Raw genomic sequence first — 57,671 nt, forward strand, 5'->3', positions numbered from 1 at the left:
AGCTGCATTACCAAACCGGGCAGAATATCAGTTGTTGCAGCAATCGGTAAAAGCAGAGCAGTTACAAACTAAAATGAAAAGGGGCGATTATATGCCTCAGTTAGCTGTAGGTGCTGCTGGTTATTCCTTCAACAGCTATTACGAAGGAACTAATACTACTACCAATGGTTTGGTTTATGGCACAGTGTCTATACCCATTTCCGATTGGTGGGGAGGCTCGCACGCCATCAAGGAACATAAAATCAAGGAACAAATTGCCGAGAACACTTTCAATGATACCAAAGGTTTATTAAAGCTTCAGATGGAAAAAGCCTGGACTGATGTAAACGAATCTTATCGTCAAATTATAATGATGGAAGAAACTGTAAAGCAAACCGATGAGAATCTGAAAGTAATGCAGACCAGTTATAACAGTGGTGTTGTCACCCTTTCGGACTTACTGGAAGCACAAGCACTGCAAACAGAAACTGCTGATAAATTGATTGAAGCCAAAACTCAATATCAACTGGCAATATCAACCTATTTACAAGTTACCGGTACCAGTAGAGAGGTTAAGAACATGCGTTAAAGCAATGCTATTTGTACTCAAAAGTAGAAATGGCTAACCATCTGGATTAAATGATAGAATAGAAATTAATGAATGAATTTTAAAAGATGAAAAGGAAAGTATCATTAGTATTATCAAGTGGCGGCTCAAGAGGGCTGGCTCATATTGGTGCTATTAATGAATTGGAGAAACAAGGGTTTGAAATATCCTCTATTTCGGGATCTTCTATAGGCGCTGTTATTGGCGGACTCCACGCGATGGGTAAATTACCCGAATACACCGATTGGGTAAAAACAATAAACCGACAGGTAATCTGGGGACTTTTGGATTTTGCTTTGTCAACCTCCGGGTTACTGAAAGGGGATAAAGTATTTGACAAAATGAAAACAATTATCCCCGACATGAACATTGAGGAGATGCGTATTCCTTTTGCGGCTGTAGCTACTGATCTGCTGAACGAACGCGAAATGATTTTTAAATCGGGTAGTTTTTATGAGGCCATTCGGGCATCGGTAGCAATTCCAACCGTTTTTATACCGGTTATGTATAAGAACTTATTGCTGGTAGACGGGGGGGTGTTAAATCCGGTTCCCATTGAGTATGTAGAACGTAAACAGGATTACATTCTTGTTGTGGTAAATCTATACGGAGATAAAAAAAATGAATTAAACAAAAATGTTTTGCCAAATAACAATTCGAACGATAACCAGCTTAATGGCCTCATGAAAAATATGGCCAAACTGGTTTCATCAGGAGATAAAGGAAGTTTAGGTTATTATTCTATGTTAACCACAACCACTGCTGCTATGATACATAAAATTGCCAGGCAGCATATTGAAAGGTACAAACCGGATATCTTAATCAATATCCCTAATGATTCGGCCAATACCTTCGACTTTCATAAAGCAGATGAACTGATAAAAATAGGGGAAATGGTTGCCAGTGAACAAATAACAAAGTATAGAATATTATAATTATTAAGAGATGGGAAGCTATTCTAAACTCCGTAAAATTATTCATGTTTTTCATCTCTATGGGATCAATTTATTGGGAAAAAGAAAATATGACAACTTCTATCAAGAGCTAAAAATGGATAAGGTTTTTGTATTAGGGCTAATCTTCGAGTTGGAACTTGTTACCAAAAATCAACTTAATGATGAAGATGCGTATTCAGCCCAGGTTCCAGCTTATATTATAGAAAAATTGATTAAATAATTAAAACACATTGACATGAGTGCACAAAAGAAATACAAAATGTATGAAAATCCGATAATGGAATTTCTATCGATCGAGTGTGTAATCTTAACTCTGTCTAAAGCTTTGAATTTTAAGATAGAGCAGTATGAAAGAACAAGAATCAGCATTCAAGAAAAAAGTATTAAAACAGTTTTTATCAGGTGACAACCTGTTCCGAAAGGACGGAGCCTTAGCGCCGATACTCAAAGAGTTTTTGGAAGAGGCGCTCCACGCAGAGATGGAAGAGCATCTTCGGGATGAAGAAAATGGTTGGTCATCGGGCAACAAGCGAAACGGCACGGGCAACAAGATTGTCAAGAGTAACCTGGGAGAAGTAACGATCGAGACCCCACAGGACCGAAAAAGTGGCTTTGAGCCTAAAATAGTGAAAAAAAGGCAGCGCATATTAGCCGACAGTCTGGAAGACCAGATCCGCCCTGTATGGCATGGGAGGCAGTATGTGGGATATATCAGCCCATATCCGGGAGATGTATATACAGAGGTCTCCACCGAAGTGATCAGCGGGATTACAGACCGGGTGGTCCCAAAGGTGAAAGAATGGCAGAGCCGTCCTTTAGAGGATGTATATTGTATCGTATGGCTTGATGCGATGCACTTCAAGGTGCGGGAAGATGGTAAGGTGAGGCATAAGGCCCTGTACAATGTTTTGGGTATCAACAAATAAGGGAAGAAAGAGCTGTTGGGCATGTTTCTTTCTGAAAGTGAGGGGGCCAACTTCTGGCTCCAGGTCCTAAGTGACCTGCAGCACCGTGGGGTAAAGGATATCCTGATCGCCTGTACAGATAACCTGACGGGATTCCCTGAAGCAATCCATTCTATTTTCCCTAAGGCTGAGGTACAGCTCTGTATCGTCCACCAGATCCGCAACAGCCTGAAGTATGTAGCTAGTAAGGAGCAGAAGGAGCTTGCCGCTGACCTGAAACTTATCTATGGGGCAGATACCAAAGACGGGGCAGAGTCTGCCCTGTTGGACCTGGAAGAAAAGTGGGGGAAGAAATACCCTGTGGTGGTCCGTTCATGGAACAGCAACTGGGAACGTCTTAGTGCCTATTTTGCCTATACCAAACCCAACAGAAAGATCATTTATACCACCAACGCGGTTGAAGGCTATCACCGGCAGGTTAGGAAAGTCACCAAAATAAAAGGGGCTTTCACAAGTGATATGGCACTGCTGAAACTGGTGTATCTTGCTGCAAAGAGGATCGAACGGAAATGGACGGCCCCTATCCATAACTGGGGGTTGACAGTCCAACAGTTTGCCATTAGATTTGAGGGGAGGTTAGTTTTGGACGCGGAATAAAATAATTATTTAGTTCCCTTCTCTTGGGTTACCCCAAGAGAAGGGAAGGACAGAGTTCGGCTAACACTCCCCTCCCACATTGTATAAACGTAATTAGGGCTGAAGTGCTTGATTAGCCTTTTTCTACAAATTAATTTTTTACATGTGCGTGTCTTTGTTCAAAAAACCGTATTAAAATCAAGCAAAACGTAAAGTCTTTCATAAGAAACAAAGCCATCCTTTCAGGTGGCTTTAATTGTGCAAAAAGGAGTAACCTTTTCCTAAATCCCATAATGCTTAGCAACCGCCGTCAGAATCATATCTCTCATTGAAGCCTTGGTTTCCCTACCTATCTCATATTTTAACTTATCGAACATATCAGTTGGAATCCGGAGTGAGTAGATTTTCACATCTTCTGTGTCAAACTCTTTGCTTGATGATTTTTCTTTTTGTTGTATCTCAGATTCAGGGTTGATCAGCATTCCGAGACCTCTTTGTTTTGCGCCAAGGTTTTTGTTTCCCTTGCTAGGATCGTTCAGTTTCTTCGCCATATTTTTATCAGTTTAACTTGCTTAAAATTTCATCGACCAGCAGTTCATAATCCTTAGCTCCGTTCGAGTCTGGTGCATAGTCAAATATGCTTTGTCCCTGCAGCTGTGCTTCGGCCAATGCTACGTTGATTCGGATTTTGGTGTCGAACACTTTATCCTGGAGATCCTCGGTGAGTTTCTCCACAATGGTTTTGGTCAGGATTCGGTTTGGGTTGATTTGGGTAATAAACACTCCACCGATTTCCAATTTATCGTTTAGGTTGTCCCGGACTTCTTTCACTATGCCCAAAAGCCGGTCCACTCCTTTGTAAGCAAAGTACTCTCCTTGTAATGGTAGCAAAATGGTGTCACTCGCTACCATGGCATTGACGGTCAATAACCCAACCGAAGGAGGGCAGTCAATGATGATGTAGTCGTATTCTGAGCGGATAGGCTTTAGGAGTTTATGGAGGATTTGCTCTCTTCCAATTTTGGATACAATCTCCATTTCAGCTCCCAACAGATCGATGGAGGAGGGAACCAAGTCCAGGTTTTCGGAGACATTAAGGATCGGTAACTTTTTATTCTCCCGAATGGAATCATAAACAGATAATTCAGGATCACCTTTTCCCAGTCCCTCAGTCAGGTTTGCTTGGGAATCGATATCCAACAACAAAACTTTGAAACCTTTTTTGGCAAGCCCAGCACCGATGTTTATGGAGGAGGTGGTTTTACCAGTTCCTCCCTTGTGATTCATGATGGAGATTGTTTTCATGGCTCTTTGGTTTTAACTAAAGATATGAAAACATTTTTCCATAAAAAAGTATTTATATAAATATGTATTTACTTTTGATTAATTCTGGTTTCCAAGTTCTCGATGATCAGGTTCTTTGATCGCACCAATTCACTGTATGAGTTATTCTCAGCAGCTAGGCGTTTCACTTCATTTTGAAGTCTTTCGATTTCTGCTTGGAGCCGGTCAAAAAAGTTTTGCTCGCTCCCTAGTTTGTCCGAGTCCATTTCACTATCCTCGATGGTGGTAATAAACATTTCTCCCTCACCCGTAGCTAACCAACTTAGGTTGATGTTATGTTCTCGCTTTAGGAGGATCTTAATCTTTCCAGAAACGTTGTTCTTGCCTCGTTCTATGTCTGAATATCCTGCCTGAGTCAAGCCCAAAGAAGCCCCGAAATCTGCTTGGGTTTCTTTTAAGAATTTCCGGATGATTTTTAGGCGTTGATTTTCAGTCATTTATGAGTGATTCTTATTTTTAAACGATAAATTTTTTTAATAATATAGCAAAACCATATATTTTTAAAAATAGATATATTCAAAAGGAATTATCCGTTGGTCTTTTCGGATTGTTCGATTGGGATGATCTTCCAGACCTTTTCATTAGTTGATATCTTAAGTTCAGAGCCTAAATCAAGAAAGTGTTATCTGTGAAATTGAATATAGTCCTTTTTCTGTTTTGCAGATCATAACTTGATCCTCTAAGGCAAATATATACATACAAATGTATTTTGTGAGGCAATTATTGGTTTTCTGAATATATACATATCTGTATATCTATATATAGATATGTACAGATATAGGAATATTTCGATGTCTTTTTTCAAGTGATAAAAGCATCATTCTGGTTTTGAAAAATGGGCTTGATTTAATCTCAGGCCATGAATTTTAGCACCTTTTTTTCCTCGCGGGAAAGTGGTGGGTTTGAGGAATGTTGAAGAAATATCTTTGCTTTTTTCAGCATGTAAAATTGAAAGAGCGTGTTGAGGAACCTTTTGCGTGTTCCTTGCAAGTTGTGTATTTGTGACACAAATTCTGCCGAATTTTTTTCACAAACACGCACTTGCCATTCCGATGTTTCTTTGCTGAATCATTCAAAATGGAGGGATTTAACCTCGCAACTCGGTAAAATTTAAATTGACTGAACCATGAGAAAATTCATTGAACAGGATCGAGAAAAAGTCATTACTATTTTAGTGAATTCTTTTGAAGGCAATAAATCGGTTGATTTTGTGGTTGGTAATTCGGCCACTTCCAGGAGAATTTTGATGGAGTACAGTTTGGCAAACTGTCTGGAAAACGGAGAGGTGTATATCTCCGAAAGTGGAAAATCATGCGTCTTGATCAAGTATTCTAACCGAAAGCGAAAGTCTTTTAATCTATGGATTTGGGACTTAAAACTGGCTCTCCAGGGAATTGGAATTTCAAAAATTTCGAAGGTGCTCAAAAGGGAATCAAGCATCGAAAGGGTCCAACCAAATGAGCCATTTCTTTACGTTTGGTTTATCGGTGTAGAGCCAGAGAACCAAGGTAAAGGAGAAGGATCTATGCTTCTCAAATCTGTACTCGAGTTGGCGAAGAAAAAGAACCTACCTGTCTGCCTGGAAACTTCCACCGAGCGAAATTTCAGATGGTATGAGAATTTCGGATTCTCAGTTTATGCATCTTCCGATGAATTTGGTTTTCCATTTTACTTCTACAAAAAGGATTTGCTATGACAGTGTTTGGAACTGACATGCATCTGGCGACATTTATTTTTGTCGTGTGCGAGGTGCTATTTTTTGTTTCTCAGTTGGTTTTATATCTCCAAAATCCTGCTGAAAAGAATCGACAATACTATTTGATCCTTTTGGGATTGTTGATCATCTACAATATTGCAGGTGGCTTGTTCCCAGATCCAGAGCTCCCTATTTCATTGAATCTTCAGATCAACTTGGCTTATGGAACCGGGTTTGTAATGGGAGCATATTTTCCATACTATTTTTATCGGGTTTTCGAACTGGATGATTTGAGGTGGAATGCGCGAATTGGGGTCTGGATATTCTTAATAGCTCCATTCCTGCTTTTCTTTTGTATTGGGCTTCCATTACTGGGTGATCTTCCCGCAACCATTTGGTATGGATTGGCGATCCCTTTGGTTTATGCGATTTATCTGATCGTGATCATTTTTCTGAGTATTAGAAAGAAATTTGAGGGGTCTCAAAATTCACTGGAAGCAATTTTGACTTATTCTGCGGCGGTGCCTTGGGTATTGCTGCCAGTTTTTAGCTATGTCGATGCTTCCCAATTTGTGGAAGTAATTTGCACAAATGGTGGCTTTATCATCATTACTTTTTTGTTTATCCGAAAGATGATCTTCGAAAACAGAAAGGTATTTGCAAAAATCAATGATACCGACCAGAGGCCACCGATTGATCCCAGTACTTTTTTCGGCCAACGATGTGCTGAATTGGGCTTTACCAAGCGAGAGTGCGAAGTGGTTGAGAAAGTAGCCCAAGGACTTACTAGCAAAGAAATCGCAGAAGTACTTTTTATTTCAGAAAGAACAGTCAACAAACACCTTCAGACGATTTTTAAAAAGGCGGACAGCAAAAACCGAGTTGAGCTGATCAACGCCCTAAACTCCTATTCATAAAACAGATTTTAAGGGACGAACCCATTGATTAAGCATATCTGCGTATAGGCGATTTTCTATACGCAGATATGCCTATTTATCGCATTTACGCAGTTCTAGGTATTTTTTTTCGCCTAGAGAATCCAATTCTTTACCCCCATCAACATGTAGCCATGAAGGAGAAAAGAGAAAATCTCTCTTGGGTATCTGTCAGGTTAAAGCCGGATGTTTTTACCCGATTGAAGGAGGAAAGTAGGTCCCTTGGTGTGTCTTTGAGTCACTTGATCAGAATGAAGCTTAGCTCTGAAACGATCAAGATCATTGACACCAAGGGAATCCTAAATGCAATTGATAAGGTGGTTGCCGAACAGGCTAGGGTTAACAATAATATCAACCAGTTGGCCAAGCATGCCAATACGTATCGAGACAAAATTTCCCCGGAGATTTTTCTGAATCACACCAAACAGATGGCCAAGCATCTTGAGCATAGGGACTTCATGAACAAGTTTTTGAAACAGATTTATCAGGCAATCAAATGAGAGTTAAAATCCTTTCCAGCGCAAGTTCATTTAATGGGGTGACCTACAACACGAACAAAACCCAAAATGAAAAGGGAGAGCTGACTAGGCTCCGGAATTTTGGGTATTTGCAGGACACCAAGGATGTGGGGCCGAATGAGGTGAAAAATTACCTGATAACTCATTCGAACAGAAATGCACTCGTCAAGGACAAGCAGTTTCATGCCATGATCAGCTGCAAGGGCAGGGAGTATTCCAAAGAAGAGCTGACAGAAATCGCCCATGAATGGATAGATAAAATGGGCTATGGGAATAACCCTTTCCTGATCGTTTTTCACAAGGATACGGCAAATAACCACGTTCATATTGTGTCATCGAGAATTGATCGGGATGGCAAAAAGATCAGTGATTCATTTGAGAAGCTAAGGGCACAAGAAGCAATCAATGAGATCATGAGACTCAATCCCAAGCATGAAGCAGTGAAAGCTGCGGATAGCTTGATGGAGTTTCGCTTCAGTACCAAAGCCCAAGGATTCTTAATCCTCGAAAACTTGGGATTCAAGGTGAGGGAAAAAGGTGAGCAGATAGAATTGATCAAATATGGTTCAGTTCAAGGTCAGATTCCTGTTTCAGAATTCAACCAAAAGATCCAATCCTATCAATTGGATAAGGATCGAGCAAAACAGCTGAAAGCGATTTTGGATAGATATTCCAAGGTCTACCAAACTAAGCTCACTTGTCTATTTGAACCTAAACCCGGCGGTAAAAAAGGAAACCAAACCGGGTATCGATCGGATCTAGGTGATTTTATACGGGATAAATTTGGGGTTCAGCTCGTATTCCATGGCAAAGATGGAAAAAGGCCTTATGGTTATTCCCTGATTGACCATGCCAATAAGATCATTTTTAAAGGCATTGAAGTATTCCCAATCCAGCGATTTTTTGAACAGGAAGGTGAACGTAAATCCTATCAATCCCAGAAACCGAACAAGGATAAGCCGATCGATTTGATCGAGGCAAAAGTAAGGCTCCAATCTGCTCTCAATGATTTCTCGACAGTTCGGCAAGGCTTGGAACACCACGCTTTGAAGTTGGAGAATAGAGATGGGAATTCTTACCTGAAAACAGCCCAAGGAGATATCGCTGCCAGTGACATTCTTTCTGCCGAGCAGCAGCTGGCATTAAGTCAATACTTCCAAGATAGCGAAGCCCATAGAGCCATACAGAGTCAAGAGATTTTTGACCTGGTTCTTGTACTCCAAATCGCCAATGACATCGATGATGAAGCTGTGCACGGTAGGAAAAGAAGCAAAAAGCGCAAGGGAGACAATGAAATCACTAGATAAAAAGATAGCCATGATCATTCTATTCGCAAACCAAAAAGGTGGAGTGGGAAAAAGTACGCTCGCGGTGCTGTTTTCAAATTTTGCCGTCCAGAAAAGGAAAAGAAAGGTGAAAGTCTTTGATATGGACTTTCAACAGTCACTTTACAACAAGTATCTCAATTCGGACCTCTTAGAAAATGAGAAGTTGTATGAAGTTGAGCTATCGAATATTCCAGGATTCAAGTCTATCCAGAAAAGAGCTGCTCAAGATCCTAAAATTCTCACCGTGATTGATCTTGCTGGGAGAATGGATGACGACAACCTGGTGCCGGTACTCAAGGAGTCTGAATTGATCATCTGCCCTTTTTGCTACGATGAATACAGCGTCACCAGCACGTTTGAATTTTGCTACGTGGTCAAAAAGGTGAATCCTGAAAGCCGGATTATCCTAATCCCCAACAGAGTCAAAACATCAGTCAAATACGAAACCTTGGAGAGCGTCAATCAGGCACTTGGCCAGTTTGGTGAATTGACCTCCCCGGTATCGGATCGGATAGACTTCCAAAGACTCACTACCTCCTACACTCCGGAATCGCTTGTGCCTATCCTGGATCCCATTTTCAACAAATTATTTGATGACCATATAGAAGCAGATTAGCCATGGCAAACGGGGACTACATAAGCAAACTTGTCCAAGGAGTAAGGTCAGAATTGGTATTGCCTGAACCTGAGGTAAAGCCTTTGGTAAAGTCTAAAAGTAATGAGACTGACAAGATCGGAAGCCAAGGAATCCATGAGCTGATAGAGGCCATCAAGAATTTTGAAGTAAACGGAGATTCCAAAAGGCTGATTCGGATGGACGCTCGAACGGAGGAAGTACTGAAGCTAATCAGTCCCACTTTTGGAGTGGACGTGACCTCCTTCGTGAATTTCCTGTGCTGGGACTTTCTGGAAAATAATCCAGAACTGGTCAATGAAATCAAACAATCCATACAAAAACTATAGCCATGAGCTGGACAGACTTCTTTCTATACCTATCCCTTTTCTATGTGGTGTACTATGCGGTAAATGTCGTCTTCGATGTTTTGCGCAAACCACAACTTTCAGAAGTGTCGGCAGGGAATGCCTACACATTCCAGACGGACCTCAATGAGTTTGATGAAAGTCCAACGGTGATTGAGGATAATGACCCGGTGCCTGATCCTGTGAAGCCCAAGACAGAATCTGCTTCCCAGACGGAAGTATGGGTCAACAGCGAGGAGGATTCAGAAGATATCGAATTTGAAATCAATGATCCCAGCCCAGTCAAATCTACAGGAGGGGTGACTACGCTCAATTCCCTCTTTGTACTCGCCAAGGAAGGCAGTATTGAAATGAAAAAGAAAGTCGTGTTCTCATGAAGCTCCTTCATCGGCTATTCCTATGTGCTCTCCTTTCCCTCTTATTCTTTTTGTCGGGATCGGAGACTTATGGCCAATCCCCTCCGGGAGTTTCAAAATTTCAGGAGGTCGAGACCGATATGAAAAGTTTCTATGTCGCTATTTCCAGACTCTCATTTGTCGTGGGCGCAGTCTCAGGATTGCTTGGCGGTCTTCGGGTTTACAACAACTGGCAAATGGGAAGACATCAGATCGATGTTCAGGTCATCAGTTGGTTCGGAGCCTGCCTATTCTTGGCCACTATTGGCTTTTTTCTCAGCGGACTGTATGCTGTCCCACTGATTTGACACCCCAAAAAAAGCAAAATCAACAGTCAATATTTTCTCACTTAAACTATAAACACCATGTTCAACAGAACCAAAAAAATGATCTCAAGCGCATTGTTTGTGATGCTTGCAACTACAGCCGCCAGAGCCCAAGGTGTTCAGGGAATTGTCGCAGCAGAATCGTCTCTACTCGCCTATGTGGATCCCGTAGCCAGTCTCTGTCTTGTTATTGGGGCGGTAGTAGGGCTGATAGGAGGCGTAAGAGTTTACATCAAATGGAATTCCGGTGATCAAGACATCAATAAAGAATTGATGGGATGGGGCGGCTCCTGCCTGTTTTTGGTCTTGGTCAGTGTGATCATCAAAGCGTTTTTCGGTGTCTGATGGCTAAGCAATTTCCGATATATAAGGGGCTTCAGAAGCCTCTTATATATCGGGGCTTTCAGGGAAAATACATCGGATGGGGAGTCGCTTCTTTAGTTATCGCGGTCGTCTCAGGAGGATTAATCGGAAGCTTAACCAGTATGGTTTTAGGTGGGGTGATTACCCTATCAGTCATGACTACCGGACTTTTCATCACCTCTCAGCAACAGAAAAAAGGCCTGCATAGCAAAACAAGGTATAAAGGGGTATTTCAGATCGCTACATCCTTAAAATCAAAGTAATCATGTTTGGGAAAAAAAGGAATGAATTTAAGCTTCCCTATCTGGGGATTGAAGATCAGATCCATGGTTTTCATTGTCTATTCAATCTGAAGGGTGACTATGGTGTCATCCTTGGATTGGACAATCCTGTCCTGCAATATTCAGCGGATTCTTCCAAGTACGATTCCTTTCATCAGCTATACACCAACCTGATCAAAATACTTGGTGAAGGGCATCTGATCCAAAAGCAGGACATTTTTTCCAGAAAGACCTACAGCGAAAAATCCTCAAAAGAATACCTACAGCAAAAGTATGATGACCATTTCCAGGGGCGGCCCTATACTTCAATGAAGACATTTTTGGTGATTACCAAACGGGTAAAAGGCAGATACAGTCAAAAGTCAGTAATGGACTTTATTCAGACACTGGGAAAGGTGACCGACCTTTTTGAACGTGCAGGAATCAAGACAGAGGCACTCTCAAGAATTGAGACTGACCGATATGTGAAACGGATTCTCAGCATGAACTTCCACGAGGAAAAGATTGTGCTGGACAACCTGCTTGCTGAAGAAAGCCAAGTGGAAAGCGGAGAAAGAGCTTTTCGGTCGATCACTTTGGTAGATACCGACAAAGTAGAACTACCGGAAAAGGTGACCACCCATTTGGAGCGTAACGATAAGGATAGCCTCAAAGGGTTTCCTGTTGATAATATGGCCTTCCTTTTCGATGTCCCTAATTTCCAAACCATAGTTTATAACCAGGTCATTGAAATTATTGAGCAGAGATCAACGCTTACCAAGCTTGAATTGAAGCGAAAGCGGCATTCCGGGATACCCGATCCAGCCAATAATATCTGTGTGGAAGATATCGACAGGCTATTGGAAGACGTGGCCAGACATAACCAGCTTTTGGTCAATTGCCACTTCAATGTGGTTGTTTCTGCCAAGAAGGAGCACATCCAAGGAGCTTGTAATTATGTGGAATCCTCCCTTTTCCAACAGGGCATTGTGGCCAATAAAAATTCCTATAACCAACTGGAGCTTTTCAGGACACTGCTTCCCTGCAATACCGCTGAGTTGAAAGTTTACGATTACTTCCTGACCACATCGGATGCTGCATTATGTTTTTTCTTGAAGGAGTCACTGAACAAGGATGAGATAAGTGGATTCCAAATCCGATTTACGGATCGACAGGGAATCCCTTTGAAGATTGATCCCGCTGATTTGCCGATGCAAACCAATCGGATCAACAATCGAAACAAGTTTGTACTGGGGCCTTCCGGTTCGGGGAAATCATTCTTTATGAATGCCCTGATCGAGCAGTATTGCATGTGGAATAAGCGGCCCAATCCTAAGTGGCTGATGGATGTAGTCATTGTCGATACCGGCCACTCGTATTCCGGACTTTGCCAATACTACCAAGGGAAATACATCACTTACACCGAGGAAAAGCCAATAACCACCAACCCTTTTTCCATTACTGAAGAAGAGTACAACATCGAGAAGAAAGACTATCTCCTGACCCTGATTTCCCTCTTGTGGAAGACAGCGGAAGGAACAGTCTCTCAGGTTGAAGCCGATGTTATTTCCAATACGATCTCGGCCTACTATTCCTCTTTTTTCTCCAAGGAAAGCACTATCGATCGGCTTTGCTTCAACAGCTTTTATGAATTCGCCCTGGAGAAAATCCCAGAAATCAAAGAGCGTGAAAGCATTGGATTTGAACTTGAAGAATTCCGCTTTGTACTCAAGAAGTTTTACAAGGGAGGTGAGTTTGAAAACCTACTCAATGAGGAAGTTGACCAGTCCTTGTTTACCGAATCTTTTGTGGTTTTTGAAATTGACAGCATCAAAGAGCACAAGGTGCTTTTCCCGATTGTGACACTCATTATCATGGATGTTTTCATCCAGAAAATGAGGTTCCGAACCAAATACCGGAAGGCACTCATCATCGAAGAAGCTTGGAAGGCCATAGCCTCCCCGCTCATGGCAGGCTACATTCTATACCTCTATAAAACAGTCCGAAAATTCTGGGGGGAAGCCATAGTGGTAACCCAAGAGCTGGGAGATATCATCGGAAATGCGGTAGTCAAAGACAGTATTATCAATAATTCGGATACGATCTGTCTTTTGGATCAGACAAAATTCAAAGACAATTATTCTCAAATCGCCTCCCTGCTTTCCATCAATGAAAATGAAAGGAAAAAGATCTTCACGATCAATCAGCTGGATAATCATGAGGGCAGGGGAAGATTCAAGGAAGTATATATCCGAAGAGGATCTGCCGGTGAGGTGTATGGGGTGGAAGTTTCCTTGTACCAATACCTGACCTATACCACGGAAAAGCCAGAAAAATCAGCCATCGAAATCTATATCCAAGCCTTTAGAGGGTACCAAATGGGACTGGACGCTTTTGTCGAGGATTTTAAGGCTTCTGAGCTTTCACTCCATGAGTTTTTTGGAGAGGTCAACAAGCAAGGGGCCCCGGTAAGAGAAACACTAACTGCCACTTTTTAACCATTACAAAGATGAAAAGCTTGAACATACTGGTATTTCTGATCCTCTCGGGATCTGCCTTAGGGCAAACTATCTATGTGGATCCAGCGGTAGCAGGAGCAACGGCGGCACATTCTGCGGTCATCAATTCTCAGCTGAATGCCACTAATGAACGATTGACTTTGATTGAACGGGGACAGCTGGCGATTACCGGAAACCTGACCATTGTCAATACGATGCAGGACAAAATCTACAAAGGACTTTCTGAGGTCAGTTCGATTTTGACCAACCTTTCCAATGTGCAGGAAATCGCTCGAATAGCCACCGGGATTTCAAGTGACCTTAGCCAGGTGATGGACTTAGCCGGAGAGAATCCCGCTTTACTCCTGTTTGCCGAACGGAATGCTACCCTATTTCAGCAAAGGGCAACTTCTTTGGCCTTGGAGGTCAGTTCATTTGTGTTGAAGGGAGGAGAAAACAATCTCATGGATGCAGGTGAGCGGTCAAAACTGATCAATCAGATTTTGACTGAGATGGTCATCCTGCGATCCTACTCTTATGGCATGTATCGAGCCATGTATTTTGCTCAGATGAAAGGATTTGTGAGGGCTCTAAATCCTTTTCAAGGGTACATCAACGTAGATATCCAGCTTGCGCAGGATATAGCCAGAAAAGCCAAAACCCTCCAACCATGAAATCTTTTTGGCTTTTACCCTTCGTTTTTTTGGCAACCCTTGGGATGAGTTTTGCTCAAACCAATGTGGCCCTTCTCCACCAGCTAGTCGAGGAATCCAAGTCTGAATATAACCTTCAAAAAGAGGCAAAAGGAAATCAGGGAAGGAACTCGGTCAACGAGGAGGTCAATACCAATTTGGTCAAGTCTGTAAAGGAGAAATACCGAGCCGTCCAGGACCGATTTGCCAAACTCTCCATTGTCATCGATGCTTTTGGAATTGGTGCTGCGGCTGAGCCCTTGGTCAATTCCATTATTGATAACCAGCAGCAAATCGTTTTCTACTGTAGCCAAAATCCGGAATTAGTACTTTTTGCGGTAGAGTCGGAACGGGTTTTCGTCGAAAGATCCTATTCACTTTTGAATTATCTCTTTGGCCTTTCGGCAAGTATCGGAGTGGTCAACCAGATGAAAGTTTCGGAAAGAAGAATCCTTTTCCAACATATTCTGGACGAGCTGAGGGAGATCAACGGACTTTCCTACACCGTTTCCAAATCACTTCAGCACTATCTCGAAAGGAAGAGAGGAATCAATCCTTACCTACAGTATGTAGCAACGGAAATGGCCTTGGTAGAAGAAATCATTCAAAACGCCAAAACCCTAATCCGATGAAAAATCTCCTTTTTCTTTTCATGTGTTTCGTGGCTGTTGAATCTTATCCCCAGACCGTGGTATTTGACAAAGAGCATTTTTCGATAGTCAATGCCAACGCTGCTGTACGAAATGTCAGTGAAATAGGGTATCACCAAACTTTGGATATCATCAGGCAAAACACTGATGATATCATTCTCAATTCATCCAGCCTGGCACTGGTTCAAACCATGATTGTCAACTCCCTCACCCAAATCAATGAAGGGTTCAAGGATGCAATACAGGTAAGGATGATAGCTGAGACTGTCTTGGATATCAGTTCCATTTCCGCAGAGGCATTCCAGTTGGCTGGCGATAATCCCATCCTTTTTCTTTTTGTCGAAGAGTACACGGGCCAGGCAAAAACCAGAAGTCTCAACCTGGCTACGGAAGTTTCATCACTTATTCTCAAAGAGGGCGATAATCTACTGATGAATTACAATGTCCGGGACGAGCTTCTTGATTCGGTACAGGAGGAATTACAGGTAATTCTTGCTTTGGTACTAGCTGCAAAAAACAGCATCTACTGGGCCAAGACCAATGGGATAATCCGATCCCTCAATCCTTACCAAGCCTATATCAATCGTGATTTAGGATTGATCAATGAAATCATCATCAAACAGAAAATCCTTACCCGATGAAGCCGACTCTCTCATTTTTGATCCTTTTTTCTGTTTGTATTCACAGCTACGGACAGACTCCAATCCATGATAAAGCGATTGTCGCTCAGCAGGAACGGATGGTCTATAAGCAGTGGGATGAGGATAAATTCTATCCTGAACCCAATAGACTGCTCGGAATCCCAACGAATCCGATTTGGTATATCACCTGGGGCTTGCACCCCAATTACCCGGATCTGGACCGAAGGCCATTATCTCCAAGGGGAGAACAGACTCAAAGGCTGGGATTGGCAGCGGCCATGCAGATTTCTTCTAACTACTACAAGCAGCACTCAGATACGGTCAAAAACTTGGCAACGGCTGAAATGGCTCGCATTTCAGGAGCTTTTTCAGCGACAGATCCTCTTTATCAATTCTACTATAAGCGAGAGCTCAGGCCTCTGGAAAATCCTGAAGCCACTGCTTTTCAGGGTGTTCCTGCGGAAGTAATCCATTACATGACTGATCATGGGGCTTACCAATGGTACTTAAACAACATGGCTTCGCTTTCGGAGCGATATGAATTTGCAAAGAGCCTGGATATGGAAAGAGGACAACGGATTCTGATGTATCACAGAATCATGCTTGAAATGAGAGATATCCTTAAAAAGTGGCAATACAAGCTGGACATGTCTTCCAATATGCTTGCCTTCCGAAAGCTGAACCAGCGGAAAATCAGCGGAGAGATTACCCTTTCAAATCCAAAAAGCGAGGAGGATAGAGCCAAGAAAATTGCTAACCAAACCCAAGTCCTAAAATGCCCATGAGAAAGGCTCATCACGCATGGTTATGGCTATCTAGGGCATTCCATGTGGCCATTGAAAATCAATTAATAATCACATGAAATGAAGAAGCTGATCACAGGACTATCTATTCTCCTTGGCTTGTCAATCCCCGGATTTGCTCAATCGGCCAACCATGACCAGTACAAGGAGACCATAAGCTATTTGCAGGGAAACAGCATTTACGACAGGGGAGTGATGACCTTCTTTGAAGAAATGAGGGATTATGGCTTTGCTCATTCCGACCCTTTCATGAGAGATGCTCAGACCTTGGCCTGTATTTTCATGCTGATTTTTTTTAGTCTCAAATGCTACGAAATGATGGCAGGGGATAAGAAGCTTGAAATTATGCCCCTTTTAAGACCTTTTGCGTTGGTGATTCTTTTGATGTGGTGGCCAATTTTCTGCCAGATCATAGCTTTTCCTACCGATTTGATCGCTGCCAAAACAGAAGCGCTTTTCGGGATCCAAAATGACACCAATAATGCTTTGCGACTTGACCGGGCGGCCTACATGATCGAGATGGCCGATCAGCTGGTGGAATATCAGGCAGTGACCGAGATGGCATCGGAACAGGCGCAAGAATCCGATAAAGATTTGGGGATGGTGATTGTGGATGGGGTAAAAGGATTTTTCTCCGATCAGATTCTAGCTCCTATTGTCCAAATGAGGATTAGGATGCAAACCAGCCTTCAACTGCTCGCTACCCAAATCATCGAATTGGTGGCCATATGGATTCTAAGGGTGTGTGTCTATATCATTTTCATGTTGCAGATCATCTATTCGACGGTGTTGGTGATACTTGGGCCATTTTCAGTGGTGGTGAGTATTCTTCCAGCCTTTCGGGATGCGTTCACTACCTGGATAGCAAGGTTTGTCTCCGTCAACCTTTATGTAGGAGTGGCATATTTGATTCTCTACATAACAGGAAGGCTCCAACAATATGCTTTGGAGGTAGAGATTGACAAGTACGAGTATTTGCTTTCAACCGGTGGTGGAGCAGATCGGCTTGAAAAAATGGCTTGGCTGGCATCCAATGGCTTTTTGAGTTTCGGGCTGGTGATTGTAGCATTTTTTGTCAGCGCAATTGCCATCACTACCGTGCCCTCGATTTCCACTTGGATCATTTCCACTTCAGGAATTTCCTCAGCAGCAACCACCGCCGGAAGGATGGGATCTTCCGCTTCAAAATCAATTTCAAGAGCTAAACTAATCTAACCATGATCATCCAAAACATTGAATCGAAAATCAGATTGGCAACGGTTCTTTCCCTTGGGAGCCTGATTACCTCAATCATTATCTGCGGCTTTGTTTCGGTTTACGCCTATAAACAGGTAGCCAACGCAAGGCAGTCCATTTATATCCTGGACAATGATATACCCATTTTGGCCAAGCAGGCCAATATGCAAATGAATAGGCCCGCTGAGTACAAAGCAGCCGTGGACTTATTTCATAGCCTTTTTTTCAACCTGACTCCCGACGATAAGCACATCGAATACCAAATGAGTCGGGCTATGTACTTCGTGGATGAGACAGGAGTCGGTCAATACAATAACCTGAAAGAAAAGGGCTACTTCAATTCCATTCTCTCCTCAAGTTCTGTGCTTTCTATCCAGACGGATTCGATTATCCTTGTTCAGAACAGGTTCCGGTATTACGGCAAGCAAAAGATAGATCGAAGAAGTGCCACGATCACCCGATCGATTATCACCGAAGGTGAATTAATAGATATCCCGAGAAGTGAGAATAACAGCCATGGGGTATTGATCACGAATTGGAAAACCATCGAAAATAAAGACCTGAGCAATGTTTCGAAAAACACCTTCTAAGGATCGGGAAACCACCATTTTCCAAGAACTTAAAAATGAGCTTTTTCCTCACATGGCAGGGGTTAATGGCCATTTGAAGGGGTTGATGGATCGTCATGCCAAAATCATTTTTTGTGTCATGCTTCTTCTCATCGTAGCCTCTTTCATACTGACCTTTTTTGTGCTGAATCCTAACCCGGAGAATCAGGCTGAACATATCAAAAAAGAACTGAAGGCCATTCCGGGAGAACTGTCAGGGGAATTTTCAGCATTACAGGATTTGACCCTGAGAGCTGCGAAAATGGCGGAGTTAAAGTCTGAGATAGAACGGATTATCGACAAGGATTCCATTTCAAAGTCGGATTCCGCATACCTGGAAAAAGCAATTGAGAAACTGCAATATTTTAACAACCACTCCCATGAAAATTGACTTCAAACGACCTAAATACATCCTGCCGATTATCATGCTTCCGTTTTTGTGTTTGCTGTTTTACGGGTATAAATCCTTCAGCAAAGACGGTCCGGATGAGCCTATTCAGGGACTCAGTGGGATTCAATCTGAGATCGGCAAAGTGTCGGAACAGATCCAGAAAAAACCGCTTGATTCCAAACTGGATGCTTCAAGAGAAACCTATAAAAGAGCAAATGATGGATACACGGCTATCAAAGGCTTGGAACTCGAGGTGGAAGAATCCAGCCAAATCAAAACACTTTATAACGAGGAGGAAAAACGGCTGCTGGATTCCATAGACAACGCTTTAAAAAGTGCAGGGCTGTACTCGGGAAAACCCGATGCTGGCAATTCGATTCCATCTGTTTTGCCAAAACCTTCCAGACAGCAAAGCTTTTCCAAGGAAGATGAAGAATTGCTGAATGCCATTAATCAATTGGAAGGGAAAAAGACCCAAGTTCCTACTAACAGATATGAGGATCCCATGGAGCTATTCAAAGCGCAGATGGCTGTGATAGACTCCATTTCCAAAGCGAATGATCCTGCTTATCAAGAGCTACAGCAAAAAGAAAAGGAGAGTCAACCCGAACCAAAAGAGGCCGAAAACGCAGTTTATCGGGTTCAGAAGTCAGAGGGGGCAGCGACCTTATTCAATACCGTCACCAGAGAAAAAAAGGGAAAGTTCATCGAGGCAATCATTGACCAGGATATTAAGAGCGGTACTCTTGGAGCCCGATTGAGAATCCGACTTTTGGACGATATCCTGATCGGCAATGCTATGGTGAGAAGAGGAACTTACCTCTATGCCTTGATTTCCGGATATGAGGCTCAGCGAGTGAGGCTGACCATTTCTTCGGTCATGATCAATGATCAAATCTTCCCGATTAAGCTCTCTATCTATGATGTGGATGGGATGGAGGGGCTGTATGTTCCGGCCAGTGCCTTCCGGGAATTTTCCAAAGAACTAGGAGGAAATACCACCGGGGGCATGAATCTGACCATGCAGCAAAACTCAGATGCCTTGAGCCAATTGTACATGTCTGCACTCCAACGAATGTTCACCTCAACTTCCCAGGCTGTTTCCAAATCCATCAAAAAGAACAAGGCCAATATCAAGTATGGGACTTCAGTCTATCTGATTGATACCAACGAATTGCAGGAAAACGGAAAAATGATCCAAAACCAAAACTGACCTATCATGAGACAAAAGATTATAACCTTTATCCTTTGGGCGATATCCATTTCGGGCTATGCCCAGCAAAACGGAACGCTGCTGAAAAGCCAACTTCCCAAGATCTACATCGACGAGGAAATCTCGCTACACTTTCTTTCTCCCGAACCTATCCAATACGTGGATATCTCGACCGACAATATGATCGGTGATATTCCTTTGGAGAGTGTATTTCGGGTAAAAGCAATCCGAGACAGTGTGTCTAACCTCAATGGATACAATAAGTCTTTGGGGGTGGTCACTATTGTCGGGCAGAAGTTCATCGCACAGTACGATTTATGGTATGCCCATGATGAGCGACAGCTGAAGACTCAGATCGAAATTCTTCCTAGTCATACCAGTCCTTTGGAGGTCGGTAAAATCCCCTTGAGCGACCAAGAGCTTCGGTATTTCTCCATAGAAGCATTTAAAAGGAAGACGAAGGATCATATTACCAAAAGTAGTCAGTACGGAGTAACCGGTCAGGTGAACAGTATCTACACGGTGGACGATTACATCTTTTTGGACATCTCCTTTATCAACAAGACCAATCTCAAATTTGATCTGGACCAACTGAGATTTAAGATCGAGGACAAGCGAATCACTAAAACAACCAATGTCCAATCCATTGAGATAGAGCCGGAATACCAGCTTTTTACTCCGGAAAGCTTTGAGAAGAAATACCGTAATATCTACGTGTTCAAAAAGTTCACCTTCCCCAATTCCAAGGTGTTCACCATCGAGCTTTCGGAATCCCAAATCAGTGGAAGGACGCTTTCCTTGGAGATCAAGTACGCGGACCTTTTGGCAGCAGACACGCTATGAAATTCAACAAAAGATGATTTTTCCCCTCAATAAGCCTATGCCATGAATGAGAAAAGAGAATTAAAAAGCCTTCACGCAACCTTTCAATTCATTGTTTACCTGATGGTGTTTTTGGACATTCTGATGTTTGTCTATGCCCCACAGTTGTTGGCCATGGATGGGGTGGGAAGGTTTCTTTTTCCCCTTTTCGAAAAGCTTCACAACCTCAAGATTTACAGTAATGTGCTTCTTGGCAAATTGGCCATTGTGATAGCGATTTGCCTTTCAGCCATCGGTACAGTATCGAGAAAGAACCTGAATTTAAACCCGAAAAATCAGATCATTTTTCCCTTGGCCATCGGGTTGATGATATTCTTTGGTTCGATCTATCTCTACTCGCTGGAAGATTCATTTTTGGTGATGGATCTCACCACCATTCAAGACCTCGGGTACAGCCTTTGTTTATTTATAGGGGCTGTTTTGATCCATACCTCATTGGACAATGTGTCGAAATTGATCAAATCTGGGCTGGGAAAAGATGAATGGAATATCGAAGGGGAGTCCTTCATGCAAGACACCAAAAAAATCGAAAACCCCTATTCTGTCAACATTCCCATGAAGTTCTATTTCAGGGGAAAAGTCCGAAAAGGATGGATCAACTTGGTCAATCCATTCAGAGGGACTTTTGTGATTGGAACCCCAGGTTCAGGGAAGTCATTTGGCGTGATCAATCCCTTTATTCGGCAGATGATTGGCAAGGGATTCACCATGTGTCTTTACGATTTTAAGTTTCCTGACTTGGCTCAGATTGCCTACTTCCACTATCTGAAAGTTCAGGACAAAAAGAAAAACCCAAATTTCAAATTCCATGTGATCAATCTGGACGAGGTAGAATATTCCAGGAGGATCAATCCGATCAACAGAAGGTATTTGAAGACAGTAGCCAATGCTTCGGAAACCGCAGAAGCTATATTTCAATCCCTTCAAAAATCCGATTCATCGGGAGGAGCAGACAAGTTTTTCGAGCAATCCGCAATCAACTTTCTCTCCGCCTGTATCTTTTTTGTGTCTCGATACGAGGAGGGCAAATATTCCACCTTCGCCCATGTACTGGATTTTCTCAATAGGGACTATGAGGATATTTTTAACTGTCTGACGAAATATCCCGAACTCAGATCAATGGTTTCTCCCTTCCGCAGTGCCTTTGAAAAGAAGGTTTACAAACAGCTGGAAGGGCAGGTAGGCACCTTGAAAATTTTCCTTTCCAGACTGAATACTAAAGAAACCGCTTGGGTCTTCAGTGGGGATGATTTCGATCTGAAAATCTCGGATCCCAATTCCCCATCCATTCTGGTTCTTGCCAACAGCACCGAAACCCAGAGCATCACAGGTACCTGCTATTCGGTGATCATCAATAGGCTGACCCGATTGATCAATACCAAAGGGAATTTGCCAACCGCCTTGATAGCGGATGAAGCGCCGACTTTTTACATCCATAAAATCGAAAACCTGATTTCTACAGCCCGGAGCAATAAAGTAGCGGTCTTGCTCGGCTTGCAGGAATTGCCTCAATTAAATCAGCTTCAGGGAAAGGATACGGCATCGACCATGACCTCGGTGATCGGAAATGTCCTTTGCGGTTCAGTTCGCCATAAGGATACGCTGTCCTGGTTGGAGATGATGTTTGGAAAGCGAAAGCAGTTGGGGCAGAGTGTTTCCATTGATCGGGATAAAACCTCGATTTCGTATAGTGAGCGATATGACCCACTGATTCCTGCTGGAAAAATAGCGTCCATGCATACCGGGGAAATTGCGGGAATCATCGCCTCGGAAGGGACTGAGTTTGATGGGAAATACAAAACCTCCAATGTTCATTGTAGAGTCAATTTGGATATGAGAGAGATCAGGCAGGAAGAAAATTCCTATCGAAGCACTCCGAAATTCTATGATTTCCAAGGCAAGAAAGAAGAGATCCTGACCAAGCACTTTGAGAAAATCCATCATCAGGTTACCGAGATTATTGAAAAGCACCGGGAAATGGCAATCCTAGATTAATTCATTGGAATCATGCAAAGGAAACTATCGATCATTCTTCTTTTTGTCGCTTATCAGGCATTTCCTCAATTCAATTCTTTTGAATTTCGAAAGGAATTGACTTCTGTGAAGGTGATCAAGTCCACTGAATTCAAGCAGGAGACGAAGAGACCTGAAATCCCTCCTTTTTCCGAACCGGAACTAACCGTGGAAAAAGAGGGAGAGCTTGTGTTGGCTTCCCTTCCTTTGGAGGATTTTTCACTGACTTCGGAGTTTGGCTACCGCTCCGATCCATTTTCCGGGGAAATGAAATTTCATCGGGCTATCGATCTGAAAACCAAGCGTTCCAAAGTTCTTTCCATGCTTCATGGAACGGTTGTATCCGTGGGCAATGACCCGCTTTTGGGAATTTTTGTCAAAGTCCAACACGGCAACTATGAATCGATTTACGCACACCTTTCTCAATCCTTTGTAGCAAAGGGAGAGCGTGTCTTACCGGGTACGATCCTGGGGATTTCCGGAAGTACGGGAAGAGCTACGGGAGATCATCTACACTTGAGCATCAAAAAGGGAAATGAATATGTCAATCCAGTCTTATTCATTCAATTGATTTCAAGACTATCGACTAAAGAAGAGGCAATCACTTATTTATCAAAACCATAAAGCAAGCAACATGCAAAATCAAAATGGATTACCGATGAAGGATCTGGAGATTTTTGGAGTCATCAAAAACGGAAAATTTACCATTCCAGAAAAGGAAGTCAATGCACTGAAAAATGGCGGAATGACCGATATCGTGGAATTGACCGACTTGAAAGGGAAGGATATTTATATCGATAAATTACCGGCTAGACTTTCGATAGTCAGGGGAGAAGATGGGAATCCTGCCTTGCGGATTGATCCGGTTTACATGGAACCGAACCGACATCCCAGTTTGAATGACTCTGAGCGGAATCAGCTGGTCCGGAAAGAATTGGCCAACATCAAAAAAAGCTATGTGGACAAAGAAGGAAACATTCAGACCGACATTATCGAGTACGATCAGCGAACCAAACAATTTCTCTCCTACAATCCCCGAGACATCAAAGCTCCTCAATCGGTTAATGGGCAAGAACTCGATCCACACCAAAAGAAGACATACAAGGAAGGGGAAACGGTGCTGTTGGCAGATGGGACAGCATTTCAACTTTCGCCATCTGCTCCTAAGGGACTCAGATCAAATAAATCCGGGTTAGTCCTTTCAGTTTTGATTGATGGGGGCTTGTCCTACCTATTGATCACCGGTGTTCAGAAATTGCTCGGAAAGGAAAGCCAGGAGGATAAAGCATATAGCGAAGGATACCTTCAGGCCATCAAGGAGGTTCAAAAGCAGACAGAGCGAAGGATTGCTAGAAATCCGAATGACAGAGATGCAATTCGAGACTTGAACAACATCAAGGAGGAATATTCCAAGATTTCAGCAGATTCCTCACTCCCCAAAGCCGTTAGGGATGAATTCGATATCAATGCCATCAAACGGCTAAACAGTATCGATACGGAAGAAGGAAAAAACCCAAGAAAACGGTCCGAACTAGACAATGGCTTTGACAGAGACCTTTGATATTTTGAACTATAAAGGGGTGGATAAGGCTATCCAAGGTCTGTTTTCCAAGTTTGCTCATCAGGACAAAACGGGCCAGATTGTTTTTGAATTCTTTGGTGAGCAAGGAAGGAATGTAGATTGTGAAATCCTAAGCCTTTACCGGAATAAACAGGCTTCCAGAGGGATTTCTGTCCTTAATCTATCAGAAGATTCTCGGTCAATTTTTGTCTCCGACTCCTATGCTTCATTGATCTGCTTTGCCAATCAATTCAAAGCCAGAATCTCCTTTGATGAAGCTGGCGTCTTGATCATCGGGGCTGAGTTTGACTTGAGCCTGTTGAAACAAGTTTTCATGAAAGTCTCAAAAAAGGCCAAGATCAATACGGTTTTTAGCGCCTCGATTTTGGGAAGGGTGATGGATTGTAAAGTGCAGGACCTGGTTTATGATCGAAACTGCGGGTATTATTTGTCCGATGATTGTGTTCAGCTTAAAAACCAAAAAAGGAATAAAGTCTCGAAAGAATCGATTTTCACCTTTTCACTTCGAACCTACTGCATTTCGCAAGCGATCATTCAAACCGTCCGGACATTTAAGCCTAAGCAAAAGGGAGTTGAGTCCTTTTATCAGCTAAACCAACTGCATTGGAAAGGACTCAATTAATACGGTTTTGCTATATTTAAATGCTTGTCAATCAAAATTATGGAGAATAATAATCTTGAATTCCTCAAAAAGAACCTGAAATTCCTTGGCTTTGGCACTTCGTTAAATGCTGCCTTGGAAGCTAAAGTTTCTGAGAGACAGGAGTTTTTCAAAATAGGAGTTTCAACCGATTTTAATGCCAGGCAAAAGGATGGAAGCCTGGGAAAGGATAAGGTAAATTATGAGCTGAATTTCTCGAGATCTTCGAAGCCCTACCATTATTTTTTGGATAGCGTAAAAGTCACCCTAAACGACCAGATCCAGAACACATTTTCTTATGGAAAGGGAAATGACGTGACGGCAAAGGAAGCCTATAATTTGCTCAGAGGAGCTTCTATTTTGAAGAAGGCCATCCTGACAGACAAGTTTTCTTTGAGCTTTATTGACGATGCGGGAATAAGGGGGAAGGAAATGATGGTGTCCAGCACAGAAGAGGCTTCCAAGATCATCGCCGAAAATGTGAAGAATAAAGTCAATGTTCACGGTTCATACGACCTCTATGCAAAGGGCTACCTGCTGAGAACCTATGGTGGGGCTACCGGCAAGGACTTTTCCTCCATGCCTGAAGGCAAAGTATATCTGTCCTATTCGTATTTCGATAGATCAACGAATCAGCACCAAGCATCACATAATCTGTATGACAACTTAAACTTGGCCTTGGATGCAAAGGAAGCCATTCTAAAAAATCCTAATCCAGAGCAGGATATCAAAGGCTTCAAGATTCTTCACGAGTCCAAATCGCATACAATTTTTGAGTTTGATAAGGAAGGAAATGAAGTGTCGGTCGAAGCCCCAAAGAGAAATGAGAACATTTGGATCAAGCTGGATTTTGATCAAAAGACCGAGGATGGAAATTATGCCTTTAAAAAATTCTACCAGAACTATGGCTTCAACCTGGAATCTGAATTGAGCAGATTCCCGATCAAAGAATTGGTAAATCCTCAGGAAAAGGAACTGCTTATTTCCAGCTTAGGCCGGGGAAATACCCAAATGGCCACTTTGGAAACTAGGCAGCCGATATTGATTGAGGCGGATCCTCAGTATAAGAAAATCCAGTTTTATGACATGGATTTCAAGAAAATGAACGTTTTACCTTCACAGACTCAGGAAATGGGTAGGTAGGAATGGCTACCCAAAACCTATTGCCATACTCATTATTACTCTTTTGCCTTAGCAAATCCTTAATCTTTAAACTAAACCATTTTATGCCATGAGAAATTTGAAATACCTGTTAGTACTCGCATTAGCTGTTTTTTCTTTTAGCTGTTCTTCAGAGGATGAGACTCCAAAACTTGTTGAAAAATCTGTTACTATCGAAGTTGAAATGGATGGTAATTACTCTGACTATTTGGTGACCTTTTCGGTTCATAGCATGCTGAGCGGCACATCTACTTTTGTCGCACCTGTATTGGATCAGCCTACCGAACTCAACTGGACCCAAGTGATCGAACAAGGCAATACCTATACGCTTTCTTTTGAGCCAGAAGTCCCACCCATTTCGGTCACTTCTTCAGCCCCGATCCATAGCTTGGGCTTAGTTTTTAATGCCGTTCACTTGGGAGGTGAAACCGATGATTCATTCCGGCCACTTTCAACGACCATCAATGTTTTGGCTGATGGGGAAGTCTATCGACAGTTTGAGTATAAGGCTTTACCTCCAGGAGAGGTTTCTGTACCACTTGCTGAGGAGATTACTTTTCAATAGTTTGGTAAAGGATATATTGGTCTGTAAAAATTTAGGGTGCAACAACATTTCAATTACCTACGATTATCAATTTCATAACGTCATAGTTTGTAAGGATTGTGAACTTTGGAGTCGGATAAAAATTGATGAATGTTGCAGGAACCCTTACGAGATATTTGTTTTTCAGCATGTCTATGGAAAACCTACATTTATTCGTGAACAATGTTTGAATTGCGGCGGCTGTTCCGATATGAACAAACCATTGAATTTTAAAAAACACTCGGAAATGGTCGATGAAAGGTTTTCTTTTTCGAACGTTAGACTTGAGGAATACAAATCTGAACTGAAGCCAAGATTTCAGAGCGGTTAGCCCAATTCATTCTGGGAGTGTCGGCTGATTGGCGCCATAAAAAGACAACAAAAATCGTGTATCTTCGTCTCCTAGATATGCAAAAGTTTGCACTCATGGCGTTTTTAATTTCTCTTGGATTCTTTTTGAACCCAACAGATAACTATGCTTGCAGTAAGTCGAGCGAAAAAGCTGAGATTCCCAAGACCGAGACGTGTGACGGCGAATATGATTCTGAAACCAAGAAGTGCTGCGCTAGTGGTCATTCTGAAAAAGATTCAAAAGGATGTAACGGAAAATGTTCGGAACACGCTTGCCATTGTACTCCCAATAGTTCTATTCCTCCATTACTTACAAATCCTCAATTTTCAGTTGGTTTGAAATGGAGCGAATCTATCTTTTACTATCAGAGAACCAATTATACATCAGGTTTTTTATCAGTTTGGCTACCGCCAAAAATAGGCTGACTTTTTCCCATTACAGCCACAGAACTGTCTAATTGAAAGCAATTACCGGCTTTCTTAAGAGTTTCTTTCCCTCATATAAAATTTTCAAAAAATGAAATCAATAAAAATATTGATGGCAATCATGGCATTGCTATCGTCTACAGCTATAAATGCTCAAATCAAAAACACTAAAACCGAGAGTGTAAAAATTTATGGGAACTGCCAAATGTGCGAAGTAACCATTGAAAGAGTGGGTAATGTAAAAAATGAAGCCGAGGTTGATTGGAATAAAGAAACCAAAATGGCTACAATCACCTATGATGCAAATTTGACCAATCCAGATGAGATCTTGAAGCGCATTGCATTGGCAGGTTACGATAGCGACCAGTTTCTTGCTCCGGATAAAGCGTATGCAATGCTTTCTGAATGTTGCCAATACGAAAGAATAAATAAAAAAGAAGCCATCATGCCGAACTCGAGTATGAAAATGGAAAGCCATTCCAACCACGGCGCGGAAATGGGGATGAAAAATGGGGAAAAACCCGCAGAAAACATGGAGACGCAGAATGCCGGTGAGCTTCAACCTGTTTTTGACCGATACTTTGATTTAAAAGATGCCTTGGTGCAATCAGATGGGAAGTCAGCATCCACTGGAGCAAAAGCTCTCGTAACCGCAATCGGCAAAGTGAAAATGGGCGAACTGGAACCAAAAACCCATGAAGTGTGGATGGTGAAAATGAAAGCATTAAGCGAAAATGCAGAAAAAATCAGCGAGTCCACCGATGCTGATGATCAACGCGTTTATTTTTCAGGTCTTTCACAGCCTATGTATGAGTTGATGAAGCTTTCTACAGCCGGACCAACCGTTTATTACCAAAAATGTCCCATGTACAACAATGGGAAAGGAGCAAACTGGCTTAGTAAAGAAAGCTCTATCAAGAATCCATACTATGGGTCAATGATGATGACTTGCGGAAGTACAGTTGAAAAAATTAATTAATCCCAATGTTGTAGCTGATATGAACAGAAGTGAATTTCTAAAAAGACCTTGAAAAATTAAACTAAAATATAAATGAAAAAATTAATAATACTATTCCTAATCGCTTTCTCACCATTAATAGCGGTAGCTCAACACGAACATCATCAGCCACAAAAAGATACTACAGTAAAATCCAAAAGTCCGCGCACATCCGCTATGGCAATGATTGGAGACAACCATATACATATAGACTATGGTTCGCCAAGCGTAAGGGGGCGAGTTATATGGAATGGTCTGGTCGCTTATGGACAAGTTTGGGCGACTGGTGCGCACAAAGCTACGTGGATTGAATTTTCGGAGGATGTAACAATCAACAATCAACTAATTGCTAAAGGAAAGTATGGATTTTTCACAATCCCAAATGAGGAGGAGTGGATACTTATACTTAATAAAGATTGGGATATGCATTTGGCGGATGATTACAATTCGGAGAACGATTTGATGAGGATAAAAGTCCAACCAAAAAAGAATGATAATCTCACTGAATCCTTACAATATCAGGTAGTTAAAACAAATGAAAACCAAGGCAAAATAGAGATAAGTTGGGAGTTTGTGAGTGTTTCGTTTGATTTCAAAAACGCTGAGAAGTGAGAAAATATACGTGTCCGATGCACCTTCAGGTGCTTAAAGACGAACCCGGCAAATGCCCTATTTGTGGGATGGACTTGGTGCCTTTTGGAAATAATTCAGAACATTCCCATCATGAAAATGCAGCCCAAAACCATTCAAACCATTCCCAAAAAGACTATAACAAACACGAAGGGCATCAAACAAGTGATTTCATCAAACGGTTCTGGGTAAGTTTAATTCTTACCGTTCCCATCTTGCTGCTATCTCATATGATACAGCAATGGCTAGGATTCAGCATCGCCTTCCCAGGAGATAGGTACGTATTAATGGCATTGGGTACCGCCATTTATATTTATGGCGGGATGCCATTTTTAAAAGGAATGGTTGGCGAAATAAAATCCAAAGCCATCGGGATGATGACCTTGGTCGCTCTGGCTATTTCGGTGGCATACTTCTACAGTATGGCTGTGGCTCTTGGATTTCCCGGCATGGATTTCTTTTGGGAGCTTGCCACTTTGATTGTCATTATGCTCCTGGGACATTGGCTGGAGATGCGTTCCCAAATGGCCGCCTCAAAAGCATTACAGTCTTTGGTGGCCTTACTGCCTAACGAAGTAACTATTGAACGCAATGGTGAAGCAGTTAAAATAAAGTTGGAAAAGCTTATGAATGACGATACTGTCATCATTAAGCCAGGAGAGAAAATTGCCGCTGATGGATTGGTAATTGAAGGCTCTTCATCTGTGAACGAAAGTATGCTCACCGGCGAAAGTGTCCCTGTGAAAAAACAAGTGGAAGCGAAAGTAATTGCAGGCTCCATAAATGGTGATGGCGTTTTAAAGATCAAAGCTACGGGAGTCGGAAAAGACAGCTATCTCAATAAGGTAATCAGTTTGGTGCAGGATGCACAGGCAGCAAAATCCAACACCCAAAACCTTGCAGATAGGGTTGCCAAATGGCTGACCTTTATTGCAATCGCTGTTGGAGTCGGGACTTTTGTTTTTTGGTATAGCAACAGTGGCGATTTATCCTTTGCATTAGAAAGAATGGTAACGGTAATGGTCACTGCATGCCCACACGCTTTGGGGGTTGCTATCCCATTAGTAGTTGCTATCTCTACAACCCTTTCTGCCACAAATGGCCTCTTAATTAGGAATAGGACTGCTTTTGAAACCACCAGGAAATTATCCGTAATCATTTTTGACAAAACCGGAACCCTTACGCAAGGATCTCACAGGGTTGAGAAAACTATTCCGTTAACAGATAAATATACTGGGGATGAGATCATCCAATACGCAGCAGCTGTTCAGCAAAATTCGGAACACCATATTGCTAAAGGTGTTCTCCAAACTTTAAAAGACAAAAATCTCGAGTTGTGGAAATCAGAGAATTTCCAGTTGATGCAGGGAATTGGTGTATCTGGAAACGTTAAGGGTAAGTCTGTGGTAGCAGCCGGACCAAATTATTTCAAAGATAAGAGCTTAGCCTTTCCTGAAATCCCAAAGGATATCAATCAAGATGCCGAAACAGTGAACTTTTTGCTAATTGAAGATGAAGTCGTTGGCATTATTACCCTCGCGGATACCATTCGGGAAGGGTCGCAACAAGCGATCAATAAATTAAAGGCAATGAACATCAAATCGTTTTTGCTTACTGGCGATAACGAAAAGATAGCAGGGGCAGTAAGTAATGAGTTGGGAATGGACGGTTATTTTGCCAATGTGCTACCCCACACTAAACAAGAGAAGATAAAGGAATTCCAAACCAAAGGTGAAATTGTAGCAATGACGGGAGATGGGGTAAATGATGCCCCTGCATTGGCACAGGCAGATGTGGGAATAGCTGTGGGTTCTGGTACCGATGTGGCGGCTGAAACTGCCGATATCATTCTGGTAAATAGCGACCCTAGAGATGTAGCCAAAATGATTGATTTCGGAAAACGAACCTACCAGAAAATGATACAAAACCTTATTTGGGCAGTAGGTTATAATATTATAGCTATTCCCCTTGCCGCAGGTGTGCTCTATCCAAACTTTGTACTAAGCCCTGCTATGGGTGCAGTGTTAATGAGTGTCAGTACCATAGTAGTTGCTATAAATGCAAGCTTATTAAAACTAAATAATTCAAATTCCTAAAATGATAAAAAGTAATATTTATAAGAAGTTGTTGCTAATAGGTGTTGTGCTATTGGTAACCAACTCGCTTTTCGCACAAAAAGTAGTGCGATACGACTTGTATGTAAAGGATACCCTTGTCAATTTTTCAGGCAAAGAAAAATGGGCCATTGCCGTAAACGGGCAAATTCCGATGCCAACACTGACCTTTACCGAAGGTGATATAGCAGAAATATACGTGCACAACCAACTCGAAGAAAGCACCTCTTTACATTGGCACGGCTTGTTTTTACCCAACAAGGAAGATGGCGTTCCTTATCTGACACAAATGCCAATTGAACCAGGCACAACACACAAATACACCTTTCCAATAATCCAGCATGGCACACATTGGTATCATAGCCATAGCGGACTGCAAGAACAAATAGGAATGTATGGTTCTATGATTTTGAAGAAAAGAGATGACGACCCGGGATTAAGGGCAGGGATCGACGATATTCCGACCGTCCCAATTATTTTAAGTGAGTGGACAGACTACAAACCCGAAAATGTCCATAGGATGTTACACAATGCTTCTGATTGGTTTGCCATCAAAAAAGGAACCACTCAAAGTTATGCCGAAGCCATACGAGAAGGTCATTTTAAAACCAAACTCACCAACGAATGGAAACGAATGTTGGCAATGGATGTAAGTGATATTTATTATGATAAATTTCTAATAAACGGCAAAAATGAAAGCCAATTATCCCAATTCAAAGCAGGGGATAGAGTACGGTTGCAAATCTCAAACGGTGGAGCGTCCTCCTACTTTTGGCTCACTTATGCAGGCGGAAAAATGGTTGTTATAGCCAATGACGGCAACGATGTGGATCCTGTGGAAGTAGACAGGTTGATTATTGGTGTGTCGGAAACCTATGATGTCATTGTAACTATCCCCGCTGAAAATACTTCCTATGAGTTTCTTGCCACAGCGGAGGACAGAACCAAATCAGCTTCCATTTACATCGGCTCAGGCATCAAACAATTGGTTAGTCCATTGCCCAAACTGAAATATTTTGAAGGCATGAAAATGATGAACGATATGATGAAGATGAATGGCGATATGAACGATATGGGAATGAATATGAGCCTTCAGCAAATGGATATGAACACGGTTATGTATCCCGAAATTTCAGGCGAAAATAAGCCAATGAAAATGGATGAAATGCCAGAAATGGATATGGAGAATATGGACCATTCTAAGCACGGTTCAGGTAATTCGGATATTGTAACCCTCAATTATGCGATGTTAAAGTCCCCAACTAAAACCACATTGCCTGCCGATGCTCCCGTTAGAGAATTGAAATTTGAACTGACAGGCAACATGAACCGATATGTGTGGAGTATGGACAATAAAGTGCTTGCAGAATCCGATAAAATTTTGATAAAGAAAGGAGAGATTGTAAGAATCACAATGTTCAACAACTCCATGATGCGTCATCCCATGCACTTGCATGGACATGATTTTAGGGTGATCAACGGACAAGATGAGTACGCTCCGCTCAAAAACGTAATGGATATTATGCCAATGGAAACCAACGTCATTGAGTTTGAAGCCAATGTTGAGGGGGATTGGTTTTTCCACTGCCATATTCTTTATCATATGATGGCAGGAATGAACCGGGTTTTTAGCTATGAAGATCAAGAACCAAATCCATTGCTTCCCGACAAAAAATGGGCTTACAAAAAATTGCAAAAAGAGAGCAACCAATTACACCTTATGGCTCAAAATGACTTTGCTACCAATGGCAATGACGGAATGGCGATGGTACAAAATGCCCGTTGGAGTTTTGGTACGGAATGGAGATTGGGTTACAATGATGAGCACGGTTATGAAAGTGAAACGCACGTAGGCAGGTATCTTGGAAGAATGCAATGGCTATTGCCTTTTGTCGGTTTTGATTGGCGTTACCGAAAGTTAGGCCACGACGAAGTAGAACAAAACATTTTTGGACAGAAAAGTACCAAAGACAACCGTGCCCAATTCAGTGTAGGAGTTGCCTATACCTTACCCTTGTTATTTATTCTACAAACCGAAGTTTATCAAGACGGCAATGTAAGAGTTCAATTAAGACGAGAGGATATACCTATATCAAAAAGATTCAGAGCAAACATTATGGTTAATACTGACAAAGAATACATGGTCGGATTGAACTATATAGTAGGTAAAAACATCGGGTTCAGAACTCATTACGATAGTGATATGGGATTTGGAGGGGGATTGATGTTGAATTATTGAGAACGGAGTTTCAATTAATAAGATTAAACTATATTGATATAGATAGCTTGACTTAACTGCCTCAATTATAGGATCGGTTTTGAGGAAGTTATCTTTTGATCTATAATAAAGAAAGTAGTAGTTGTAGTACGATTTTAACTATAAGACTCCATTCCGTATTTCTGTAATAATTTGGTTTGAGTAGTCAAAATTCTGAGAGAAATACTCGAGTACACCCTTAGGCACTTGGTGAAAAGTTTAAAACTTGAGATTTGCAGAAGGTTAAAAGACACTAGACCTCTTGATAACTACACTAAAGCCTCCTGCATGAACTGTAGGAGGCTTTATGTTTGTTGGGTCGCTCTCGGTTCTGTAAAAACTAATTCATTTTGGAATGCTTGGTACGGTAAATGCATTCTATAATTTCAACACTTGGCACCTTGATGTCTTATTATCGGGCGACAGCGATACTGAAGGCCGGGCAACAGCGGACCTGAAGAAAATTTAAATTAACTAGTTATGAATTACGAAAAATTTAAAAATTGTATCGATGCCTGTTATGAATGTGCAAGTGAATGCGATCACTGTGCAACAGCCTGTCTTCAAGAGGAAGATGTAAAAGCAATGGCAAAATGTATCCAGTTGGATAGATATTGTGCTGATATCTGCCGTATGGCTGCCGCTTTTATGGCCCGAGCCGATGGCTTTATGGGTGAAAATTATTCCCGCCAATTATGTGGTTTTTGCGCCACGATTTGTGAAGAATGTGGAGCAGAATGTGACAGTCATAAAACAGAGCATTGTAAAAATTGTGCAGAAGCTTGTAAAAGATGCGCTGAAGAATGCAGAAAGATGGCCGCTTGAGAGACTTGCTTCAGTCCAAAAGGATATACTTTGTCAAGTACATCCTTTTGGAAATAGTTTTTACAGAATACGTCCATGATGAGGTGCGGGCCAACTGTTTTGAACATCTGTAAGTGACCCGAAGTGATCAGGTGATCCGGGAAAGTATGGATCCCGAAAGACCAAATCCGGATTGATCGGGTCTTGATTTTTAAATTTTTCCAGATAAGATGTGATGGTCTCCTCCTGTTTCTTAATGATGGCTGTTTGCTCAAAGAGCATGAAGTGGGGGAAGTCTATCGACAATTTGACTATGAAGCTTTACCTCTAGGAGAGGTTTCTGTACCTCTTGCTGAGGAAATTACCCTTAATTGATTTTGGCTAATCCCTCTTTTCATCTTGCCTTACCCTCGAAGTATTTACATGCCCTATTCCGGTTTTATCCAATTGTATGCACAAAGGTCGAACGGCCTGTCGGTTTCAAAAAATTGGGGCTTTCAGCAGAATTCCCTAAAAACAGGGTCTCCTACAGACTGCCTCGCAGTTTTTAAATTCTAATTTTTCCTCACTTTCCCGGCCACCCTAAATGACCTGCATAAATTTTAACTAAAACCAAAATAGTATGGCATTCTCAAAAAAGTACATCGGTAAAGGAAAGCAAGTCGAAAACATGGATATCGTAGAAGTGAGCCTGAATATGGCCGAGCTTCAAAACCACACCTTCGAGTACGAAGGAGAGACCTTCGTCAAGTTCAATGTCGCCAAGCTGAAAGAACCTGATCAGTACAGTAAAACCCACACCGTTTACGTCTCTGTCAAAGAACCAGATCCGAAAGAATCTTGAGAAAAGCCCGAAAGGGCTTTTTTTGTGCTAGTCGAAGCGCTCTAGCTTAAAAACACTTATCAGCTGTCATCATCCACACTTTTTGCATGGATGATTTTGATTTTTAACTCCTCTGAAAAATCTTCTTCATACAAAATGGACTGAATAATTTCAAAGAGTAAATCTCTATCGATTCGATTGTCTGCTACATCGACTACAATGTTTTCCATGGTCAGGATAAATTTCTCAGCAAGAACTTCTAGACCATTTAAGTACAGAAAATAAACACTTAGGGCCAGTGAAGCCCTTTTATTTCCATCGTTAAAGCAATGATTTTTGTTGATTGAATAGAATAAATGCGTGAGTTTATCTTCTATCTCCGGGTAATAGAAGTCATTTTTCATATGCTCAATGGTACTTTCTATGAGTCCTCTATCTCGTACACCAAAAAAACCTCCGGACTCTCTGACAATGTTGTCATGTACCTCTATGGCATACTCTACTGTGAAATATTGAAAATCAATACTCATCTGTCTTTCAGCCTTTTGAAAACATCAATCAGTTGCGGATTTTCCAGAACTCTCTCGATAAGGTCTTTGCTTCTGTCTCCTAAAAATCTGGTGTAATCATCGTGACTTAGTGCACCAATATATTTTTGGAGGCGCTGATGGATTATGTTCCGTAAACCATAATCCCTTGAGGCCATTTTTGCTCTAGCGTCATCGATTAAAGGAATCCATTGTCGTTTGTTAGAAAAGCGGTCTATCAAAATATTCAATTCGGAAGGCCTTAGCTTTCTTTCGAGTTTGTTTGCTTCATCCCTTATTTCATCAGCAAGCCCAATTTCAAAAGAAGCAATTAGCTTTAAGACATCGGCATACATGGTGTCCCTGGGATTGTCTTTTTCTTCCAATCGTAGGATTGCTTTATATTCCTTTGCATTCTCCTTGAATATGGCATTGTATATCGCATCCGTGTAAATGCTGTACTTCATTGGTCCCATATCCAAATGCTGGCTCAGTGCACTTGTAAACTCCTTTCGGTAAATCGGTTCTCGAGCGATGGCAATCAAAAAATCTTCTTCTCTTTGATTGATATACTTTGTTGAACCTCCAATGCGCTTATTGATGGTGTCTATGACAACGTCGAGCATGAGGCTTCGGACTTGCTTCGCTTTTTCACTTTCGGTGAGAAGCATTCCAAGATTTAATACAGCCCTGAAATTGAAAACCGCAAGTGCTTTAATCCTAGAAATAGATTGATTATCAGCGGTTTGATCCGACAGAGTATCATCAGTGATACTCTGTGAACTGTCATCATGAGGAGCGATTAGATGTCCGAATAAAGACTTGAACTCTTTTAGTTTTTGCCCTTTAAGTACTTGATACCCATTATGGGACAATTCATCCTGGTGGTTTGCTATATAACGGCTGATCGTTGCTCGACTGACTTCGTAAAAGTCCATCACCATTTTGGTGGTAAACTTATATTCCTCATTGTAATGCAGACCGGACAATCCAAGTTTGGTTTGGATTGAGTCAATGGCCTGAGAATTATTCAGAATATTTTGTCTGTCGATTGCCGACTGGGTCAGGTCTCTAGTCATTTTTTAAAGTCCTTTTTGTGCGGTTGAATCATTCAACCTCTTATAAATCTTCTTCATCATTATCTCTTTGACTAAATCACCAAACAGCTTGTCTTCTAGGATTTTCTCAAAGATCTCTTGGTTTTGATCCATACGTCCAATCATTTTATCAATGAATTTATCCTCAAAGGCAAACTTAAAGGTATCCAATTGATTGACCTTGGCTTGGGTTTGGAGTGTTTCATCATCCAACAATTCCGCCTCAATCTGATCAAAGAAGAGCTTGTCCGCTTCTTCAAATTCAGTCCCAAAACGGTCATTTAGGACAGTAACAATTTCAGAGAGGAGGGCTTCTTCGTCTTTTGGACGCTTAAGGCCTGCCTCAGTCGTTCCGCTGAGTTCGCCATCTTTGCTTTTCTCAAGCTCGATTGATCCATCCTTGATTTTCTGCAAGCGATAGTATTCTAAAGCTATTTCATCATCCAAGTGTAGGGCATCGGACAATTCTTTCTTAGGTAATCGGGTCTGAAGCAATTTGGCATAGGCGTAAAACTTCTCAAATTCAGGGTCTATGAAAGGCATGATTTGAGACAGAAACGCATAAAGGTTTGTCCACGTCCGAAGGCCTTTTTTGAATTCGTCTTGTTTCTCTTCTTCAGGGATTTCTTTGAAACGATCTACAGCAGGATCGGTAAAGCTATACAGGTACTTCTGCTGTTTGGCATTATTTAGCTTGGTTGCGGGATCAAAATAGACATTGGCAAAGGCCTCAATATCCTGATCCCAATACACCTGAAACTTATCTAAATTACCCTTGAGATCATATAGGTGATTGATTTCGGTTTCTTCTTTGACAGAAGTTACCTCATAGTAAGGCTGGAAGGAATCCAGGATTGTTTGCCGATCATTGGCAAAGTCCAGTACAAAGGTATCTTCTTTGCCAGGGCAGGTTCTATTTAATCGGGAAAGGGTCTGAACCGCTTTGACTCCAGAGAGCTTCTTGTCCACATACATGGTATGGAGTAGGGGTTGGTCAAAACCCGTTTGATATTTATCAGCGACGATCAGGATTTTGTAATCGTCTTTATCAAAGACTTCCGGCAGTTCCCTCTCTTTATATCCTGTCAATTCTGGCTCGGAAACCCCATCAGGAAAATTGTCATCTATAACTTTGCCAGAGAAAGCAACCAGTACCTTGATCTCTTTATCGTACTTCTTTGCTTTGATGTATTTCTTGAACTCTTCGAAATATCGCTTGGAGTGCAATCGAGAGCCACATACCACCATCGCCTTGCCTTTGCCTCCAATCTTTTGGGATACAATATCCCGAAAATGCTCAATGATGATTTCCGTTTTTTGAGCCAGATTATGCGGGTGAAGAGAAACATACTTGCCAATAGCTTTGGCAGCTTTCTTCTTATTGAATTTGGGATCGTCTAGTATCGCCTTGGTCAGCTTGAAGTATAGCTCATAGGTCGTATAGTTCTGCAGCACATCATGGATAAAGCCTTCCTCAATGGCCTGTCGCATGGCATACAGGTGAAACGGCTTCGGTTTCCCATGTTGGTCTTTTTCCCCGAAAACTTGGAGTGTCTTGTATTTGGGCGTAGCGGTAAAAGCAAAAAAGGAAATATTCGCTTGGCTCCCACGAGCTTTGGCCGATTTCTCGATTTGTTCCCGAACAAAATCATCCCCTGAGTAATCGTCATCTAACTCAGCATCGGCGGCATCTTCCAGTGATTTAGCTGCCAAGACCTCTTTCAGCTTTTTACTGGCTTCACCTCCCTGGGAGCTGTGTGCCTCATCAATGATAACAGCGTACTTGCGCTCAGGTAATTCCCCTACTTTTTCGACTACAAAAGGGAATTTCTGCAAAGTCGTGATGATGATATTGGTGCCGTATCCTAGCGCATTGGCTAATTGGGTACTGTCCTTATCAATCTTTTGAACGACCCCTGATTTATGCTCAAACTGATAAATCGTATTCTGCAATTGCTGATCCAGGACTTTACGATCTGTCACAACAATCACGGAATCAAACATACGCTGGTTTTGGCTGTCATGTAGGCTGGACAGTCGATAAGCAAGCCAAGCAATGGAATTACTTTTTCCTGACCCAGCTGAGTGCTGGATAAGGTAGTTTTTCCCAGCACCACTAGCCAAAACATCGGTACTAACTTTACGCACGGCATCGAGCTGATGATAACGAGGGAAAATCAGTTTTTCCTTTTTATAAATCTTACCTTCCGATTCAAACTCTTCCGTCTGAAGGTGAATAAATCGCTGGATGATTTCCATCCAGCTATCCTTTTGAAGGATATTTTCCCAAAGGTAAGCAGTACGATACCCTCCCGCGTTTTTGGGATTGCCCTTACCGTTATTGTATCCCTTATTGAAAGGAAGCCAGTACGTTTTGCTACCGTCTAACTTGGTTGCCATAAAGACTTCATCCTGATCCACCGCAAAATGAACCAAAGAACGTTTCTTAAAGGCAAAAAGAATTTCTCGATTGTCTCGGGTAGTGGCATATTGCTTTAGCGCATTGCCGACGTTCTGCCCTGTGAATTGGTTTTTGAGCTCTAGTGTCGCCACAGGGATTCCATTGAGCGACAGTAGTACATCAACAGAGTTCTTGTTTTTGCTACTGTAGTAGATCTGCCGATATACCTTCAGGCTATTCTTTTGATACAGGTCAACCGCATCGGGATTTAAACCTGAGGTAGGCTGAAAGAATGCCATTTGAAACCGAACGCCATAATCCACAAATCCATTACGGAGAACGTCCAAACTTCCACGAAGATCCAATTCTTTATAAAGACGTTGAATAACCCGATTATCAGCATCGGGGCCATGAATAGCAGTTATTTTTTCCCAACGCTTTGGCTGAGATTGCTGGAGGAACTGGATTACCTCATATTTAAAAAGTCCAAGTTCTCTGCTATAATCTTCAGAATTTCCAAAGGAATACCCTCCTTGCTCGACAAGAGACTGGACAAGAGCTGATTCAAAAGTATGTTCATTTGTAAGGTTCATTCCGAATCTTCCATTTCTTGGGGTTCAATTGTTTTTTCCTGGTTTTCTATAAATTGCCTATAGGCCACATCCTTAAAAATCAGCCTCAAATCATATTTTTGCTTTTCCGACAATCCTTCCCTTAAATATCCATACTCATCAAAACTAGATCGAACGGCTTCAAAATTATCCAAGAACAATTCTTCTGATATATTCAATAGTCTCCTAGGCAAATCAGACTCTATTATCTGAAAAGTATCAGGGTCAAAATAACGGACCAAAGGCTTATTTACTTCTTTATATTCTCGACCTTGAAAGCAAGGTATTCCTTTACTAGACTCCCAATAGATGCCAAAAAATTCTGTCCGATTTGACTTGTAAATTTTTGCAATTTGTAAGCTTCCATCAACTTCTCGTATACTCTTATCAAGAGAAATTTCACTAAGAATCCTTAAAGGCTCCATATCCAGCTTTGAACCAATTTTTTCTTCAATCGTCAATAATCTATTAAAACGACTTTTTGCCTCTTTTTCTATGTCACCAAATGAAGCAGCATTACCCATAAAAGTGTAGAATATTGTTTGTGTGCTTGGATTAGTCAATTCGTCAAAAATAAATCCTTCGACTTCTGATGAATAATAAAGCTTCCAAACTCGAAATGAACCATTTGATCCTTTTTGCCAATCCCATCCCCCGAATAGAAATTTAGCAGATCCTCTTTCCTCATGAATCCTATCTTTTCCAACCTCAGTAATCGTTTTTACAAGTTTTGTGAAGAGCTCAGATAAAAATTCTAAGACCTCTTCAAGGGTAGTGGCCGGTGATTCAAGATATTTGTCTAGGTGGATGGATGATACTAAGTTTAAAACAAGGGGATAAGCCCGCATGGTATCGCCAGCAAAGCAAAGGAGGCAATCTTTCCTTGACAACTCGAAAAGTTTAATTCCATGCTTCCACTTCTCTCCTCCAGTCAAGCAGCTATCAGTTGCAAAAACTAATTCCTCAGTATCGTTTATTTGTCGGATATAGGCAGTACAAAGTGTCATTAATCAATTACTTTAGTTTTTCCCGTGACCACTTCACTTATTAAAGCAGTCCGGTATTCTGTTAAGAGATCGATTAGTTTTTTGGTTTTCAAAATTTTTCCATTTATGGCGCGGATTTCAAATTCTAGATGTTTTGCGATTTCAAATTGCTCCGAAATGGGGGGCAATAAAATTGGTAGCTTTTTTAGTAACTCTTGACTTAATGAAGCCCTAGTGACTAAATTCATTTCTTTCACAAAATACCTACGATGTATTTGGGCTCTAAAATAATACTTACTGAAATTTGTCGTTAATCTATTAGATATAGGTCTAAACCGTATTAAGAAACCAGCGAATACTGCATTAGGGATAGTTTTAGTACAGGTTGAAGCAATTCCAATCTCTTCAATAGTTTCAGATGTTCTAGTAAAAAAAACATCCCCTTCTTTGACTGATAAATTATCTCTTTCTACCTCAGTTGACTCAACCAATCCGCTAAAATTAGATGGCAAAAATTCATTTTTATAAACATCAGAGTAACTAATGAAAGGATATCCTCGACCAAAGAAATCGGCAGATTTACTTAGTCCATTTAGAGTTGAGCCCAAATACCTGAGTCTTTTTACCTCCCAATGCTTCGGGATTTTTCCTAACCATTCAATCCCTGAATCCTTCATGGGAGCATTTGGATCAAGGCCTTTGGTAACGGCTTGGTTAACTACAGAGGTCTTTTCTTCTTCGTAGAGTTCGATGAGGCGCTTTTTGTCGTTAATGAGTTCGTCAATTTCTGCAGTTTTTCGGTCAAGGTAAGAGGAGATAGAGGATTGCTCTTGCAATTTCGGAACTACTATGCTTGTACTCTTTAGTATCCCTTGAGTAATGCTAAAGACCTTAATTCCTGTAACGGAACTTCTAATTTGATTCCGAAATTCAATTGAGTCAAAAAAATAGGAAAGGTACTTATAGTCAAATTCTTGACGATTTAACAACCTGGCTATAACAGTATGATATCCAGCAAATGTAGGCGAATCGCTATCCAAACAAGTGAAGTTACCTGACCCTTCTAAATCTTCAGAAGTATCAGCAAATAAAAAATCGCCCCTTGAAAGTAATGAATTGGGATTACTTTCCAAAAAACCTTCATCTGCAAATTTTAATTGGTGCTTATCAGGGTCTATAATTCTTCCAAATTTGGAATGAATTTCTCCATAGCTAACACAAGGTATACCATTATCTTTCAAGTCCTGTTTGGTAATTGGAAGCCCCCTTGAAAACAAGAAGTTGTGATTGAAACGCGATACTTTCCAGGTACTGGGAATCTCTCCAATCCAATCAATGCCAGAATCTTTGTATGAATCGTATGTTTTCATCGTTTCCAAATCTGTATTGCTGATTGATATAAGTCGTTCGCTCTTTCGGTCATTTCAATTTCATTCCAATCGAGTTTAGTGGTATAATCTGTAGTTTGTCTAAGTGTAGAAAAAATACGAAGCGACTCTTTCTTTTTTTCCCAACTTGAGTCACGCATGGAACTATTAAGTTTGCCTTTAACCAAAGTAAGATTGCCAAGAGTCAACAATTTATAGTCCCTGAAATTTTCAGCAGTTCCGACTGGAAGATTGTTCCAGTTGTTCCGCCATTTCTTTGGCATCATGTGTTCGACACTAAAGCCATCCAAATTAAGTCTTGAATTATCAGTAAAATCATTGTTCAGTTGATAAAGAGCTATGCAATAGAGGATCTCCCGACTATATTTATTTACTAAAGTCGTGTTTTGAAATGCGTCTTTAAACTCATCGTCTGTCGGGAACTTGCTTGTCGGTTCTGAATATTTTAGTAGCTCAGTTTTTATACCATTTGATGTAATGGTTTCCATTTTCTTTACCGTCCCCAGAAGAGAAAGAAAAAGATTATTGTAATTTTTCGTTGTGAGTCTACAAACCGTTCGTCTTGTAAGATAAGACTCAAGCACATTTAATATTCTAACTCTCTCGCTCTGGTCATTTACATGTTTAAAAATGTAAAGAATTAGTGGGAAAATTGTGGTAATTTCAAATTCCCTTATAACATGAAAAAATCGCTTTTCATGTTCGACAAAGCTGATTTCAGAAAGATTTTCTCCATCAGGCATTTGCTGATAGACCTTTGCAAAATCCCGAAGCTCTTTTGCAAAAGATACTAATTCTGTACTTGTCTTATCCTTCAAGTGTTTTTTGAACTCCTTAAATAAGGCCTCCATTTTTACTGAGCTTTCCTCAAGAATGACCAAATAGCTGTAAAGGAAAAGTTCAACAGTAGTTCTTCGAATTCTTCCTGAGGTCCTATCTCTGTTCCAAAAGTCTATTGCGTCCTCGTCAGCTTCAAATACAGAATACCAACATTCATCATAAAGGTTAATCACAGCCTGGTTCGAATAAAGAAGATTCTTAAGTAATTCTGCAGTTGTAAGTTTTACCCCTAGGGAATTAATTGTATCAAAAATTTGCTGAACATCATCATCTTTGGATAGTGCCATGTGAATTACAGGCAGTTTTTCCAGAATAATGGTTATAAAAGAACGGATTTTATCTTTTTCGACTTCTTGTTCAATTTTTTTCCTGAAAAACAGGTATCCACCTTTTATCCGATTCTCTATTTCTAACTTCTTTTCAAATTCACTTGCTTTTAGTTCTTTAAAATCATCCCAAAGAGTTTGGTTGTTTTCACTGCTTAAAACAATATTTTGAAAATATTCCCTGTCCACTCTGCTGTGAAGAATACGGATATTTTCTTGTCCATATGAATCAGTAAATACCAAAAGGTTTTTTATCCAATTTTTTAAGTTTTGATCTTCCGTTACATCATAGAAGGCTCTTAACAGAAGGCACACTGTCGTTAGTCTTTGTTGGCCATCTATCAAATCATATTCAAGCAATCCAACTCTAGTAGTTTCTTTTTGCTTGATTATTATGGTTCCAATGAAATGTTCGCTGGACTGATTTCCAGATTCTAATTCAAGAAATTCTTCATTTACATTATCCCAAAGTTCACTCCAGTTGTCAGGCCTCCAAACGTAAGATCTCTGAAAAAAAGGGATCACAAATTGGTTTGTACCCATCAAAAATGACTGCAACTTTTCTTTATTAGCACTTAGCATAGTTTACCTGATCAATTCAAAATTATTTTTTCAGTTTTTAGTGTTTTTTCTTCCAATGCCAAAATATCGGCTTTGATATCTTTCAATGACCGAAGCGGCTTGAATTCGTAGAAGTACTTTGTGAAGTTGATCTCATAGCCAATCTTAGTCTTGCTATGATCCACCCAGGCTTCTGGCAGGTGCGGTTTTACTTCTGCATCGAAATATTCTTCGATGGTTTGGGGTACCAGCTTGCCATTTGCATCCTTTTTAAGGAAAGGTATATTCTCATAGTCACGCAGTGATGTATCAGGCTTTGGTTTGCCTTTAGTCTTAACGATTTTGCCGTTTTTGTCTTTTTCAGGTTGCTCCACAGTGATGCGCCAATAGCCAAAAAACTCATTCGGCAGGATTTTGACGAACTCATTCTCTTCAAAGTTTCCATAGAGATTGGTGATAAACCCGATGCCCCGTTCAGAACCGTTTTCGATGATTTTCTTACGTTTGTTACCCAAGCTTCTGTCCATCTTTTGCCAGAAACGGTTGAATTCCAATTTGCCTTCTTTGACTAGCTCTTCATCCTTGGCACCCGTGGCATTAATGAGCTGTACTTTTCCTTTACGCTTATCTGACTTTTGGTTGGTCACAATCCAGATATAGGTACTTATACCTGTGTTGTAGAAAAGCTGATCGGGTAGGGCAATGACAGCTTCCAGCCAATCATTTTCGATGATCCATTTACGGATATTGCTTTCCCCACTTTCAGCCGCTCCAGAGAACAGCGGTGAGCCGTTGAAGACAATGGCGATCCGTGACCCGCCTTCCTTCATCTTCGAAATCATGTGCTGCAAAAACAACAAGGACCCGTCATTGATACGGGGCAATCCTGCTCCGAAGCGGCCTTCCATGCCTTTCTTATCTGATTCGGCTTTGATGGTTTTTTCGGCCTTTTTCCAATCAACTCCAAAAGGCGGATTTGAAATTTGATAATCAAACTGCTCTTCAGTTAGCTGATCGTTGGATAGGGTATTTCCGAACTTGATATTACTCGGATTTTGTCCTTTGATCAACATATCTGCTTTACAGATTGCATAGGATTCTGGGTTGATTTCCTGTCCAAATACCTTGAGCTCAGCCTTAGGATTAAGCTCTTTCACATATTGTTCCCCTCCTGAAAGCATCCCTCCAGTCCCAGCTGTTGGATCGTATAGGGTTTTCACAATGCCTTCGATGGTCAGTATCTCAATATCCTCGATGAACAAAAGATTCACCATCAAGCGGATAATTTCTCTCGGAGTAAAATGTTCCCCGGCAGTCTCATTAGACTGTTCTGCAAATTTCCGGATCAGTTCCTCAAAGGTGTAGCCCATCTCAATGGACTCCATATCCGAAAGATCAATCTCCTGAAAGGACTTTACCACCCGAAAAAGGATGTCGGCCTTTGGATCGTCCAAACGGTCGATATGGTCATCAAAGTTGAAATATTCAATGATCTCCCGTGCGCTAGTCGAAAAGCCATTGATGTAATTCCGAAGGTTGGCCGCGACATTGTTAGGATCGGCTACAATCTTATCGAAATCAAACGAGCTTCGATTGTGAAAGCTATGTCCTGCGATCTTATTGAGAGCAAGGTCTTTTGCGCCTTCTTTCAGGGTTTCTACCTTGGGAAGGTAGTTCAAAACCTTATCTTTTGTCGGCTTGAGGATACAGTCCAATCGTCTTAGGACTGTCATAGGTAGGATCACCTTACCATAGTCTGACTGTTTGTAGTCGCCTCTTAGCAAGTCGGCGACTTTCCAGATCAGGTCGGCTTTTTCCTTAAAATTTTTCATGCGTATGCTTCAATCTTGAAAATGTGAGCTTCTTCCTTTCTACCAAGTAGCGGAAAAATTCCAAATGATTAATGGTTAAGAAGGCTTGATTTAGGTCTTTTTAATCCAAGATTACCCTAAATCGTCAGCCAAATGGATTTATTCTTGGCAACTTTCTGGCTCACTAAAAAGTCCATTGGCCTAACCTTGCTCCAATATAGGTAATTGAGGTCTTTCTCCCTAAGTACAACTGGAGAAACTAATTTTCTCTGACAATTAATGTCGGTTACAATATTCTTCGTTTCAAAAGCAATTTGTTTGTTTTGAAGACAATTAACTTTCTGAAAAAGAAGCAAATACTATGTTTGAAAAATTGATAAAGGAGATTGAAAAAATGGAAAGGATGAAAATATCCATTCCTTTAGAAACCGATGCCGACGGGTATATAGATAAAGAATGTCCCAGTGAAGAGTGCCTCTTCCAGTTTAAAATCAAGTCAAAAGACTGGACGAAAGTTGAACGCAATGACGTTGCTTTCTGCCCTTATTGTCGGCACGAGGATGAGCCAGAAAATTGGTACACTACTGAGCAAGTCGAAGATTCAAAAAAACAAGCGATCAACCACATCCAAGGAAGAATTGGGCAAGCCCTGAGGGATGGTGCAAATGACTTCAATGCCAGACAGCCCAAAAAAGGGTTTATTACGATGTCTCTTTCTGTAAAGGGAACAGCGGGGAGATCTCAAATTATGCCAATTCCTGCTGCACAGGAAATGCGTCTTCACGTTCAGTGTGAGCAATGCGATACGGAGTATGCATTTATCGGCAGTGCATTTTTCTGCCCCTGTTGCGGACATAATTCAGCTCAGAAAACTTTTGAGCTTTCTATCAATAAAATCAGAGAAAGCATAAAAAACTTACCTGATATGCGAATCAAACTTCAAGAATTCGGAAAAGACGCCGTTCAAAATACGTGTCAATCACTAATTGAAAAAGGATTATTGGATTGCGTAACTGCCTTCCAAAGGTATTGTGAGATGATTTTTTCTGAAAAAGCTCCAGACAAGAAATTTAAAATGAATGCCTTCCAAAATCTTGAAATTGGTGGCGATCTATGGAAGGAATCATTTGGTTCAACGTACACCGATTGGCTCAGTAATGCGGAATTTTCAAGGCTGGTTGCTCTATTTCAACGAAGACACTTGCTAGCGCATACGGAAGGAATTGTTGACCAAAAATATCTGGAAAAATCAGGTGACAATAACTGTAAGGTTGGTCAAAGGATCAGTATCAAAGAAAAAGATGTTCTCGAATTGATTGGTCTTATTTGCATAATCACGGATGAAATTAAGAAACTGAGTTAGATTTTTTATATCACCCCCGTTTCGCCCACTCCTTTCGTTCCGATTCATTCGCGCCATTTTTCAAATGGCAGCTCTTTTCTCTTCACTCCAGGAAAGGGCTTTCACTCCCCACGGCTACCGCTTCATTTCACTTACCCTTATCCCAAGACCCGGCAAGCCTGGGACTCGGGAAGGCCGTTCCGTGAAGCCGTAGCCCATTCCTCCTTCTAGGGGACAAGCCATTTTTCGATTTTCCTACTGTCGGCAATGGGATTTTAATCCGTTCCGGAGGTGGTCGATCCGTTCCTTTTTTTTCTCCGAAATGCCCTGGTGGGTATATTGAAATTACAAAAGTATAAGCGAGATTAAACATTGATGATATCAAATAAAGGGATAAGCTTTTGCATAGCGGCATGATCTAGGTTTTCTATACTTATAAAAAGACGTGACTTTGCCCTACTGAATGCAACATACCTGACACGTTGCTCTTCTTGCGAAAGATCTGGAGCAATCAAGCAGCTCATCTCCCTATCTTTAGCAAAAACAACGAGGACATTATCAAATTCATCGCCCTTAGCGGCATGTATGGTTCTGCTTTCGGGATTCTCGACGTTTGTATCTATAAAAAGAGCTACCTGGGCAAATGTTACGCTGTCATAAAAAATTTTGATACCACCAGAAGCGAGCTTTGTTATGCCCGGATCGATGTGTGTCTTTACAAGCGTATAGAAATCATATAAAGGCGCATTCGTAAATGCTTCATACTGGGATAGCAAATAGGAAAGATTCTGAAAGGCTTTTTTCCTCCTCAGCGCTCTGGAAGGAGCAATCACCACTCGCTCCATTTCCCGGATTGCTTCCTTAAAACGGTTCTGCAGTCCTAAGTCTACAGCTTTCATGCACCGGACGATAATTGGTGCACGTTTAGAACTATCCTTATCAAACAGGTCAGCAAGTAAGTTGCTGGAAGGAATCGCCGAATTGTATTCCTTCATCATTGACCGGGCCATCACGTTATCACGGGAAAGGGTAATGATTGTCTCGTCTCCGCATTGGGTTTTCACATGCGCAAAGGCATTCTGTCTGCTACCTACAAGAATGGCTGGCCGGTCACCGGGAATGGCTCTTGATGGGCTTTGACGGATATCCGTACGAACATTGTTGAGCACATCTACAATGAGATTAGTAGACCTGCGGTTGTCATTGATTTCATAATTGCTTTGTCCTGGCAGCGCAAACCCGGCGAAATCAGCCGGAGAAGCACCCTGAAAACTAAAGATGGATTGCGCTTTGTCACCAATCACGCCAACTACGGTTTGTTCAGCTGCAAGAAGTTTGATGATAGCGGTTTGTATAGGGCTTGTGTCCTGGAATTCGTCGATAACAAAATAAGGAAACTTCGCCCGTAACACTTTAAGAATAAACGGGTACCTGGCCAGTAATTTGTACCCAAAAAATAAAACATCATCATGATGTAAACGTCCCTTCTCCCAAAAAAGCCGCTTATAGCCCATCAGGTCAGCAGATAGTTTATCCATAGTTACCCTATTAATACCCGAACTCGCAGTGGCATTGAACGATTTTTTGTTGTCAACTGCAATTTCCACGTCGGTGCCATTAAGAGTGTAATGAATGGACTGTATCCAACTTTTCAAAGATTCCAGATTGGCAGGCAACTTTAGCAACTGATCGCGTGTGAAGGGATGTCTCAACTGGCCCAGATTTGGATGTGAATCAATCCATTCTTTCAACTTCCCGCGAGAAACAAAATGATCGTCGTGTCCATCCATTTTGCCTACATCAAAACCAAATTCCTTTGAGATAAATGAGAGATATGGTTTCAAAATATTACGGTAAATGAATCCGTGAATAGTAGATACCTCAACCCGATCTGCTGTCGCATTCAGCCGCTTGGTAATGGTATCTACCGCAATATTGGTATAAGTGATACAAGCGATTTTTCTATACGATCCAAGGCGTTTGGAATCCTTCAGTATATGGTCAATGTGGTTAACCAGCCAATGGGTCTTACCTGAGCCAGGCCCTGCTGTCACCTTAAAGTGCTGCTCGATCTGGATCGGATCATCTGAGCTGATCGTTGTTACCGGCATATCCAATCTAGTGAATCCTTGATGTATTGTGGAACGTTAAAGGTCTTTTGCAAGCTAATCGGTGTTCCTCCCGTAGTTCCGGTTGGAACTGCAGTTGGCAATGTTCGGTTAAGCTCCAGCACATTGGCCAGTTCAAGGGCATTTTCACCCTTACCAACTGAATTAAGGTATCTGGAGGCCACAATTGCCTTTTTCTTATCTGAATCATTCCAACCGGCAGACGTTAGTGCCTTGATGGAAATGCCAATTTCCGTATTCGGACTGCTGGTTCGCATTTCAGCGATCATATCATCGACAGACCTTCCTGTTTGATACAAGTTCAGTAGCTCCTGCAATTCCTCCCGGTTCTGAATGAACTCTGTGAGCAATATGTCATTATCCATATTTTCAAGGCAAAGCTCATATTCAAAGGTTTTCCCTTTGTCATGGTCCTGACCAAAAAAGCGAATGTTCGCATGGCTTGCATAAGTAGTTTTCTTTCCCGTGATGTTATCCTGGTAAGTATAATTAGAGGGATCATGACCGTGATCATAAGGATAGCAGGCAATAAATGATCGTCCCGTAATTTTTTTTCTTTCCGGATCACGATCTTTCAAACAGGCAACCATTTTGTGTATGGTATGTGGCTGTGTAGAATCAAACATGTAAAGGAAATAGTCGAAGTAACGGCCACCAACTGGTATGATTGCGATATGATGGTCCTCCAGATTCTTTCCATGACACCTTGCCAGTGTCGGTAGCAATAGCTCCTCCGCCAAACCCTCTACCATGATGATCCGCTGAGCAAACAGCATGTCTGATCTGGTCGCATCTAAAAACCGCTGAACATAGGCTTTAGCTGTTTTGCCGCGTTCGGTATTAGGAAATGATTTTCCGGGATAACCCACACTGATCACTCCCTGCTCATTGTGCAGGCAAATAATTTCATCCAGAGAGACTGCAGAAGTGATTTGAGTAGAATGTGTGGTTACGAAGATCTGGCGAACCTTACGCTGATTTTTGTTGTCCTTGAGGAACTTCAGGAATTTATATTGCATCGAAGGGTGCAGATGGGCTTCGGGTTCTTCGATTGCAAGCACCGGAAATATCTTGGCATTGCTCCCCAGATAATTGCCATCGGCGTTAACCTGCATTTTCGCCAGCAACAGAGACATGAAAATTAAATTATTATATCCAAGTCCGTTATGTGTAGCAGGGATCTTGATGTCAAGCGCGGTATATCCTATGATAAGTTTCAGCGCTGAATACAATTCTACCTCTGAAATGCTGCCGTCAAAATCCGGCTCAGCATTATTGAAGGTAGCGCCTGTTTGTGTTGCATAGGAAAGAATGTGCTCTTTTCCTGCTTTCATACGTGCCTGAAGCTCGTTGATCAGTGCATTAGACTTAATGCTGAAATCCGTTTTCAGCAGTTTAATTTCAGTCTGCTTTGCCGCCGAATTCTTTACTGCTTCGTCAGCAGATTTGATCTCATAATCAATGAAAAAATCCAGCACATCTCTTAGCATTGTATTTTTGCCAGTAAACATATCCCTTTCAACATCGCGAATGGCATTCAGAAACTGGAAATCGAACTTTTGCAAATTGAGGCTATCCGCAGATAGTGCAAGTGAAGGATCACCACCATATATTTTGCTCACGTAAAAGCGCAGGAACTGATGTTTGATCGTCTGCCAGGCCTGTGATTTATCAGCACAGGCTAAGAGCGCCATTCCATATTCAGCGTGGTGCTCTGAAGGTAGGAAAAAGCTATAAGTTAATCGTGCCTGATATGGTTCCTGAAGTTGTACGAGCCAATCAGCAACGGTTACCAGGTCATCTCCCGTGAGGTCTTCTCCATCCGACTGGTTAATAAACATACTGATTGAAATAGCAGGTGGTGAAGCAAGAAGTTCTGCTAGAGTTGCAGACTTCGAAAAATCATCAATTTCCAGTCTTCGATTTGCATTCTGGTCGATTATCAATCCTATAGCACGAAGAAGGCTGGTTTTTCCAGCATTGTTGTGACCGATGATGACATTGACACCTTCATTAAATTCAATGGTGTTTTTCGGGAAATTTCTAAACCCTTCGATAATAATTTTGGAGATGTACATGAGGCGCTAAAATTTATTCTTCTAAACAAGTTCAAAACTTGCAGTACATTCCACTAAACAATTACATGAAATACTGTGCAGGATTAGCCGAATTTATAAAAATATAAAGCACTTACAAAAGCAGTCCAATTGATAATAACCGGCAAGCTATATATGGGTGCCTTGAACTTGCTGCTGCGACCAGAAGACTTTTATGGTGAGCCTGTAATTCAATTTCTTTTGTGCTTTAGCAAATTTATATACAAGGAAGTTGAATCAGCAAAAGAAAGAAAATAGTTTTTAGGTGACGCGTAAAGATACATTTATATAAAAGAATAAAGGTGTATTTGTTTTTCAGATCCATAAGCACTTTTCCCCCGTTTCGCCCACTCCTTCCGTTTCGATTCATTCGCACCATTTTTCAAATGACAGCTCTTTTCTCTCCACTCCAGGAAAGGGCTTTCACTCCCCACGGCTACCGCTTCACTTCACTTAGCCTTATACCAAATCCCGGCAAGCCTGGGACTCTGGAAGGCCGTTTCATGAAGCCGTAGCCCGAGCATCCTTTAAGGGGGCAAGCCTTTTCCGATTTTTCTTCCGAGTACATAGGGATTTTTGTCCGTTTCTGTCGGTGAGCGCTCCGTTCCATTTTTTTCCTTCTAAATCCCCCGGTCTTAGGTGTGTGACACGACGATGCAAAGGTTGAGTGTGAGTCCTGCACTAGTCAAAAGTACGCTCCGCCCTGATCTAAAAAACAGGGTCTCCTACGGACTTCCTCCCAGTTTTTTATTCTAGGCTTTTGCCCTATGCAGAACCACACTCTATGGGTTGCATGTCGGTCAGAACCTCAATACCAGTGGATAAAAAAAAATGTCACTTCACGCCCACATATCGCCCTTCACTTCCAAAAAATTACCCCTTGTACTCGGGAAAAATCTTGGGTCTAGTGTCGGGTCGATCTTCCTAATATCCTTGGAAATAACCGGGCTTTATGTGACTGATGAACAACTAAATAATCTCTTTATCAATCCTTTTCTGTCACACTCTAAAACTCTGCAACCATGAAGACTTGGGAAAATTTCAACCAATTAGCGGAAACCGTTACCAACGAAATCATCGAAGGTATCCAAAATGAAAATCTTACTTGGGAACAAGTATGGAGTCCTAAAAACTCTCCGAAGAATTATGCTTCAAACCGCCCTTATTTGGGCTTTAATGCACTTTGGCTTGCTTGGGTAACTATCTCCAAAAAATTCAAAAGTCCCTATTTCTTGACCTACAATCAGGCAAAACACCTTGGCGGAAATGTCAAGAAAGATGAAAAAGGTTCTAAGGTCGTATTCTGGAAGATTTCCAAATTTGTTAAAGGAAAGGTTACCAACGAAGAAGGGGAAAACGAGGACCTTTTTGGGAGGAAGTTTACCCCCTTTATCTGGACGGTTTTCAACATAGATCAAATAGAAGGAATCGACTTTTCCATTGAAGGTGCCGAGGAAAGGATTTTTTCCCCAATCGAAACTTGCGAATCCATCATTTCAGGCTATACCACCTGTCCAAATATTGTTCATGAAGGAGACGAGGCATTTTATAGCCCTTCCAGAGATTTTATCAATATGCCAGAAAAGGAATCCTTCAAAGGAGACGAGCAATATTATTCAGTCCTATTTCATGAAATGATCCATAGCACAGGCCATTCGATCAGATTAGGAAGATTTGCAGAAAGACCAGCTTTAGTTGGTTTTGGTTCTGTGGAATATTCAAAAGAGGAATTGATTGCCGAAATGGGAGCCAGTTTTTTGAATGCACTTGCCGGAATCAAGGATGCCAATTTCAAAAACTCCTTGGCCTATCTGAAGGGATGGTTTAAGCCACTACAGGAAGATCCAAAAATGCTGATCTATGCTGCGCAAAAGGCACATCAAGCAGCCAATTACATCCTTGGAATTGACCAGGAGGGGGAGGAGTAATCCCCCTTTTTTACTCATTTTTTCCTTTGACGCGCCACCTAAAATTTCAACCACCTCCGGTGGTACTTCTGAGAAATAGAAAAATTCTTATAGGAAGTTTATTGCTCCACTAAAACAGAAAGACCATGAGTAATGGAGCAAAAAAACAAAAAAAATCAGGTTGCTGGATACCTACTCTAAATCAAGTCAGGCTATATTTCTTAATCCACAGATTCGTAAAAGAAGAAGGGGAAGTTTTCTTTTATTTTCACCGATCAACTTATTGGAGTTCGCAGTTCGGAGATCGAATTGGAGATTGGAAACTAGCTGCCAAAAGATGGATGTGGAATCTAGAAAACTAACAGGCTATAAGTTTTGGTTAGAAATCCCCATTCCATAAACTTTGAAAACCTTGTCATTTTTTAAAAGGGAGTAATTCTTGCAATAGTGATTTCGAGCGTTTAAAATATTGACATGAATTTGTCAAGAAAATTAACATTTGAAGAAGAGCGTCTCCGGGAGGAATTGGTAATCTTGGAAGAGCATATCCGTTTGAACATTCGGAGAATTTGTGCTACTAATTTGAAATTACCCTATGAGCGACTTGCAGCTGGACGCCGCCTAAAGGAATTGTGTTTGTTAGCGATTTCATCACTTGACGATGGAGACGCAATCAAGCTAGCAGCGTGCTTTAGGGAATAAAGAGAGAGGGGGATGCCTATTTGAAATTAGGGAAAATTTTAAAGCTTGTCCAATATTTCCCGTATTAGTCGCTCTCTGTCTAATTCCTTTTTTCTTTTTGTCCGTAGACTTACGATATAGAGTATCCAAATCCCCCAGGCCACCGCAAAAAGCGGAAAAGGATTTTCTGCTCCCAATGCTCCAATCATTGCAATGAAGCTGATGAAAATGGTTCCTAAAAATTTAATTGTATTCCACATAGTCAAGCATTCAAGATTTCATTATAAGAATTTACGATCCTAATTCAAAGTTGTTGCATTTAAAAATGTAAATGTATATTTATATAAAAGTATAAAGATATTTTGATTTTTTTATTGAAACAGAGGTCTAATTATTTAATAATCAGGATTCTTTTCGAAGTCTTAAAATGGTGGGATTTAGTTTTAATTGAATTAGCAAGGCTGACTGAACCAGTGTTTTATTGAGACATTATTCACATTCGTCCTTTTATCATTCATTTATTGATATAAAAAACTGATTTACTTTTACATTAAAATGTTTTTCAAACATATCGTTAACTTAGGATTTAGAATGTGACTGGCCACATTTGGAACCTTTGTTAATTTGGAGTTAGTATCAAAAATATTTCACAAAATTGAACGTAAAATTTCTCAAAGCATTTAACGGGGACGCTATTCTAATCTCTTATAGAGATAAGGACGGTGTCCGTAGAAACATTTTAATTGACGGGGGGCCATCGCAAACCTATTTACGCAAAGGCAAAAAAGGCAAGCCAGAATACGGTGAACTTCATTTATTGGTTCAGGAGCTGCGATGTCAAGATTTAAAAATCGACCTTTTGATATTGACTCACGTGGATGATGACCACATCGATGGAATTCTCTCCTGGATCCAAGACGATTCCCGTGCTCACGAAGTTATTGGTAAGGTCTGGTTCAACTCTGGCAAGATCATCGCGGCGCACTTGGCGATGGCGGAAAATCCTGAGCTTGAGATCTCGTTACACATCAAAGCGGATTATAAAACCAGTATTCCCCAGGGAGCAACCTTCAACAAATGGCTAGAGGAAAATAACCTGATCGATGGAATTGTAATTTTTGGAGGCAAGAGTATAGAATTAGGTGAGCTCAAATTTGAGTTTCTCTCACCTGACATAGATAAAATGACCAAATTGTTAACACTCTGGAAGAAAGAAGATCCCAATTACAATACCTCAGCCAAATATGCAGGCTACTCAGAGACTCTAAAAGAATGCCTTGCAAAAGACACTTTTGAAGAAGATGACCGTGTCGCCAATGGGAGCTCCATCGCATTTATTCTGACGTACAAAAATCAGGACAAATATCTCTTTTTAGGGGACAGTCATCCCGGTGTTGTGCTCAAACAGCTGAATGAACTGGGATACAACAAAAGTAATCCCCTACCGGTAAAATTTGTCAAGATCTCACATCACGGAAGTAAAGCGAACACGAGTTCAGAACTCCTCAGAGCAATTGCTACCGATAGGTACGTGATCAGTGCCCATGGCCTTAGCCACGGTCATCCGGACAAAGTGCTATTGGCGAGGATCATCGAGAATAACCCGGAATCCAGGATATATTTCAATTATCCTGAGCTGACCGGTCTAATTTTTAATCCACAGGACAGGATAGATTATAATAAATTCCAGTTTTTTGACGCAAACGACATCAATATATGAGTGATCAGCTTAGACCATATGTGGTGATCGTCAATAACGGCAGTGGGTGCATCTTTCAGCCAATGGATATCGGCTATAGCTATATCCTTACCGCAAAGCACAATCTGTTAGATGAGGGCGATCAGCTGAACATGCTCACCCGGTTTGAACAAAACGGTGCGAGCTGGACAGCAAGAGAAATACCTTTCCAGACTCTGGCGCTCGGTCAAAACTATTTTCCCCATCCCCAGCTGGATATCGCCATCATCACCGTACCTCGCATTCAAGGAGTCAGCTCAATTTACCGTAGCGACGAACTTAATGAACAAATGAACGCAGGTTATGCTTTATTAGGATACCCCGCCACCAGAAGACAAGCGAATTTAGCCAACAAAAGTCTTTGGTTCCGTTCAGATGCAATTACGCAGATCATGGGCCACAATGACAACGCCAGAGAATTTACGTTAGCAGGGAACGCCAATCAGGAGGAAGTGACTGGACAGTCCGGTGGTCCCGTACTTATTCTTCACCAAAATAACGTAATGATTGCAGGCATTGAAACCAATATGGCCAGGGCATTTGGAGAAAACATGGGCAGAGCAGAATTTTTCCCCCTAACATCCTTTGATGAAATCATTGATCAAAATCCTGATACACTTTGCCAGCTGTTACCAGCACACCTAAGCTGTTTCTCCTTCCTGATGGACGAGGCTTTCGATCTGGATGCCGGGTTTTCGCAAAACAATATCGCGGGCATAAAAGCTTTTCTGCTAGATAAGGCGAGATCAGTTACCCAAAGCGGGGCAGCGCCACACATAATCAAAAAACAATTTGCAAAACGGCTGCTGATAGCAGAGCAAAAAGAAGAAATCCTTCAGGGCAAGGAAATCTGGAAAATCTGGCTGGAATTCATAACAGTCATGCAAATCATTCAAGACAGGATAATAGCGGAGAAGGATCTGGAAGACTTGTTCAATACCGTCCGCCTGTTACACTCCGATTCGGATAAAGACTGGAGCAGCGAACTCTCCAATATCGCCTATTCCGACTATCTGGGGCTCGCAGATGAGGGAACGGTAGTAATTTCTACCCGTAAACCGCCAGCAAGAGATGATCAGTATATTATTGATGGTAACATTCCCCTGATCGCCAGCGCTAGAAAAACAAGAGAAAGACACAAACTAAAGATTAACGATGGAAAGATCTTTCCCTTCGATCACTACAAGTTCGTACACATGGATTATTTCAAAGGAAAATCCATCAGTAGAAAACATGACGAGTACAGTGCGCTGGAAACCGACCAGGAATACCTAGATAAATTAAAACTAGAATATGGAGCAGTATTTAATCCTTAGAAATAAAGCGATAGAGATATTAAAAGACCTTTTCCCAGGGGCAACAGTTGAATTCCACCGGATTGAATATGGTGGATGGGTAACAACGGTATTCGTCCGGTTTGAATTGGACGAACTGATCCAGCTGCTATGGGAAGAAATTTCCAATGCTGTCGCATTATATTACCAGACCAAAATCGAAACCGATTTTGAGCGCTGGAACCTTTATCTTTTTTACCTGAGCAAGCAAAAGATGGAGAAAGGATTAAAATACCGGATAGAAAATGATCCGATCTCCAGCAGGAAGATCGTGATAGAAGAATTTAATGAAGCGCTTGATCGCGGAAAAATGGAGGAAATTATTTCTAACCATATCACTAATTCCAGCCTCACCATCAATACCCCGCAGCCGGCGCCGAGTCCATTTGTACAGGATCAGGCAATCACTGCAGTGCTTAACAAGATTCTCGCTGACGTTGATGATAAAAAGAAAAAAGCGATTGATTATGATGACCTGCTAAAAAAAATAGAAAGGAGCTTTAAGGATGAAATTTAAAAAAGTCGAGATACAGGCCTTCCGTGCTTATGATAAAGCCGAAGACGGTACATTTGATTTTCAGCTGAATAACCAGCGCAATGCGGACTTCATTTCAATCTATGCTCCAAACGGATTCGGTAAGACCTCTTTTTACGACGCGGTAGAATGGGGAT

At 41.4% G+C, this 57,671-nt stretch carries 56 protein-coding genes and 1 pseudogene (2 of these 57 cut by a window edge); 44 read left to right on the forward strand and 13 right to left on the reverse strand.

Going from position 1 to position 57,671, the window contains the following annotated elements; genetic code table 11:
- The 4 genes and pseudogenes from QOL76_RS07510 to QOL76_RS07525 all read left to right on the forward strand — a co-directional run.
- Nucleotides 1-568: the end of a TolC family protein gene (locus tag QOL76_RS07510; protein ID WP_014773265.1), read on the forward strand. 803 nt of this gene lie to the left of the window's left edge; the window shows 568 of its 1,371 coding nt (coding positions 804-1,371); its start codon lies off the left edge, out of view; its stop codon occupies nt 566-568.
- Between the two features lie 86 nt (nt 569-654).
- Complete coding sequence (locus tag QOL76_RS07515) at nt 655-1,521, forward strand: patatin-like phospholipase family protein (protein ID WP_014773266.1); 867 nt, start codon at nt 655-657, stop codon at nt 1,519-1,521.
- Between the two features lie 10 nt (nt 1,522-1,531).
- Nucleotides 1,532-1,762 carry a hypothetical protein gene (locus QOL76_RS07520; RefSeq protein ID WP_014773267.1) on the forward strand — a complete coding sequence of 77 codons (231 nt, stop codon included), beginning with the start codon at nt 1,532-1,534 and terminating at the stop codon, nt 1,760-1,762.
- A 127-nt stretch (nt 1,763-1,889) separates the two neighbouring features.
- Nucleotides 1,890-3,104: pseudogene (locus QOL76_RS07525) on the forward strand (IS256 family transposase).
- Nucleotides 3,105-3,364: 260 nt separating this feature from the next.
- Here the strand turns inward: QOL76_RS07525 and QOL76_RS07530 are convergent.
- From QOL76_RS07530 to QOL76_RS07540, 3 genes are all read right to left on the reverse strand, one after another.
- Nucleotides 3,365-3,634, reverse strand: a complete 270-nt coding sequence (locus QOL76_RS07530) for a hypothetical protein (RefSeq protein ID WP_014773269.1) — start codon at nt 3,632-3,634, stop codon at nt 3,365-3,367.
- Between the two features lie 7 nt (nt 3,635-3,641).
- On the reverse strand, nt 3,642-4,388 hold the full coding sequence (locus QOL76_RS07535; RefSeq protein ID WP_103923800.1) for a ParA family protein: 747 nt from the start codon (nt 4,386-4,388) through the stop codon (nt 3,642-3,644).
- Nucleotides 4,389-4,456: 68 nt separating this feature from the next.
- Nucleotides 4,457-4,864 (reverse strand): helix-turn-helix domain-containing protein, encoded by a 408-nt coding sequence (locus QOL76_RS07540; protein ID WP_103923801.1) that lies wholly within the window; start codon nt 4,862-4,864, stop codon nt 4,457-4,459.
- A 689-nt stretch (nt 4,865-5,553) separates the two neighbouring features.
- On the opposite strand from QOL76_RS07540, the gene QOL76_RS07545 reads away from it, so the two are divergent.
- The 33 genes from QOL76_RS07545 (at nt 5,554) to QOL76_RS07705 (ending at nt 35,245) form a co-directional block, all read left to right on the forward strand.
- On the forward strand, nt 5,554-6,123 hold the full coding sequence (locus tag QOL76_RS07545) for a GNAT family N-acetyltransferase (protein ID WP_103923802.1): 570 nt from the start codon (nt 5,554-5,556) through the stop codon (nt 6,121-6,123).
- On the forward strand, nt 6,120-7,040 hold the full coding sequence (locus QOL76_RS07550; RefSeq protein ID WP_103923803.1) for a helix-turn-helix domain-containing protein: 921 nt from the start codon (nt 6,120-6,122) through the stop codon (nt 7,038-7,040). The genes QOL76_RS07545 and QOL76_RS07550 overlap by 4 nt, the downstream gene beginning before the upstream one ends.
- Before the next feature lie 152 nt (nt 7,041-7,192).
- Entirely contained in the window at nt 7,193-7,558 is a 366-nt protein-coding gene (locus QOL76_RS07555; protein ID WP_103923804.1) for a plasmid mobilization protein, read from the forward strand.
- Nucleotides 7,555-8,883 carry a relaxase/mobilization nuclease domain-containing protein gene (locus tag QOL76_RS07560; protein ID WP_103923805.1) on the forward strand — a complete coding sequence of 443 codons (1,329 nt, stop codon included), beginning with the start codon at nt 7,555-7,557 and terminating at the stop codon, nt 8,881-8,883. Before QOL76_RS07555 ends, QOL76_RS07560 begins: the two co-directional genes overlap by 4 nt.
- 10 nt (nt 8,884-8,893) lie before the next feature.
- Complete coding sequence (locus tag QOL76_RS07565) at nt 8,894-9,520, forward strand: ParA family protein (protein ID WP_103923948.1); 627 nt, start codon at nt 8,894-8,896, stop codon at nt 9,518-9,520.
- Between the two features lie 2 nt (nt 9,521-9,522).
- Entirely contained in the window at nt 9,523-9,867 is a 345-nt protein-coding gene (locus tag QOL76_RS07570) for a hypothetical protein (protein WP_103923806.1), read from the forward strand.
- A 2-nt stretch (nt 9,868-9,869) separates the two neighbouring features.
- Complete coding sequence (locus tag QOL76_RS07575; protein WP_103923807.1) at nt 9,870-10,262, forward strand: hypothetical protein; 393 nt, start codon at nt 9,870-9,872, stop codon at nt 10,260-10,262.
- The gene (locus QOL76_RS07580; protein ID WP_103923808.1) at nt 10,259-10,588 is read left to right on the forward strand and encodes a DUF4134 family protein; all 330 of its coding nucleotides are present in this window, start codon (nt 10,259-10,261) and stop codon (nt 10,586-10,588) included. Before QOL76_RS07575 ends, QOL76_RS07580 begins: the two co-directional genes overlap by 4 nt.
- Nucleotides 10,589-10,645: 57 nt before the next feature.
- On the forward strand, nt 10,646-10,951 hold the full coding sequence (locus QOL76_RS07585; protein WP_103923809.1) for a DUF4134 domain-containing protein: 306 nt from the start codon (nt 10,646-10,648) through the stop codon (nt 10,949-10,951).
- Nucleotides 10,951-11,232, forward strand: coding sequence for a DUF4133 domain-containing protein (locus QOL76_RS07590; RefSeq protein ID WP_077353341.1), 282 nt, complete (start codon nt 10,951-10,953; stop codon nt 11,230-11,232). The genes QOL76_RS07585 and QOL76_RS07590 overlap by 1 nt, the downstream gene beginning before the upstream one ends.
- Before the next feature lie 2 nt (nt 11,233-11,234).
- On the forward strand, nt 11,235-13,727 hold the full coding sequence (locus QOL76_RS07595; protein ID WP_103923810.1) for a TraG family conjugative transposon ATPase: 2,493 nt from the start codon (nt 11,235-11,237) through the stop codon (nt 13,725-13,727).
- An 11-nt stretch (nt 13,728-13,738) separates the two neighbouring features.
- A complete protein-coding gene (locus QOL76_RS07600; protein ID WP_103923811.1) occupies nt 13,739-14,401 on the forward strand; it encodes a hypothetical protein in 663 nt (220 codons plus the stop codon).
- Entirely contained in the window at nt 14,398-15,051 is a 654-nt protein-coding gene (locus QOL76_RS07605; RefSeq protein ID WP_103923812.1) for a hypothetical protein, read from the forward strand. The genes QOL76_RS07600 and QOL76_RS07605 overlap by 4 nt, the downstream gene beginning before the upstream one ends.
- Nucleotides 15,048-15,710: a hypothetical protein gene (locus QOL76_RS07610; RefSeq protein WP_103923813.1), complete on the forward strand. Its 663-nt coding sequence runs from the start codon at nt 15,048-15,050 to the stop codon at nt 15,708-15,710. Before QOL76_RS07605 ends, QOL76_RS07610 begins: the two co-directional genes overlap by 4 nt.
- Nucleotides 15,707-16,495 carry a hypothetical protein gene (locus QOL76_RS07615; RefSeq protein WP_103923814.1) on the forward strand — a complete coding sequence of 263 codons (789 nt, stop codon included), beginning with the start codon at nt 15,707-15,709 and terminating at the stop codon, nt 16,493-16,495. The genes QOL76_RS07610 and QOL76_RS07615 overlap by 4 nt, the downstream gene beginning before the upstream one ends.
- Before the next feature lie 78 nt (nt 16,496-16,573).
- Nucleotides 16,574-17,728 carry a TraJ family protein gene (locus QOL76_RS07620; RefSeq protein WP_103923815.1) on the forward strand — a complete coding sequence of 385 codons (1,155 nt, stop codon included), beginning with the start codon at nt 16,574-16,576 and terminating at the stop codon, nt 17,726-17,728.
- 2 nt (nt 17,729-17,730) lie between these two features.
- On the forward strand, nt 17,731-18,339 hold the full coding sequence (traK, locus tag QOL76_RS07625; RefSeq protein ID WP_103923816.1) for a conjugative transposon protein TraK: 609 nt from the start codon (nt 17,731-17,733) through the stop codon (nt 18,337-18,339).
- On the forward strand, nt 18,317-18,748 hold the full coding sequence (locus tag QOL76_RS07630) for a hypothetical protein (protein WP_103923817.1): 432 nt from the start codon (nt 18,317-18,319) through the stop codon (nt 18,746-18,748). Before traK ends, QOL76_RS07630 begins: the two co-directional genes overlap by 23 nt.
- Nucleotides 18,738-19,961 carry a conjugative transposon protein TraM gene (gene traM, locus QOL76_RS07635; protein WP_283412396.1) on the forward strand — a complete coding sequence of 408 codons (1,224 nt, stop codon included), beginning with the start codon at nt 18,738-18,740 and terminating at the stop codon, nt 19,959-19,961. Before QOL76_RS07630 ends, traM begins: the two co-directional genes overlap by 11 nt.
- 6 nt (nt 19,962-19,967) lie before the next feature.
- Nucleotides 19,968-20,804: a conjugative transposon protein TraN gene (gene traN, locus QOL76_RS07640; RefSeq protein ID WP_283412397.1), complete on the forward strand. Its 837-nt coding sequence runs from the start codon at nt 19,968-19,970 to the stop codon at nt 20,802-20,804.
- A gap of 42 nt (nt 20,805-20,846) precedes the next feature.
- Nucleotides 20,847-22,838 carry a type IV secretory system conjugative DNA transfer family protein gene (locus tag QOL76_RS07645; protein ID WP_283412398.1) on the forward strand — a complete coding sequence of 664 codons (1,992 nt, stop codon included), beginning with the start codon at nt 20,847-20,849 and terminating at the stop codon, nt 22,836-22,838.
- Between the two features lie 12 nt (nt 22,839-22,850).
- A complete protein-coding gene (locus QOL76_RS07650; RefSeq protein WP_283412399.1) occupies nt 22,851-23,480 on the forward strand; it encodes a M23 family metallopeptidase in 630 nt (209 codons plus the stop codon).
- A gap of 10 nt (nt 23,481-23,490) precedes the next feature.
- Nucleotides 23,491-24,417, forward strand: a complete 927-nt coding sequence (locus QOL76_RS07655; protein WP_283412400.1) for a DUF4099 domain-containing protein — start codon at nt 23,491-23,493, stop codon at nt 24,415-24,417.
- Nucleotides 24,395-25,060: a hypothetical protein gene (locus QOL76_RS07660; RefSeq protein ID WP_283412401.1), complete on the forward strand. Its 666-nt coding sequence runs from the start codon at nt 24,395-24,397 to the stop codon at nt 25,058-25,060. The genes QOL76_RS07655 and QOL76_RS07660 overlap by 23 nt, the downstream gene beginning before the upstream one ends.
- A 39-nt stretch (nt 25,061-25,099) precedes the next feature.
- Nucleotides 25,100-26,221: a hypothetical protein gene (locus tag QOL76_RS07665; protein WP_283412402.1), complete on the forward strand. Its 1,122-nt coding sequence runs from the start codon at nt 25,100-25,102 to the stop codon at nt 26,219-26,221.
- Between the two features lie 88 nt (nt 26,222-26,309).
- Nucleotides 26,310-26,804 (forward strand): hypothetical protein, encoded by a 495-nt coding sequence (locus QOL76_RS07670; protein WP_283412403.1) that lies wholly within the window; start codon nt 26,310-26,312, stop codon nt 26,802-26,804.
- 493 nt (nt 26,805-27,297) lie between these two features.
- Nucleotides 27,298-27,513, forward strand: a complete 216-nt coding sequence (locus QOL76_RS07675; RefSeq protein WP_283412404.1) for a hypothetical protein — start codon at nt 27,298-27,300, stop codon at nt 27,511-27,513.
- 177 nt (nt 27,514-27,690) lie between these two features.
- A complete protein-coding gene (locus QOL76_RS07680; RefSeq protein WP_283412405.1) occupies nt 27,691-28,578 on the forward strand; it encodes a DUF3347 domain-containing protein in 888 nt (295 codons plus the stop codon).
- Nucleotides 28,579-28,650: 72 nt separating this feature from the next.
- Entirely contained in the window at nt 28,651-29,208 is a 558-nt protein-coding gene (locus QOL76_RS07685; protein WP_283412406.1) for a DUF2911 domain-containing protein, read from the forward strand.
- Nucleotides 29,205-31,322, forward strand: coding sequence for a copper-translocating P-type ATPase (locus QOL76_RS07690; RefSeq protein ID WP_283412407.1), 2,118 nt, complete (start codon nt 29,205-29,207; stop codon nt 31,320-31,322). Before QOL76_RS07685 ends, QOL76_RS07690 begins: the two co-directional genes overlap by 4 nt.
- Before the next feature lies 1 nt (nt 31,323).
- Nucleotides 31,324-33,579, forward strand: a complete 2,256-nt coding sequence (locus QOL76_RS07695; RefSeq protein WP_283412408.1) for a multicopper oxidase domain-containing protein — start codon at nt 31,324-31,326, stop codon at nt 33,577-33,579.
- Between the two features lie 498 nt (nt 33,580-34,077).
- Nucleotides 34,078-34,422 carry a four-helix bundle copper-binding protein gene (locus QOL76_RS07700; protein WP_283412409.1) on the forward strand — a complete coding sequence of 115 codons (345 nt, stop codon included), beginning with the start codon at nt 34,078-34,080 and terminating at the stop codon, nt 34,420-34,422.
- A 601-nt stretch (nt 34,423-35,023) separates the two neighbouring features.
- Nucleotides 35,024-35,245 (forward strand): hypothetical protein, encoded by a 222-nt coding sequence (locus QOL76_RS07705; RefSeq protein WP_283412410.1) that lies wholly within the window; start codon nt 35,024-35,026, stop codon nt 35,243-35,245.
- Nucleotides 35,246-35,304: 59 nt separating this feature from the next.
- Here the strand turns inward: QOL76_RS07705 and QOL76_RS07710 are convergent, their stop codons facing one another.
- The 7 genes from QOL76_RS07710 to QOL76_RS07740 are packed head-to-tail and all read right to left on the reverse strand — an operon-like array spanning nt 35,305 to nt 45,793.
- Nucleotides 35,305-35,754, reverse strand: coding sequence for a type II toxin-antitoxin system death-on-curing family toxin (locus tag QOL76_RS07710; RefSeq protein WP_283412411.1), 450 nt, complete (start codon nt 35,752-35,754; stop codon nt 35,305-35,307).
- The gene (locus QOL76_RS07715; RefSeq protein ID WP_283412412.1) at nt 35,751-36,830 is read right to left on the reverse strand and encodes a DNA-binding protein; all 1,080 of its coding nucleotides are present in this window, start codon (nt 36,828-36,830) and stop codon (nt 35,751-35,753) included. The genes QOL76_RS07710 and QOL76_RS07715 overlap by 4 nt, the downstream gene beginning before the upstream one ends.
- 3 nt (nt 36,831-36,833) lie before the next feature.
- The gene (locus tag QOL76_RS07720) at nt 36,834-39,842 is read right to left on the reverse strand and encodes a type I restriction endonuclease subunit R (protein WP_283412413.1); all 3,009 of its coding nucleotides are present in this window, start codon (nt 39,840-39,842) and stop codon (nt 36,834-36,836) included.
- On the reverse strand, nt 39,839-40,867 hold the full coding sequence (locus QOL76_RS07725) for a hypothetical protein (RefSeq protein ID WP_283412414.1): 1,029 nt from the start codon (nt 40,865-40,867) through the stop codon (nt 39,839-39,841). Before QOL76_RS07725 ends, QOL76_RS07720 begins: the two co-directional genes overlap by 4 nt.
- Nucleotides 40,867-42,216, reverse strand: coding sequence for a restriction endonuclease subunit S (locus QOL76_RS07730; RefSeq protein WP_283412415.1), 1,350 nt, complete (start codon nt 42,214-42,216; stop codon nt 40,867-40,869). The genes QOL76_RS07725 and QOL76_RS07730 overlap by 1 nt, the downstream gene beginning before the upstream one ends.
- Nucleotides 42,213-43,982, reverse strand: coding sequence for a DUF262 domain-containing protein (locus QOL76_RS07735; protein WP_346771400.1), 1,770 nt, complete (start codon nt 43,980-43,982; stop codon nt 42,213-42,215). The genes QOL76_RS07730 and QOL76_RS07735 overlap by 4 nt, the downstream gene beginning before the upstream one ends.
- A gap of 11 nt (nt 43,983-43,993) precedes the next feature.
- The gene (locus QOL76_RS07740) at nt 43,994-45,793 is read right to left on the reverse strand and encodes a type I restriction-modification system subunit M (protein WP_283412416.1); all 1,800 of its coding nucleotides are present in this window, start codon (nt 45,791-45,793) and stop codon (nt 43,994-43,996) included.
- A 340-nt stretch (nt 45,794-46,133) separates the two neighbouring features.
- Between QOL76_RS07740 and QOL76_RS07745 the strand changes: the two genes are divergently transcribed.
- Nucleotides 46,134-47,135, forward strand: coding sequence for a hypothetical protein (locus QOL76_RS07745; RefSeq protein ID WP_283412417.1), 1,002 nt, complete (start codon nt 46,134-46,136; stop codon nt 47,133-47,135).
- Between the two features lie 344 nt (nt 47,136-47,479).
- On the opposite strand, the gene QOL76_RS07750 is transcribed toward QOL76_RS07745, so the two are convergent.
- Entirely contained in the window at nt 47,480-49,225 is a 1,746-nt protein-coding gene (locus tag QOL76_RS07750; protein ID WP_283412418.1) for a UvrD-helicase domain-containing protein, read from the reverse strand.
- Nucleotides 49,216-51,321: an ATP-dependent nuclease gene (locus QOL76_RS07755; RefSeq protein ID WP_283412419.1), complete on the reverse strand. Its 2,106-nt coding sequence runs from the start codon at nt 51,319-51,321 to the stop codon at nt 49,216-49,218. Before QOL76_RS07755 ends, QOL76_RS07750 begins: the two co-directional genes overlap by 10 nt.
- Nucleotides 51,322-52,361: 1,040 nt before the next feature.
- On the opposite strand from QOL76_RS07755, the gene QOL76_RS07760 reads away from it, so the two are divergent.
- Both QOL76_RS07760 and QOL76_RS07765 read left to right on the forward strand, forming a co-directional pair.
- Nucleotides 52,362-53,267, forward strand: coding sequence for an ArdC family protein (locus tag QOL76_RS07760; protein WP_283412420.1), 906 nt, complete (start codon nt 52,362-52,364; stop codon nt 53,265-53,267).
- Nucleotides 53,268-53,720: 453 nt separating this feature from the next.
- Complete coding sequence (locus QOL76_RS07765; protein WP_219956998.1) at nt 53,721-53,948, forward strand: hypothetical protein; 228 nt, start codon at nt 53,721-53,723, stop codon at nt 53,946-53,948.
- 38 nt (nt 53,949-53,986) lie between these two features.
- On the opposite strand, the gene QOL76_RS07770 is transcribed toward QOL76_RS07765, so the two are convergent.
- Nucleotides 53,987-54,187, reverse strand: coding sequence for a hypothetical protein (locus tag QOL76_RS07770; RefSeq protein WP_219956997.1), 201 nt, complete (start codon nt 54,185-54,187; stop codon nt 53,987-53,989).
- A gap of 395 nt (nt 54,188-54,582) precedes the next feature.
- On the opposite strand from QOL76_RS07770, the gene QOL76_RS07775 reads away from it, so the two are divergent.
- The 4 genes in view from QOL76_RS07775 to QOL76_RS07790 are tightly spaced (each overlapping or abutting the next) and all read left to right on the forward strand, a layout consistent with a single transcriptional unit that may run on beyond the window.
- The gene (locus QOL76_RS07775; protein ID WP_219956996.1) at nt 54,583-55,647 is read left to right on the forward strand and encodes a ComEC/Rec2 family competence protein; all 1,065 of its coding nucleotides are present in this window, start codon (nt 54,583-54,585) and stop codon (nt 55,645-55,647) included.
- Complete coding sequence (locus tag QOL76_RS07780) at nt 55,644-56,981, forward strand: ABC-three component system protein (RefSeq protein ID WP_219956995.1); 1,338 nt, start codon at nt 55,644-55,646, stop codon at nt 56,979-56,981. The genes QOL76_RS07775 and QOL76_RS07780 overlap by 4 nt, the downstream gene beginning before the upstream one ends.
- Entirely contained in the window at nt 56,959-57,516 is a 558-nt protein-coding gene (locus QOL76_RS07785) for an ABC-three component system middle component 1 (RefSeq protein ID WP_219956994.1), read from the forward strand. The genes QOL76_RS07780 and QOL76_RS07785 overlap by 23 nt, the downstream gene beginning before the upstream one ends.
- Nucleotides 57,506-57,671: the start of an AAA family ATPase gene (locus QOL76_RS07790; protein WP_219956993.1), read on the forward strand. Its footprint extends 2,999 nt past the window's final position; 166 of the gene's 3,165 nt are visible here — the first part of the coding sequence; the start codon lies at nt 57,506-57,508; the stop codon falls past the right edge of the window. Before QOL76_RS07785 ends, QOL76_RS07790 begins: the two co-directional genes overlap by 11 nt.

The organism is Algoriphagus winogradskyi, from assembly GCF_900182815.1.
GTDB lineage: Bacteria > Bacteroidota > Bacteroidia > Cytophagales > Cyclobacteriaceae > Algoriphagus > Algoriphagus winogradskyi.

Coding starts and splice junctions, on each gene's coding strand:
- QOL76_RS07515 (WP_014773266.1), top strand. CDS start 655: ATGAAAAGGAAAGTATCATTAGTATTATCAAGTGGCGGCTCAAGAGGG.
- QOL76_RS07520 (WP_014773267.1), top strand. CDS start 1,532: ATGGGAAGCTATTCTAAACTCCGTAAAATTATTCATGTTTTTCATCTC.
- QOL76_RS07530 (WP_014773269.1), bottom strand. CDS start 3,634: ATGGCGAAGAAACTGAACGATCCTAGCAAGGGAAACAAAAACCTTGGC.
- QOL76_RS07535 (WP_103923800.1), bottom strand. CDS start 4,388: ATGAAAACAATCTCCATCATGAATCACAAGGGAGGAACTGGTAAAACC.
- QOL76_RS07540 (WP_103923801.1), bottom strand. CDS start 4,864: ATGACTGAAAATCAACGCCTAAAAATCATCCGGAAATTCTTAAAAGAA.
- QOL76_RS07545 (WP_103923802.1), top strand. CDS start 5,554: ATGAGAAAATTCATTGAACAGGATCGAGAAAAAGTCATTACTATTTTA.
- QOL76_RS07550 (WP_103923803.1), top strand. CDS start 6,120: ATGACAGTGTTTGGAACTGACATGCATCTGGCGACATTTATTTTTGTC.
- QOL76_RS07555 (WP_103923804.1), top strand. CDS start 7,193: ATGAAGGAGAAAAGAGAAAATCTCTCTTGGGTATCTGTCAGGTTAAAG.
- QOL76_RS07560 (WP_103923805.1), top strand. CDS start 7,555: ATGAGAGTTAAAATCCTTTCCAGCGCAAGTTCATTTAATGGGGTGACC.
- QOL76_RS07565 (WP_103923948.1), top strand. CDS start 8,894: ATGATCATTCTATTCGCAAACCAAAAAGGTGGAGTGGGAAAAAGTACG.
- QOL76_RS07570 (WP_103923806.1), top strand. CDS start 9,523: ATGGCAAACGGGGACTACATAAGCAAACTTGTCCAAGGAGTAAGGTCA.
- QOL76_RS07575 (WP_103923807.1), top strand. CDS start 9,870: ATGAGCTGGACAGACTTCTTTCTATACCTATCCCTTTTCTATGTGGTG.
- QOL76_RS07580 (WP_103923808.1), top strand. CDS start 10,259: ATGAAGCTCCTTCATCGGCTATTCCTATGTGCTCTCCTTTCCCTCTTA.
- QOL76_RS07585 (WP_103923809.1), top strand. CDS start 10,646: ATGTTCAACAGAACCAAAAAAATGATCTCAAGCGCATTGTTTGTGATG.
- QOL76_RS07590 (WP_077353341.1), top strand. CDS start 10,951: ATGGCTAAGCAATTTCCGATATATAAGGGGCTTCAGAAGCCTCTTATA.
- QOL76_RS07595 (WP_103923810.1), top strand. CDS start 11,235: ATGTTTGGGAAAAAAAGGAATGAATTTAAGCTTCCCTATCTGGGGATT.
- QOL76_RS07600 (WP_103923811.1), top strand. CDS start 13,739: ATGAAAAGCTTGAACATACTGGTATTTCTGATCCTCTCGGGATCTGCC.
- QOL76_RS07605 (WP_103923812.1), top strand. CDS start 14,398: ATGAAATCTTTTTGGCTTTTACCCTTCGTTTTTTTGGCAACCCTTGGG.
- QOL76_RS07610 (WP_103923813.1), top strand. CDS start 15,048: ATGAAAAATCTCCTTTTTCTTTTCATGTGTTTCGTGGCTGTTGAATCT.
- QOL76_RS07615 (WP_103923814.1), top strand. CDS start 15,707: ATGAAGCCGACTCTCTCATTTTTGATCCTTTTTTCTGTTTGTATTCAC.
- QOL76_RS07620 (WP_103923815.1), top strand. CDS start 16,574: ATGAAGAAGCTGATCACAGGACTATCTATTCTCCTTGGCTTGTCAATC.
- traK (WP_103923816.1), top strand. CDS start 17,731: ATGATCATCCAAAACATTGAATCGAAAATCAGATTGGCAACGGTTCTT.
- QOL76_RS07630 (WP_103923817.1), top strand. CDS start 18,317: ATGTTTCGAAAAACACCTTCTAAGGATCGGGAAACCACCATTTTCCAA.
- traM (WP_283412396.1), top strand. CDS start 18,738: ATGAAAATTGACTTCAAACGACCTAAATACATCCTGCCGATTATCATG.
- traN (WP_283412397.1), top strand. CDS start 19,968: ATGAGACAAAAGATTATAACCTTTATCCTTTGGGCGATATCCATTTCG.
- QOL76_RS07645 (WP_283412398.1), top strand. CDS start 20,847: ATGAATGAGAAAAGAGAATTAAAAAGCCTTCACGCAACCTTTCAATTC.
- QOL76_RS07650 (WP_283412399.1), top strand. CDS start 22,851: ATGCAAAGGAAACTATCGATCATTCTTCTTTTTGTCGCTTATCAGGCA.
- QOL76_RS07655 (WP_283412400.1), top strand. CDS start 23,491: ATGCAAAATCAAAATGGATTACCGATGAAGGATCTGGAGATTTTTGGA.
- QOL76_RS07660 (WP_283412401.1), top strand. CDS start 24,395: ATGGCTTTGACAGAGACCTTTGATATTTTGAACTATAAAGGGGTGGAT.
- QOL76_RS07665 (WP_283412402.1), top strand. CDS start 25,100: ATGGAGAATAATAATCTTGAATTCCTCAAAAAGAACCTGAAATTCCTT.
- QOL76_RS07670 (WP_283412403.1), top strand. CDS start 26,310: ATGAGAAATTTGAAATACCTGTTAGTACTCGCATTAGCTGTTTTTTCT.
- QOL76_RS07675 (WP_283412404.1), top strand. CDS start 27,298: ATGCTTGCAGTAAGTCGAGCGAAAAAGCTGAGATTCCCAAGACCGAGA.
- QOL76_RS07680 (WP_283412405.1), top strand. CDS start 27,691: ATGAAATCAATAAAAATATTGATGGCAATCATGGCATTGCTATCGTCT.
- QOL76_RS07685 (WP_283412406.1), top strand. CDS start 28,651: ATGAAAAAATTAATAATACTATTCCTAATCGCTTTCTCACCATTAATA.
- QOL76_RS07695 (WP_283412408.1), top strand. CDS start 31,324: ATGATAAAAAGTAATATTTATAAGAAGTTGTTGCTAATAGGTGTTGTG.
- QOL76_RS07700 (WP_283412409.1), top strand. CDS start 34,078: ATGAATTACGAAAAATTTAAAAATTGTATCGATGCCTGTTATGAATGT.
- QOL76_RS07705 (WP_283412410.1), top strand. CDS start 35,024: ATGGCATTCTCAAAAAAGTACATCGGTAAAGGAAAGCAAGTCGAAAAC.
- QOL76_RS07710 (WP_283412411.1), bottom strand. CDS start 35,754: ATGAGTATTGATTTTCAATATTTCACAGTAGAGTATGCCATAGAGGTA.
- QOL76_RS07715 (WP_283412412.1), bottom strand. CDS start 36,830: ATGACTAGAGACCTGACCCAGTCGGCAATCGACAGACAAAATATTCTG.
- QOL76_RS07720 (WP_283412413.1), bottom strand. CDS start 39,842: ATGAACCTTACAAATGAACATACTTTTGAATCAGCTCTTGTCCAGTCT.
- QOL76_RS07725 (WP_283412414.1), bottom strand. CDS start 40,867: ATGACACTTTGTACTGCCTATATCCGACAAATAAACGATACTGAGGAA.
- QOL76_RS07730 (WP_283412415.1), bottom strand. CDS start 42,216: ATGAAAACATACGATTCATACAAAGATTCTGGCATTGATTGGATTGGA.
- QOL76_RS07735 (WP_346771400.1), bottom strand. CDS start 43,982: ATGCTAAGTGCTAATAAAGAAAAGTTGCAGTCATTTTTGATGGGTACA.
- QOL76_RS07740 (WP_283412416.1), bottom strand. CDS start 45,793: ATGAAAAATTTTAAGGAAAAAGCCGACCTGATCTGGAAAGTCGCCGAC.
- QOL76_RS07745 (WP_283412417.1), top strand. CDS start 46,134: ATGTTTGAAAAATTGATAAAGGAGATTGAAAAAATGGAAAGGATGAAA.
- QOL76_RS07750 (WP_283412418.1), bottom strand. CDS start 49,225: ATGCCGGTAACAACGATCAGCTCAGATGATCCGATCCAGATCGAGCAG.
- QOL76_RS07755 (WP_283412419.1), bottom strand. CDS start 51,321: ATGTACATCTCCAAAATTATTATCGAAGGGTTTAGAAATTTCCCGAAA.
- QOL76_RS07760 (WP_283412420.1), top strand. CDS start 52,362: ATGAAGACTTGGGAAAATTTCAACCAATTAGCGGAAACCGTTACCAAC.
- QOL76_RS07765 (WP_219956998.1), top strand. CDS start 53,721: ATGAATTTGTCAAGAAAATTAACATTTGAAGAAGAGCGTCTCCGGGAG.
- QOL76_RS07770 (WP_219956997.1), bottom strand. CDS start 54,187: ATGTGGAATACAATTAAATTTTTAGGAACCATTTTCATCAGCTTCATT.
- QOL76_RS07780 (WP_219956995.1), top strand. CDS start 55,644: ATGAGTGATCAGCTTAGACCATATGTGGTGATCGTCAATAACGGCAGT.
- QOL76_RS07785 (WP_219956994.1), top strand. CDS start 56,959: ATGGAGCAGTATTTAATCCTTAGAAATAAAGCGATAGAGATATTAAAA.